A 57,671-nucleotide genomic window follows, 5' to 3' on the forward strand; every position below is an offset into this window, starting at 1 on the left:
GTGCATCTACCAATTAAATGTTCTCAGGTTGAACACCATACTCCGGATAAATTTGTACAAAAGTCAGTTATTTTTTTTTAATAAAAAACCCCAGTTGGTGTTAGCCTACTAGGGGAGTGAGTTATCAGGGTGCATCTACCAATTAAATGTTCTCAGGTTGAACACCATACTCCGGATAAATTTGTACAAAAGTCAGTTATTTTTTTTAATAAAAAACCCCCAGATGATGTTAGTCTACTAGGGGAGTTAGTTATCAGGGTGCATCTACCAATTAAATATTCTCAGGGTGAACACCATACTCCGGATAAATTTGTACAAAGGTCAGTTATTTTTTTAAATAAAAAACCCCCAGATGATGTTAGTCTACTAGGGGAGTTAGTTATCAGGGTGCATCTACTAGTAATGTTTTCTAGGGATAGCCAGTATCCTCCGGAGAAAATGGTCAAAATCAGGGTTGATGGTGACATCTACAACTGGCTATGCCTACTAACTATAAAAAACCCCCAGTGGGTGTTAGCCAACCAGGGGAGTTAGTTATCAGGGTGCATCTACCAATAATATTTTCTAAAGTAAATGGGTCTCTACCGGATAAATTAACAGAGGTTGAAATTGTTAGTATTTGCTTACCCAATAAAACCTCAGCAGGCGTTCGCCAACCAGAGGAGTTAGTTATCAGTACAGACCTACCAATTAAATTATCGGTGCGCTGCCTGAAAAATGGGTGTGTCAGAAATGATTGCAGCTTTAGGACTTATGCACAAAAGATTCACTAACCCCTTAAAAAGGGCGCTTTTATCCCTCTTTTAAGGAAAGTTGGTCAATTAATGTTAGCGATAGCTAGGTTTCAGGTTTTCAGTGCGTTTTTATGCTTACTTCCTTCATAAAAAACCCCCCAGTGGGTGTTAGCCAACCAGGGGAGCTAGTTATCAGGGTGCATCTACCAATTAAATGTTCTAGGTTTAACCACCATGCTCCGGATAAATTTACTAGAAGGTTGATTATTGTTGTGTGCCAACAAAACTCTAGTAGATGTGAAATGAATTAGGGGAGTTAAAGATCAAGGTACATCCATCTAGTAATCAAGTATTCTAGGGTTAAGCACTATTTTTTGGTAGAGAATATCTGCGTTATAAGTTGCTGTTGTTTGCCAAAATAAAAAAAACCCCTAGTGGGTGTTAGCCAACTAGGGGAGTTGAAGATCAAGGTGCATCTACCAATTAAGTGTTCTAGTTCCAAGTAATCCGATCCGGATAAAGTTGTAAAGGCAGAAAAAGCAAAACAACTAGAATCAGAAACATTCAGGGGTGGGATGCATCTAAGTTATCAGAGGGAGCGAAAAATCGACTTGAAACTTTCGCGTTTCAAACCAGATTTAGGAGGCGGACAGGAGAAGCTGTGACCCAGGAATTCCACATTTCGGTAACTCCTGTAGGGCAAAATGACTACTTGGTGCGGACGGAACAAGTCGCGCCTGGGGTGCCATTGGCAGAAGAATTGGTGACTTGGCCAATAGCTGATTGGTTGATGGCTGCTGGGCATTTGATGAATGATCCGTTGAAGTCGGTGTTGCAAGGAGATCCATTCGCTTCTGGCGGGCATGAAAGCGATATTGCCAGAAACTCTGTTAATTTGGTAGCTTTGGGTCAACAATTTTATAACGCCCTATTTCAAGGCACTCTCAGAGATAGTTGGATTACTGCTCAAGGTATTGCCCAAAACCACCAACAAGTACTACGCTTACGCTTGGGGCTAAAAGACACTAGATTAGCTCGTCTGCCTTGGGAAGTGATGCACGCAGGCGATCGCCCTCTAGCGACTGGGCCTTATGTCGCTTTTTCTCGCTTCCAAAGTGGAATTTTGGGAGCTTCGCCTTTGCGATCACAAAATATGCCCACACCACTACAACAAGGTAGTGTGAAAGTATTGATGGTAATTGCTTCCCCCTCAGATCAAGTCCGTCTTGACTTACAGAAACAAGAAGCTATCAAACTGCAAGCAGAACTTCACCGTCAACTACCACGAATTGCTGAAGGTAGCAATCGTTTTCCCCAAATTGAACTGACTGTGTTAGACCAACCAGGGCGGGAAGAACTAACGCAAGCTCTAGAACAGGGCAGATACAACGTTTTACACTACTCTGGTCATAGTAATTTAGGCTCCAATGGTGGAGAAATTTATCTTGCTAGTCGCAGAACTGGCTTAACAGAAATCTTGACTGGGGACGATCTAGCAGGTTTGCTCGTCAACAATAACATCCAAATGGCAGTGTTTAACTCCTGCTTGGGGGCGTACACAGCTGCATCCGATCCCTCTGGAGATACTGGCGAACGAAACTTGGCAGAAAGTTTGGTGAAGCGCGGAATTAGAAGCGTCTTGGCTATGTCAGAACGGATTCCTGATGAAGTGGCGTTGACACTCACACAATTGTTTTACCGCAACTTGAGTCAGGGATATCCAGTAGATTTGTGCGTCAGTCGGGTACGCCAAGGATTAATTTCTGCCTATGGTTCTCACCAGATGTACTGGGCATTACCGATTTTATATCTCCAGCCAGAATTTGACGGTTTCTTGAGCCAGGAAACGGAAATATCCGAAAGTGCGGAGTCGCCCAAGCAGTATAATTCGCCTTTAGGGATAACTTCCACAATGTACTCTGCTATGGCAGATGATAGCGAGATGCATTTAGGAATGGAGGAAATGATTCCTTCTGGTTTGGCGCGTGACCCTTCAGGGTTAGACTGGCTAGGCGAAGATACTTGGGGCGATCTAGTTGATGAAATTGAGTATGATGACCCAAGTTATGAGGAAGATTCTGCGATCGTTTCGGATTTGTTTCGTCAGCTAGATAACCAAAAAACTGCAACTGAACTAGATCAACAAATTCCAGACAATAATCTTCACCAAGGGCAGGTTTCAGAGGGAATGACTTCTCTGGAAGAGGAAGGAGATTTGTGGGGAGAAATCCCAGCACCGCCACCTCCAATTACTGGAAATTTTGAAGGAAAGTGGCAAAATTCTGATTTTTCGCGTAGGCATAGCCCGCCGCAGGCATCGCAACCAGCCTCACTAAGACCTCGTACTCGTCGCCGCCAGCTGTGGCCGATTTTGGGTATTGTAGCAATCAGTGCGCTAGCAGCTGCGATCACTTTAAATTGGTGGTGGCAAAATCGATCCCAGCAGGCAACTCTGCCTAACATCCCAGAAATTCCTACCCAGTCTCTACCTATCCAAAAGCAGCCAAACATCGATTTAGAAATAGCAACCACTGGTATTGTCACCGCCACCGCTACCGAAAAATTGAGCCAGGGGGACTTACAAGGTGGGTTATTAGCTGTAGAAGAACTACTTAATCGTGGCGCAGTGGCTGCGGCTGACACAGCCTTGAAACTAATTCCAAATCAACAAGCTGACGATCCATCTGTCAACTTTTACAAGGGACGATTAGCGTGGCAGTCTATCCAAACTGGAGACAATAACTATAGCGTCGATGATGCCCGCCGTTACTGGGAAACTGCTGCAAAAGCTAAACCCGAATCGCTTTTGTATAATAACGCCTTGGGATTTGCCTACTACACAGAAGGCAATCTAAATCGAGCCAATGATTCTTGGTTCAAGGCTTTGAATTTAGCTCTCAAAGAGCAGAACACAGACTCTAGCGCCGAAACATCTACAAATACGGCAGTCCCTCAAGATGCTTTAACTTCTTATGCTGGGTTAGCTCTGGGACTGTATAAATCTGCACTGAGTCAATCTAGTGGTAAGCAGACACAATATTTGAATGAAGCGATCAAGTTGCGGCAAATGGTTCTCAAGTCTGATCCAGTCAATTTCCAGGTAGATAAATTAGCTAAAAATTGGCTGTGGACAGAAAAGGCGATTGAAGATTGGCGATCGCTCCTTCAGGAGAAAGGGGAAGAACAGTAAGATGTTGTGGTGGTGCGATCGCTTTTAATTAGTAAATCTTCAGTGCGATCGCTCTGTTGATCCACGCTAGCGATCGCCGTGATGGTTGTGTTCGCATCTGAAATAGGTTTAGACTTATCTTAATTCTCGGATGCTGGGACTCCATAAAAGAATAGAAGAAATACAAGGACAAACGCTGCAAATGCTCCTCCAGCTTTAATATTAGTTTTATTCAAAGGTACGTGTGCTTCTAAACCAAGACTACCTGTGAAAAAATAACCTGATATCCCAGCAAATGTGGCTGCTAAAAATCTAATTATTGCTAGAGTGCTACCTTGCATTGCTCGTGGGTAGAGTACAAGAACAATAAAGACTATTAAGACCGCTAGAGCCATAGCAAGGGCTATTCCACGTTCAGCAGGTGAAATTTGCGAGGATGGTCTATGCACTTGTGGATGAGAATTATCTTCTTGTTTAGATGGTTCTGTCATAAAATTATTCTCTTGCTTTGATGGCTGAATTACATTATTAACTGTTACAACCACATTTTCTCTTCTTATCTCAGAGGGATTAGGAAGAATATCGTTGTCTATATGCCGTTCTGCTTTCACTAACTCCCTTCTATTCATCACATCATCAATTAAGCCCAAGACATCAATCATTTGATAGCTTTTTTGACATTGAATGCGTTCTTGCTTATCAGCTACAAACTGTCGCAATCTCTCAAAGGGGTAAAAGTGTGGCTCTTGGTTATCTTTGCAAGTGACACAATTACAGGGAATTAACTTGTTGTACTTCAGTCGCTTGTACGAGTCATGAATTTTATCGAGTTCATGTGTAACTATGGTCATCAAATCTCTTTTGTGACTACCTGAGACTCGAATCTTAATCTCCCGCTTACCGTAATATTCAATCACCTCCGCCTCCGTCTGGTCTTTGCTGAGAACGACGCCGCTTTTCCAGACACATCTTTGTTCATTTATCAACTCATGCATGGCAACAATGAACTGAGTGATGATGCCTCTGGGCATGAACTCGTAGGTGTAACGTAGAATCAGATTGTTGATTTCATTCCAGTCATAGGAGTGTTGATTAGGAGATAGCAGTTCTGGGGCAATATACTTTCCTTTGCTTTTAGGAATTTCGTAGCACAGTTTAAAGTTGATCATCAGCCGCAAGAGTTCATCATGCATCGTGGCGTATTCGTCTTCACACCAGATGTTTGCCAAGTCAGACCGACTGAAACTGCCCAGGCTGCGAATCACCTTTTCATTATCCAGCACTCTGTAGACTGCATCAGTTCCCCATTTGGGTTTAAGGATGACAGTCTTGTTCAAAAGTGCGTCTTCCTGGAAGTGCAAGCATACTCCCAAATCGTGCAGGTAGCTGCTCAACTGCAACTTGTCATTTCTTTGAGTGAACCCATTTTGTTGGCAGATGTTCAGGTATTCATCCAAGCCGATGTAATTGCGTGCGTCACTCTCCAAAGTTTCTCGGACTCTGACCCAGGTTTTTGGGAGAGGGCTGCCAATATGGGGCAGGTTTTTAACGTAATGCTTGATTTGTTCTAAAACTTGTTCTAAACCTCTATTGTCAGCAAGGTTTGTTGGTAAAGTCTCTTTCAAATTAGTAAACTGCCCCCGTAACTGGAGTTCATTAATCTGTCGGTGGCGATTTTGCTTCTCATTTTTGATGATTAGCAGTGGACTGTTATCACTCAATAGTTCCACCACATTCAGCCAATTATAAAAATCCGTGTCTTCCTTGCGGGTATCGGCCACTAAGACATAAAGGGAACGCTTGGTGAGGAAAAACTTGTGAGTAGCATGGTAAATCTCTTGTCCTCCAAAGTCCCAGATATTGACTCGAAATTTTCGCGCATTTCCCATTAGGAAACTCCACTGGATAACCTCAATTCCCTTGGTAGAGTCTTCCTCTCGGAGTTGATAATTCTCGTCTTTGATTTTCTTCGCCAGTGTTGTCTTCCCTGCTCCTGCTTCGCCGATAATTAGTAACTTTGCCTCATACAGATAATCTGTACCTTCTGCTTGTATTTGTCGGAAATAATCCTTAATTGCTTGAAGACCTCGTGCAACAACTTCTGGCGGTGGCTTTTCGATGGGGTTGCCTCTTAAATTCAGGGAAGTGAGTTGTTGTAGGCGGGCGATCGCTTCTGGCAGCGTCGTTAATCCGTTCTCGTTTAAATCCAGGGTGGTGAGTTGTTGTAGGCGGGCGATTGCTTCTGGCAGTGTCGTTAATTCGTTGCCGCTTAAATCCAAGGAAGTGAGTTGTTGCAGGCGAGTGATCACTTCTGGTAGCGTTGTTAATTGGTTGACGCTTAAATTTAGGAAAGTAATTTCTTGTAAGTGGGTGATGGCTTCTGGCAGTGTCGTTAATTCGTTGCCACTTAAATCCAAGGAAGTGAGTTGTTGCAGGCGGGCGAGCGCTTCTGGTAGTGTCGTTAATCGGTTGTCGCTTAAATCCAGGGAAGTGAGTTGTTGCAGGCGGGTGATGGTTTCTGGCAGCGTCGTTAATTTGTTGTGCCTTAAATCTAGGGAAGTGAGTTGTTGCAGACGGGCGATTGCTTCTGGCAGCGTCGTTAATTCGTTGTCGCTTAAATACAGGCTGGTGAGGTGTTGTAGGTGGGTGATGGCTTCTGGTAGCGTCGTTAATATGTTGCCGCTTAAATTTAAAACCTCCAACCATTCTAGTTCAAACACCTCAGTAGGAATATCTGTTAATTTTTCCTTGTCATCACCAAGCCAATCACGGCTTAAATCTAATTCTTTAAGCTGTTTTTCTTTCGCTTCTCGAATTTTTTCAAGGAAATGTTGAGGCGTATTTGCCATACTGAGGTTCACCTCTTAACAAAAGTTATGCGTAATGTCCCTGATTTGCTGGATAATCTTGCAACCACTAATATTTTGCATTAATCCCAACAACCACCACAGGTTAGAAACCTATGGCTCATAGCGAAAGTCCTCTTAAGAGGACTAAATTACTTCCAGACTTATGTTTTACTCTACTTGAGTGGCTTTGGCTATTGGTTCCAAGAACTTCGAGTTTCAGGCGATCGCGGCTACTAATTAAGAATGCTGCAAGATATCAAAGCAATTTACTATTCTGTGTATTACTACACGAGTGCTAATAATTTTTACTGAATATAAAAAGAATTTATCATTACCAATGGTTCAGATTGGCTTGTCAACGAGTCTTTGATACTCATTAATGAGGTTCGGAACTCCGTTAATGAGTCTTTAATACTCGTGGACGAGCCTTTGATACTCGTGGACGAGTCTTTGATACTCGTGAATGAGTCTTTGATACTCGTGGACGAGTCTTTGATACTCGTGGACGAGTCTTTGATACTCGCCGATGAGTCTTTGATACTCGCGGACGAATCTTTGATACTCGTGAATGAGTCTTTGATACTCGCGGACGAGTCTTTGACACTCGTGGGCGAGTCTTTGATACTCGTGGACGAGTCTCTGATGGTTCTTTAGCCGTTTTTTACGCGACTTCTCCAGCCTGAAAAATCTGTTCAGCAGTTAAATTCAACTCTGGGAAGGCTAGCGATTGAATGCGTTCCCCGCAGGGGTTGCCGCAGGCATCGCTTCCCCTAAATTGCCTAACTTGATACTCACCTTCAATGAGTTGGTAAATCGAGATAGTTGGTTGTTTAGGATTGCCAATAAAGCGCCTACCACCTAAACCTAAATAGTCTACAATCCAATATTCAGGTATTCCAACCTCTTCATATTTACCTGCTTTGGTAAAATAGTCGTCGCGCCAGTTGGTACTTACTACTTCAATTACTAAAGGAATTGATGCCGCTTGGCTTACAGTAGATTCTTTTTTCCACAGAGGTTCATTTACTAAATTAGAGTTATTCAACAACATTACATCTGGTGAGTAAGCTGCTTCGCTCTGATTCGGTTTAATGAATGCTGTTTTGGGGATGAAATAAGGTAGTTTTAAACGTTTGTATTCTGTCACTATTTCCCCAACTAAAAATCCAACAATCTGTTCACGATCACCTGTGGGAGGAGCCATTTCTACAATTACTCCGTCATGCAGTTCATAGCGTCGTTGTGAGTTTTCTGGATACCAAGCGATAAATTCATCAAATGTTACTAGTTTGCGTAAGGTTTGAGTCATACTTTCCTCTTGCTTGAAAGTCAGATAAAAATTTAAACCTTAGCTACCTATAATTACGCGACTTCTCCAGCCCGAAAAATCTGTTCAGCAGTTAAATTCAACTCTGGAAATGCTAGCGACTGAATGCGGTCATTTCCCCTAAATTGCTTAACTTGATACTCACCTTCAATTAATTGGTAAATCGAAATAGTTGGTTGTTTAGGATTGCCGATAAAGCGCCTACCACCTAAACCTAGATAGTCTACAATCCAATATTCAGGAATGCCCAAAGATTCGTAATCTTCAAGCTTCAAAGCATAATCATCACTCCAGTTGGTTGAAACAACTTCTACAACCAACTTGACGGAACTACCCCGCGTAATGATAGATTCTTTTTTCCAACGTGGTTCATCTCTAACAGCTTGTCTATCAAGAACGATGACATCTGGTTCATAACCTGAATCAGTGTTAATTGACTTGATGACGCATTCTTTAGGGATAAAGCAAGGGATTGACAAACGGGTGATTTCAATAAACAAAGAACCATTGATAAACCCAGCTATCTCTGAGTGCTTCCCTTTTGGCTTAGGCATTTCAACAATTACCCCATCATGTAGTTCATAATGCCTGTCTGAAGATTCGGGATACCAAGCGATAAATTCATCAAATGTTAGTTGTTTGGTTAAGGCTTGAGTCATGCTTTGCCTCCTTACTTTGTGTCAAATTTGACCCCTCTCCAAACCTCTCCCCGACACGGGGAGAGGCTTAATCAGCGAACTGAGGTTAAACTTTCGTCGCAGCAGCACTTGGTAAACTCACTTTCAATCGCTTAAACATCGCTTCTCGTGCTTGGATAGCGAGGCTATCGTCAAAAGGTTTTAAGCTAATTTCTTGCTGATACTTTAGCCGCAGCGCTGTTTGAATTAACCAATCTGCAACAAAGGGATTTTTCGGTAATAAAGGGCCGTGGGAATAAGTAGCGATCGCATTCTGATAAAATGCTCCTTCTGTCCCATCTTCACCATTATTTCCCAAACCGTACACCACTCGCCCCAATGCTTCCACTTTCCCCAACTTGGTACGGCCGCCGTGATTTTCAAAGCCTACTAAATACGGTGTGCTACCCGTCATCTCTTTTAAATCTCGCGCCAGACGTGAAGCTGTCACTTCTATTACCAAGTTACCAATACAGCGCTTAGTATTATCACCAGGATGCACGGAAACTAAATCGAGGATTCCCAAGCCTTCAATCCGTTGTCCTAATCCGGGTTCATAATAATTTCCTAGCAGTTGGGGGGAACCACAAGTAAATACTCCCGGTGTTCCATTTTCAATTTTTTCGCGCATCGCATCAGCTTTTGCACCTTGCAAATCACGCATAACAATTTCTTGCTGACGATCTTGTGCGCCACCACCAACGATTACATCTACAGTTTTAATATCTGCGGCTGTAGCATTTTGATCCAGGGGTAACACTTTAACATCGTATCCCCGCCACTGAGCGCGACGTTCTATAGTAATTACATTACCGCGATCGCCATAGGTACTCATCAGTGTTGGGTACAACCAACCAATTGTTAATTCTAAATTTTGAGAACTCACATTCATAATTCGTAATTCGTAATTCGTAATTCGTAATTGGATTAGGTGTTGGGAACTGGGTAATGGGAAAAATTTCTCTCATTCCCACTACCAAATTTAAAGAATTTTCCGCCCAGTTAGAACTTCTCGCACTTCTAACATGGCTGAATAGGTGGGCAGAATGTGCAGAGTTTCATTCTCTGGTGTATGCTCTAATGCAGTTGCGATCGCTTGTCGCAAATCTTCTTCGACAATTAAATTTAAGTTACTGTCAGGGGAGTTTTGACTGTAACGTAGACGTAGTGCCATATCGTAGACGCGATCGCCACTCACTACTAAAGTCCCGCCGCGTTCGACTAATTTCTCGGTATCTACGTCCCAAATCCAGGATACATCAGTACCATCGGGTGTGCGATCGTTCAATACTAGCAGTGTGGTTTTATCTGTGCTTTGAGTAACTACGCGAATGGTTTCATTCGTTCCCACAGGATTTTTTGATAACAGAATACGCACGCGTTTCCCGTTAATTACTAAATCTTCAGCCCGACCAAATGCAGCTTGGAAGGTATTAATAGTATCTCTGATTGTTACTTCATCAACTCCCAACTCAATAGCCGCAGTAGCAGCAGCTAAAGTATTATATTTGTTGTACAAACCAACCAGAATTTGCGACCATTCACTACTTTCTAAAGTCGGTTTACTTTTACTAAAACCACACTTGGGACAAGTAAAATCTCCCAAATGAGACAAATAAACACCTTTGTAATCTAGAGAATGTCCACATTTGGGACAATAAATAGAATCAACAGCGTGAGGAATTGCTTCTAAATAATGTTCTGGTTCATTTAAGCCAAAGAATAACACCCGTTGGGGTAACTGCTGACCAAGGTTAGATAAAGTTGGGTCATCAGCATTAGGAATTACCACGGTTTCTGCTGGTAGCGTAGAAATAACTTTTGTCCAACGTTTACTAATTGTATCTACTTCGCCGTACCTATCGAGTTGGTCGCGGAACAAGTTTAAACAAAGAATAATTCGCGGCTGGAGTGGCGCTAATACTTTCGGTACAATATTTTCATCAACTTCTAAAATGGCGTAATCAGTATTTAGCGTGCCTAGTAAGTTGGTGCTTTCTAACAGCGCCGTCATCAAGCCATTTTCTAGATTTGCACCTGTAGAATTATGAGTGACACGAAAACCCTTGCGTTCTAATATTGTGCATAAAAGCAGCGCTGTAGTGGTTTTGCCATTAGTACCAGCAATTAAAATCACCCCGTTTTTGACTTGCTGACTCAATAATTGTAAAAGTCGGGGTTCAATGCGACGAGCAATCGAGCCTGGTAATACACTAGCAGCACCTAGACGGAGCGATCGCACTATAAACGTTACACTTTTTGCCACTGACACCGCGAAACCTAGTCGCAGCCTATCTATGAATTGTATTTTGTTTCCCACATCTATACCCTAGTCTTCTGGCGGTTGCTAATTGATAGTCTTTAAGTTGCAAATTTAATATGCGTGAGTTTAGCGAATCCTAGCTGAAAAAGCCAGCCTCAAAATCAAGATGCAGGAGATGAGGGGGACAAGGGGATAAGGGGGACAAGAAAAATTAGATACTCATTCATCCACCTCAGAACCTCGAACTACTTCCCCTGCCCCTCTGCCTCCAACTCCTCATCTCCATCATCCACTTACGAGAGATAATCTCAGTAGGCGTTATCTTAAAAAATAGTGCGCGGGCGTAATTAGATATCCAGCCCAGTTTGCCGAATTCAGCACAAACTCAGACAAGTAGTAGCTTGCAAGGTTCCTTTTGATGAATAGCACAAAGTTTCTTTTTTTACATAAACAAATTACTGGCTGGCAAAGGTGGTTGTCCAAATGCCTGTTGTTGCTTGCAAGTCTTTTCATTATAAGTATGCAACCTGCATATGCTGGTCTCAATAATGATTTATATGATGGCAACATCTTTGTCGTTTATGCTGGCAATGGTTCTTTGGTTCCTCCCAAACAGACACTGGCACAGACTTTAGCAGAACATAAACCCATATTTTTGGCCTTTTATTTGGATGACAGCAGCGATTCCAAAAGATATGCCATTTCCATATCACGGGTACAGGAATTCTATGGTCGGGTAGCAGAGATTATGCCGATTAATGTAGATACTATCCCGGCTAAAGAGACCTACGACCCTACAGAACCAGGATATTACTATTCTGGGGCTGTTCCTCAAGTCGTGGTGTTTAATAAATCAGGTGAGGTAGTTTTGAATAAGAAGGGTCAAGTACCTTTTGAAGAAATAGACGATGAATTTCGCAAAATATTTGATTTATTACCACGCACTGAAACAGCACAGCTAAAGCGGCGAGCCTTCAATGAGTTCAGTAGTGAGTTAGCTAAGTAACTGATGGGGTAGGCCAAATTGGTCTGCCCTAGTTTTTCGTGCTATCTGTTACTACATTTCTGCCGATGCCAAAGCATAATATTGAAATATCTGTGTTAACAGATTAGAAAGTTAATCCATAGTCTATAGTTCGTAACAAATGACTAATGACTAACGACTAATGACCAATGACTAACTAGAGTCTATTCTCATGTCAAAGGTTTACACCACCCAGGAGCTAATTCAAATTTTGGCAGCCGAACGCCAAGCCTGCCTCAAGGGAAAACGCCTAAAATTAGAAATACCAGTCTCTGGCAATCCCGTAATTGACCAGTTTCTCAAAACTGATGGGCTGCAACAATTTACTGCCTATCAAGATTTCAAAACCGCAATTCATGACTATCAAAGGGAAAATCAAGTTTCAGGTATTATCTGGCGGGAGGTAACTGTCAAAGGTAAAAACTTGAACTATCCCGAAGTAGACAGCGAGTTGATAGCCCTCCCAAGTGACTTAGAGATATTAAAAACTGCTAAAAATTCTATCGTAGAATTTTGGTATGAAGTCTCTATAGGAATGGATTTATACTTGAGTTTCAATAATAGTAAACAGTACCAACAAATTGCCACATCTGATGTAGAAAGAATTGTTCAAAGAACAGAATGGGCAGGTTTGTGCAAGTGGGAAAATTCTAGCTTTTTGGAAATGATTTTGCAGCTAGGATGGGGTAAACCAGAAGAAGCTTACTATAAACGAGGAAGACCGCGATCGGGTAGTGAATATATTCATGCAGTCAATCCCGGTAATCGCCCTATTGGTTGAGCAAACAATTCGTAATTCGTAATGACGCTCTCTACGAGACGCTGCGCGTAGCTTGCTTCCCTGTAAGGGTACGCGGACTCGCTACCGCTACGCTAACGTAATTCGTAATTAAAAAACTGATAGAGAACTGCCCACTAAATTTTTTTATTTATTGGTCAACAAAACAGTGGAGAGTTCAAAGCTAACACTGATTGGAATTATGAATTATAGCCCAATACGGTTCAGTTAAGCGCTACTGGTATAAAACTTTGGGTTTTCGAGACGCGATAAATCGCCGTCTCTACAAGTGTTTTGGTCTTATCTGAACTGTATTGAATTATAGCCGTTCTCGTTTACGTGAAGTACACCCGTAGGGGCACGGCACTGCCCCCGTGCCCCTACACCTGGTGATGTAATGTTGTACTGCATCTGAATGGGAACCGCTATATGAATTACGCATTATCAATTACCAAGCCCTCCTGTCTCCTTCAAGGTTGATTTTGCTCGATAAGATTGACGATCGCTGTAGCTAATTCTGCTGGATCGACTGGTTTAGGTAGATGTTTTTGAAATCCTGCTGCCATTGCTTGGTTGTAGTTAATCTCTCCAGCATAAGCAGTCAAAGCGATCGCTGGAATTTGCCCGCCTTGTTCTGGTGGTAATTTTCTCACCTCGCGCAGCAGCATATAACCATCCATCAAGGGCATTCCAATATCGCTTAACAAGATATCTGGCTTTGATTGGACTAGTATTTCCAGCGCTTCACTTGCTGATTCAACTGCTGTTACAGTTGCGCCATATTGTTCCAGCGCAAAGCTAAAAAACTCTCGCACATCAGCTTGATCATCCACAAGCAGGATTTGCACTCCAGCAAGTAATGTGTCTTCAGTACTGACTTCTGGTTGAGAAGCCTCATCGCTGCTGACTCGCAACTCAGAATTTTTCAGCAAAGGTAGTCTGACTGTAAAAGTAGCCCCTTGCCCTTCTCCCAGACTCTCTGCCTGAACTGTACCACCATGAAGTTCTACGAGATGGCGCACAATTGCCAGTCCTAATCCCAATCCGCCAAATACTCTAGTTGTTTTGGCATCTGCTTGTCGAAAGTAATCAAAGACGTAGGGCAAAAATTCCGGGTTGATTCCCTTACCTGTATCAATCACCTGGATTTGGGCATCTAACCCAACTTGCTCTAAACGCACTTCTACTTGTCCATCTGTGGGTGTGAATTTAACGGCATTGGAGAGGAGATTCCACATCACTTGTTGCAAGCGATCGCTATCACCCAAAACTTTGCCGATATCATTACTTAACACCGTTTGAATTCGAATTGACTTGGCTTCTGCTGCTAAACGCACCGTTTCTAGTGCAGATGCGATCGCTACTTTCAAATCCACTGCATAGAGATTTAACCTGACTTTACCTTGTAAAATCCGCGAAACATCAAGTAAATCTCCAATCAATTGGGTTTGTAACTTAGCATTCCGCTCGATTGTTTCCAATGCCCGGATTTTGGTGGGTTCGTCGAACTTGCGGGTTCTGAGTAACTTTGCCCACCCTAAAATCGGATTCAGGGGAGTTCTGAGTTCATGGGAAAGGACAGCGAGGAATTCATCTTTAATTCGGTTGGCTGTCTCGGCTTGTGCTCTTGCAGTCTTTTCGGCTTCGTAAAGTTGAGCACGGGCGATGGCTTGTGCACACTGTTGTCCCAGTGTCAACATAAATCCCCGGTCTTCTTCGTTAAATATTTGTACAGTTTTAAAACTTAATCCCAGTGCCCCAATTACTTTGCCTTCTGCTATCAAGGGAATGGTAGCCCAAGCATTATTTCCTGTGAGAGTCACAGCATCTCTTAAGTTAGGATATCTAGCAATCAAGGCTGCTAAATTTTCTAAAAAAATCGGCTGCCTAGTTCTGACTGTTTCTGCGATTTGGTTAGGTGCAGTGATGGGAAAAGTTGTCCAAGTATCTATGACTGATTGCGGATAGCCAATTGCTTGCACAACTTTTAGTTCTGTACCTCCCTCAATAAGCAAGACAACGGAACCAGCAGTGGCTTGTAAGGCGGCAATCCCTTGGTTCACGACCACATCAGCCACCTGTTGGGGAGTTAGGGCTTCCGAGAGGGCGGCAGTTATTCTTTGTAAAAGTACCGTGCGATTAACAGACCGTTCAGCTGCCTGTTTTGCCTGTTGAGTTTCTTGGTAAAGTCTAGCGTTGTCGATAGCTGTCGCCGCCCGACGAGCAATATCCTCTGCTAAAGCCAAGTCTGTTTGTTTGTAGTGCCGACCAGATTCGGCTGTAAAAAAAGAAATCGCTCCAAATAATTGCCCACGGGAACGAACTGGAATCACCATTAGAGAACGAATACCCAGATTTCGCAGCAATTGCAGATGTTCTTCATCTTGAGCCATCTGGACAAGATTAGAGTCAGATAATTCGGGATAAAAGATAGATATTCCTAGCCTTAGCTGCCGTACAAGCTGTTTGGCTTTGGTTTTGGGCCGATAACGCCGTCGGATTTCGTCTAATGTATTTTGTTTTGTGGGATCGGCAATTGCGATCGCAATTTGTTTACTTGACCAATCTTCCTGGAAAACATCTACAATACACCAGTCAGCTAAGGTAGGAACTGCTAAATTAGCCACATTTTCTAAGGTGATTTCATAATCCAATGAGGCAGCTAGTAAGGTGCTGGCTTCGACTAGAAAGCTTTGTGTCGTTTCAACTCGTTTGCGTTCGCTAATATCTTCAATAATGCCTAATGCATACTTTGGAACTCCCTTCGCATCCCAAACTGCTGATGAAGTTAGGTTTACCCAAACAATGGAACCATCTTTGCGGATGTAGCGCTTCTCTAGGGAATAACCATTAATTTCTTTTGCCAAGACTCGCCGAGCATTTTCCCAATCAATTTTTAAGTCGTCAGGGTGGGTAATTTCCTGGAAGTTTAATTGGATTAACTCTTCATGGCTGTATCCAGTAATCTCACATAGAGCAGGATTAATTTGCAGAAATTGTCCATCCAACCCTACCAACGTAATCCCGACAGCTGCCTGGTTGAACATTGCCCGAAACCTTTCTTCGCTTTCGCGTAAGGCAACTTCTGTTAGCTTTGCTGCTGTCACATCTGCCAAAATAATCCCAATTCCTACTGTTTCCCCCATTGCGTTGTTGACTGGGTAATAGTTGCCCAGCCAATAGCCGTAACGTTCGGGTTGCTCCCTTGTCTCACCGCTAATTTCTACATTCAGATGGGGTTCTCCAGTATCCAACACGTGCTGTAACTGTTGCTCTAAGTCAGCCGCCATTGCTGGCAACACTTCCCCAAACTTGCGTCCGAGATGTTCTTCTATCGCCAAACCGTTAATATCAGCGAAAACTTGATTAATTCGGATATATCGTAGTTCCCGATCCAAAAAGCATACGGCAACAGGAGCAGCTTCGAGCAGCGCATCTAAAAGAGATAGAGATTCGGCATAATGGACTAAAGCCTGCTGGATATCTCGATAAAGTCGGGCATTTTCCACTGCTAAAGCAGCACGATGGGTAATATCTGTTGCTAAAGTTAGGTCAGTGCGATCGTAGCGACGGTTTGATTGGGTGGTGACAAAGCTGATGCTGCCGAGGACTCGCCCTTGTGCAATTAAAGGCACAATCATCACAGACTTCATCCCCAATTGCCGAACCAGTTCTAAGTGTTCTTGATTCTGAGTACCTGCCACTAATAGCGAGTCAGATATCTCTGAAATTAATTCACTTTGCCCGGTTTGCAGTACTCTAGTAATTGCACTTGCACCCTTGTAATCTGTTGCATACTCCCGAAGTTTACGCGCCAACTCCGCTTTAGATGGGTCTGCATGGGCAATGGGTAGGCGGCGAATGGAACCATCTTCATTTAAAATGTCAACACTACACCAATCAGCAAGCTGGGGAACTGAGATTTTGGCGATTTGTTCTAAGGTTTCTTCGTAATCTAGCGAAGTAGAGAGTAAACTACTAATTTGGGCAATATAGCGGAGTCTTTTCTCAGCCTGCTTACGCTCTGTAATATCAACAACAAAAAAAGCTCCTCCATTTACAGTGCCTTCAAAGCGGCTAGCACCTACCAAAATCGGGAAGCGTGAGCCGTCTTTATGGATATATTCCTTTTCATAGGGTGTGCAAAAGGAACTGTCTTGAAGTTGAGTCAGTGCTTGCTTATCGAGTTGCACGTACTCTGTAGGAGTTAAATCTTGCCAGTTAATTTTTCCAGAAACTAATTCTTCACGAGAATAACCCACCATATTCAGCAAGGCATCGTTCGCTTCTGTAATCCCACCGTCTCTATTCCAGAAGCCAATACCAATCATATTGGACTCAACCACACTGCGAAACTTTGCTTCGCTTTCCCGCAGTGCTTGTTCAGTTTGTTTCAGTTGAGTAATATCAATTGAACTAATACCCACTCCCAATAACTGCCCATCCGGCAAACACACCGGATAATAGCTGACAAGACCATAACGATATACTCCAGGCGGATAAGTTTCACCGCTCACTTCCTGGTTGAGTAAGGGCTGCCCGGTTTGCATCACTTGCTCAAAAACAGGCTCAATTTGCGCCGCCCATTCCGGTAGTACTTCCCTAAAGGTGCGACCAATATGTTGACTTTGCGGTACACCATTGGTAGCTGCCAACGCTTCATTAGCATGAACGTAACGAAGTTCAGTATCGAGAAAAGCCAGCGCCACTGGTGAACTAGTAAGCCAAGCATTGAGTAATGCCAGAGATTCGTCTTTTTGCTGAATAGCTTGCTGAAGTTCCTGATACAACGTGGCTTTTTCTAGTTCTGCCTGCTTGCGCTCAGTAATATTCACAGCTACACAGGCAATACCCTGAATGCTATTGTCTATATCCTTTAATGGTTCAACCAGCAAATCATAGTAGCGGTCTTCTCCACAAATTATCAGAGAAATCTCTTCACGGGTTGAAACACCAGTCTCTAGTACCTTCAGTTTAATTGCCCTCAATTGCTCTGCTACTAAAGCTGGAAACAATTCATAATCAGTCTTACCTAACATTTCCTCAGTTGTGTTTAGACTTTGAGAATTATGAATCCACTGATATCGTAAATTGCGATCGTGCTGAAAGATGACGATATCTGAACTACTTAACGCTAATCGAAATCGCTCCTCACTAACTCTCAGCTTTTGTAGATTTCCATCAGCCCGTTTTTTAGCAGTCTTTAATGCCTCACATAACACACTAAAGAGTAATCCTTGTAATGCAAACAACCCAATTCGCACAAAATTGGATAAGTCAAAACTCAGCTCATAAGCTGGGGGGAGAAAGAAGTAATTGCTCAGTAACGCAGACAAGCCGGTTGCTAACAGCCCTGACTTCAAACCACCATACCAAGCACTCACCATTACAGCGCTAAAAAACAGCAAAAAAGGAGTTCCACTCATGCTTAACCAGGGGTCTAGTATCAGCATTACCACTAATGCAGTTGCAACAATTAATACAGTAGCGCTATAACGAAGTAACAGGGAATAATGAATATAGGGCATGAAAATGTTTTGGAACAACCAATACTTATTGCAAAGGCTGTATACACCCTAAGCTAGTTTGCAAATTTTAGTAATTTATCTTCAGATAGATTTTTCTTTATTTAAAAAAGCTTCTTTTGTGAGAGGTTAATTACTCACTAATATAGTATTCAAAGCCAAAATTGATCGCTAATTTTCTATATCTATAACATCAGTTTGGCGATCATAAATACTCAAATCGAAGAAATGCAGTGACCCAAGCTTATAACAAATCTCAAAATGAAGCATCGGAATGAACTGAAGTTTAGGAATGTTGCATCTGGGTATAAAATTGCTCAGAAAGCTCTGAATCGGTTCAGTTTAGCTGTTTGGGGACTTCGCCAATGGTATCCGTATCCCGGCTCAAACTAGAGTAGTAGCTGAAACCTCTACTTTTGTCTTCGATTCCAAAAGTTTGTGGTTGATTAACTTTTTTGGTTGATTACTTTGTCCTGGTGTCACATACTTGATTGCGAGATTGATGGTATTTTATTTTTGCACCAACTCTTTGATCCCAATCACGATACAAGCTATGACACTCAATTTATATTTACTGCGACATGGAGAAACTACTTTTAGTCAAAGTGGTAATTTCTGCGGTGAAACTGATGCGGAGTTGACAACAGAGGGGATGCAGATGGCATCCGGTTTTGCCGATGTTTATCAAAAATTGAAGTGGGAAGCAGTTTATGTTAGCCCTATGAAGCGCACAATTGCAACTGCCAAGCCATTTTGTGATGCTATCGGTATGGATATGCAGTTGCGTGACGGACTTAGAGAAGGTAGTTACGGCGAATGGGAAAGGAAGAGTAAATCGTTTGCCCAAGAGAATTACGCAGAAAATTATGTAAAATGGTTGACAGAACCCGCTTGGAATGCACCCATTGGTGGAGAAACTGCGGTAGATATTGCTAACCGTTCTATGCCTGTAATTGCTGAAATTCAAGAAAAACATCACCAAGGTAATGTTTTAGTAGTTTCCCATAAAGCCACGATTCGGATTATGCTTTGCAGTTTACTAGGAATTGATTTGGGACGCTATCGCTATCGGGTGAATATTTTGGTCGCGTCGGTAAGTATGGTTAAATTTGACGTTAATGGCCCTTTGTTAGAAATATTAGGCGATCGCCATCATATACCCGATCATATTCGCTCTCGTCCGGGAACATAATAGTCCCTTAAATAAAAACCGAAGACCAACATAAAAGTTGCAAATTGCAGCTTGTTGCCAAAACTTTGCTAGAGTCAATCTTCAATTAATCCCCAACCTACTGTGATCAATTCACATAAAATTCGCTGTAATTGACATCCTTCAGTACTGCTACCAATTTGTCAATATGTGCTGCTTCATGAGTTGCCATTAAAGATATTCTGATCCGACTTGTAGGCACTGTGGGGGGACGAATTGCTGGAGCAAAAATGCCAGCATCTCTTAGCTGTTTTCCAGCTTTGAGGGCATCTGTTGCACTAGGCAATTGAAAACATAATATCGGTGATTCTGAAGGCAATAATTTTAAATTAGGTAGCTGTTGTTGCAGCAAATTTTTCAAGTAATGTACATTTTGCCACAATTGGGCCCGGCGTTGCGGTTCTTGTTGGACTATCTTGAGTGCTGCTAAAGCCGCCGCCGTGTCAGCAGGCGAAAGCCCAGTGGTGTAAATCCAAGTGGGTGCGCGGTTCCGCAAAAAGTCAATTAGGGCACTACTTGCTGCCACATACCCGCCTAAACTACCCAAAGCTTTACTCAAGGTACCAACTTGAATTAACGGCTTTCCTGTGCATCCAAAATGTTCGACACACCCAGCGCCAGTTTTTCCTAGTACCCCAGTGGCATGAGCTTCATCAACTAGCAGCATACAGTTAAATTCATCAGCGAGATTCAACAGTGCTGGCAACGGACATAAATCGCCATCCATGCTGAAGACGCTATCAGTAAGAATCAAGCAGCGTCGGTAGTTCTGTCGCTGTTGACTCAACTGAGTTTTTAATACTGCGATATCACAGTGCGGATATTCCACAAATACTGCACCGCTGAGATTCGCCCCATTTTTCAGACTGGAATGATTGTACTGGTCAGATAAAATTAAATCACGCTTGCCAACAAGGGCGGTAATTGCACCTAAATTCGCTAGATACCCAGAACTAAATACCAAGGCATCTTCTGTTTGTTTGGTAGATGCGATCGCCTCTTCTAAATCTCTGTGCAATTCCCTATGCCCGCTGAGTAATCTAGAACCAGTACTACCAGTCCCAAATTCTGCGATCGCAGCAGTTGCGGCTGCCATCAACCGCTCATCCCCAGTCAGCCCCAAATAGTCATTGCTGGCAAAATTAATTACCTCTTGCCCAGCTAAAACCACCGTTGCACCCGGACGACCGTGGATTGTTTGTACTGAACGATACCAGTCTGCCCGATGAATTGTTGCTAAGGACTGTTCTAGCCAAGCATAAGGGTCTGTGGACATTGGGAATTGGGAATTGGGCATTGCACACCTGACAAATGACAATTAAACTTGTTCGCTGCTGAGATGAGCGATCGCTTGTTTAATCCAATCTTCGACATAGGCATCTTTGGGTAGTCCAATATCTTCACTTACCACATGCAGGGCGTGACTGACCTCATGGGCAGTATATCCCAAGGCGAAGAGGGTCATTTGCACCTCTTCGAGAATGCCCGGTGCTGGCCCACCTGTGGCGACGAAGAACCCGGCTGATTTGCGCCACTCGACCAATTTGCTTTTCAGTTCCAAACAGATGCGTTCTGCGATTTTTTTACCGACACCGGGAGCCTGAATTAGGATTTGTGTATTGCCAGCGATAATTGCTTGGACTAAATCTGGTAGTTCCAGAGTGTCCAACAGTGCGATCGCTAAGGCTGCACCAATACCTGTGACAGTCAGCAAGTGGCGAAATAAATCGCGTTCGGCTGGCGAAGCAAAGCCATAAAGTAACGGCACTTCTTCACGAATTTGGAAATGGGTAAAAATTTGCGCCACTCCTCCTGACTCTGGTAACTGGTTTGCTAGCCGTTGGGGAACTTGCAAATCATACCCCAAGCCATTCACTTCCAGAGTCAGAATCACGCGATTAGCGCCAATTGTTTGGATACCAGCGACTATACCTTTTAGATAACTAATCATTACAAGAGACCAAAATAATTTAAGCCTTCAATAATTCCACCTGCACAAAAACCTTTTGCCAGGTAGCGATGGTCAGCGGGATACTCATCGTGCCATTGGAGTAACTCTTTTCGGGCATTCCCCACAATGATTCCCCGTTCGTTGCCTACAGCAAATAAAGCAATATCATTACCTGAATCACCACAGACAACTGTTTGTTCTGCTGCAAATTTCCACTTTTGGCGTAAAAACTGCATTGCCTGACCTTTATCGCTGCTATGGGGTACAATGTCAAGGTCAATACCGCTACTGTAGATTAACTTTACATTTAATTTATATTTCTGCAACTCAGCTTCGAGTTGTGGTATGACATTTACAGATGCCTCTTGTTGTAAGAAAAAACTCACTTTGAAGGGACGCTGTTCTGAATCTGGTTGCCGAACTAACTCACGGTATTTCTTAGTAATAAATAATACAGTTTCCCGTTCCCATCCCGGAGAGAGGATTTCTGACCAACCTGAGTCTGGAGTATCAGTATCACCTAAGTAAATTTCCGTACCTACAGAAAGGACGAGGGCATCCGGTTGCAAAAGATTTTTTTGAGCTTGGAGTTCTTTGTAAAGTACAGGCGATCGCCCGGTAGAATAAACGATTTTAGTACCGTATTCTTGGCGATGTTGACTCAGCAGTTGATTTAGTTCTGCTAAGGCGCTGTCATCGCCCACGGTGCGATACACGAGGGTGTCATCCAAATCAGTGACAAAAAGGAATGGTTTCATATAGCGGTTCTCAGTTGAGTGCAATATTGCAGAAACAGTGAGTGAACCAAATAATGATATCTTTTTGAGTCACAGTATTCGATGTTCTAAAAGCGAAAATTACTCCCTTGTTATTGCTACACAACCGTATTTATTTAAGATCCTAAATTGAATCGAATTTTTGAATTTTATACTGATATTCGACAATGCTTAAACAGTTAACTGTATCTGCGATACTCCTTGGCGCAACTGGCGCTGTCGCTTAAGCCAAGACTGGCGAACGGGTCGGGAAATTAGGGGAGCTAGCTTGCTTACTGCCCATTGCATTGGTGGGCTTTTAGTAAGTCGTTCAGCCTGAGCCGCTTCTTCACTTTGAAGCTGCTGCGATCGCACAATTTCTGGCTCTCGTTCAGCTTGAATCTGTGGCAATATCGCATCAATATCTGCATATTCTGCTCCCTGACGCAACAGGGGAACCAGATAATTTGTTGCAACAATCACATCCCGCAATGCCATATTAATACCCTGAGCGCGGATAGGTGACATTGGATGAGCAGCATCGCCCAAGAGTAGTAACCCTGGCACAGACCAGCGCGGACACCGCCCGACTACAACGGATAATAATACAGGTCGCTCAATACTTTCTGCATTTTCCTGGAAATGCTCTGCTAACCAAGGAGGTGATACAGACGCAAACATTTCAGCCCAATTGACTTGCTTCCAATCCATCGGGTAACCCTCATAGAGCGACCAACCCACTTGAAGATTGCCCTCCGTACCACAAAATAATCCAAAGGCGTGACGACCGTTAACAATTGAGTAAAAGACATTTTCCGACTCAAAACGCGGACTATCTGCCAATTTGAACCAAAGAATATTGAAACTTTGGGACTGTTGCTCTAAAGTTAAGTTTGCTCGTTGCCGAACAATAGAATTACGACCATCTGCCCCAATAACTAAATCCGCAGAAATAGTCCGATTATCCCCTAGCTTTACGCCAGAAACTCGGCTTTCGCTCCACATTAAATCTTGTACAGGTTCACTCTGCACCAACTCAAAATTGGGATAAGTGCTGGCTTCCTGAATCAGCGCTTCCAGGAGGGCTGGCTGTGAAACAAGCATAGTGGACTTTCCACCAAGTTCCATTGGTTCCTCAACTCGAAATAGCGATCGCTTGTTGATAATGAACTCCCAGGCATCCAAAGGGCGATGAGGAATGCGTTCTAACATGGGTGACAATCCCATCTGCTCTAGGGCATCCAGCCCACTAGGCATTAGCCCCTCACCGCGAAAAACTCGCCGGAAGTTACGGGATGCTTCAATCAGTTTGACTGCAATGCCCCGTTTTATCAGCAGGAGTGCAAGCGTTGCACCAGTAGGACCAGCCCCAACAATTACAACTTGAGTCATCACTTTATAAATGTTATCTCTGCGTTAGAGAAATAGTTGTATTACTGTCACTAATTTAACAATCAAGAGTTATTTATCTCCATCCAGGAGAAATACAAAAATCTGAGCATATAAACTCACACGAGTAGACTCTCATTTCTACTCATCGCTTAATGTTTCAATTAACAAATCTACCTGCTGCTGTCGTTGCTGCAAAAAACTTTCGCACTGACGCAAACACTCCACAGCACTTGCAAATTGCTCAAACACAGCTTCCAAATCCAACTCGCCCGCCTCGATGCGAGCGATAATTCCCTCTATTTCAGCAACCTTCGCCTCATAATTCCAACCTTCCTCAGAACTAGAAGCACTCTTACGTTTAACCATCAACCTCTCTGTGTCCTCTGCGCCTCTGTGGTTCGTTCACTTCCATAACCTTAACTTTAACCCCACCCTGCCCCAACTGAATCACTAACTCTTGCCCCACAGCCAACTCCGCCGCAGAACGAGCGATCGCCCCATCTTCCCGCCTAACCACCGCATAACCACGCTGTAACACTGCTTTCGGGTCAAGGCTAGCCAACTTCTGCCGTAACAACTCTAAATGCTGCACTGCTTGCTGTGATCGCCCCGTCGTAATTTGCACCAAACGCTGACGCTTCCAAGCTAGCTTGTCCACCTCCTGCTGCACTTGCCGATCTAACCGCAAACGTCGCAAACGATTCCGTAATACTTGCAGTTTATTAAGAGAATTTTCCCCAAAGTCATGCACAGCCTCATGTAAAACTACAATTCGCTGCCGATGCTCAGTATACAACTCTGAAAGTGCTGGCACAACCATTTCCGCCGCCGCCGTCGGTGTATGTGCACAAGCATCTGCAACTAAATCTGCTAAAGATTCATCCCGTTGATGGCCAATACCAGTAATTACAGGAATAGAACAACTAGCCAGCGATCGCACCACACGTTCATCATTAAAGCAAGCCAACTCCTCCACTGCGCCACCACCCCGCGATAAAATTAGCACTTCGGCGCGACCATCTCTTTCCACTCGATCAATTGCTTTGACGATAGATTCAGGCGCTTGCTCACCTTGCACTGTAGCCGGAGAAAACAAAACGTGTAAACCTGGATACCTTTGCTTGAGAGTTTTTTGAATATCACCCCAAGCCGCCGCCGTTGGTGAAGTGACAACAGCGATCGTTTGGGGGTGAGTTGGAAGCGATCGCTTTCTTTGAGCATCGAACAACCCCTCAGCCAGCAAGCGATTTTTTAGTTGTTGATAGCGCAACGCCTGTAAACCGACACCAGCAGGTAGAGTTTGCCAAACTGACAACTGATACTCTCCCCGTTGCGGATAGACGCGAATACTGCCCAAAATAATTATCTGCTCACCGGGAACGGGTATTTGGGCGAGTTTTGGCAATTGGGTATTCCATACCACACACTTAATTCCGGCGGTGCGATCGGTATCTTGCAGCGTAAAAAATAAACCACTGCGATGGTGGTTAGCGCTGGAAACTTCACCAGTTACCCAAACTTGCCGCAATTGTTCATCTTGCTCTAACAGCAAGCGGATATAGTCAGTTAATCCAGATACTGAAAGTGCAGTATCGAGAATGAGGGAGTCGGGAAGGTCGAAAGTCATCAAAGATGCCTGAAAGCATTAATGCTGAAGCGATTCTAGCATTTTTAATGAATACCAAAGTTTATCCTAGTAAACGCTTTAATCTTTTGTAGACATCATCATCATTGCGCTTACCGACTAAAATCACTTCTATTAAATCTTGCTCAGGAAAATATCTGTAAACAATTCGATATTCACCACTATCAACTCGATATAAATCCTGATAACCAGATAGCTGCTTACTATCAGTGGGTAAAGGCTCAACATTCAAAGCTATAACCTTTTTTGCAATCTGTGCTGCTATTTTAGGCTGTAAACCGTTGAGAAAATCAAGAACAGTTGCTAGACCATCAAGCTTCGCCATTAGCTAAATGCTCTAATGCAGATGTAAAAGCCTCTGTACCAATCATTTTGGACTGACTCAGCGCAACTTCAGCAGCTTGACCGAAAACCATATCCTCTAATTCTTCCAACCGATTAATTAATTTTTGGTAGCTCTCTGCTGAAATAATCACATGGCTAGGCCGTGATTGCTTGGTTAGTAGAACTGGCTCAATAGCAGCCTTGTCAAAAACCTCACCGTGTTTGTTACGAGCATCTGTGAGAGTATAGGTTTGCATAGACATTTTGACTATTTTAGACATTTTGACTATATTTTAGCAGATAAATCTTCTCATCTCAATTCTGGCTTCACAAAACTTGCTGCTTGTTTATGTAAATAGAGTAGAGAAGAATTCAGCAATGAGCATAACTTACTATTTTGTTATGGTCAGTTTATAACTGCTAGTCCTGTTGTCAATGCCCTCAATGAGTTGATATACAGATATTAGGTGAGCAGAGCGTTTGAATTTTGGTTAAGTAGAAATGTTTTCATCACTTAATTTTTATATCCTGAATTACAGTATGGATGAGTTATCTGTCCGTTATCTACACTCGCCAATCCGCCATCTTGTTTCCGTTGGATATGATCAATCGAAATTGAGTTTCTATGGATAAGACCATTGCATATTTTACATTTCTGTGCATTTTTTAACGCTTCTTTTATATAAATCTCACTCTTTTTATTTGTATTGAAGTCTTGTGCAGATGAATGAATTTCCTGATTTATTGTACGAATAGTCAAATACTGAAAATCCTTACTAGATATAATCTCGTTTATAACATTGTCAATTGTTTTTTCTGTTTGTAAATTAGTTACAATTCTCTGAAAGATTTTTGATACATCTTTGTAGCTTTTTTGAACAGACCTGTATTTTAAATAAATTTGCTGAATCAAGTAATCATATTTTATGAGGCATTCCTCGAACGGTTCTCGTACTTTAATGAAGTCATTGATTTTGTTTCTTTTATCAAGCTCCATTACGAAATCAACTACAGCTAGTAACGACACTGTTCTATGTCGTCCATCTTTTGAGTAAAAGTATATAACTGGATGTAACCCCAAAGATGAGGAATTATTACTGTTTAATCTATACACAATCTTTTTGGTATTCTTTAAAATCTGTATTGTTGCCTCACCAGTTAAGTCATTATTAATTCCCTTATTATTAAAATCTAGATTGTTAACAACATTTACAAAATCTAAAATTAGTGGTAATGTTTGTGAGGAATATAGTTTTCCTCCAACTGGTATATCCAAAGTTTTTATAGGGGTCTTTAACTTAGGCGCAAAAAGTATCTCATTAATCTCTTTAGCTATTTCTTGTATTTGATATTGTGTTTCATCTGAAAAAGATGACCAATATTTATGCCCTTTACCGCTTCTGATAATTGCACGCGCTGCAATACTGTTGGGCTTTTTCCTAGATTCAAGGAGTTTTAGCTCAGTTTTATCAATTGGTGCAGCTTGTTGATTAATTTTAAAGAATGAACTTTCTGCTTTGGTTGCATCACCTTCAACCCATTGAAGCTGAATTGCCAAAGCTGCTAAATTTTTAGCATATTTTACAACTTCGGGTTTAACTTTATCAGGGTGTGTGGGAGCCAATCTAAAATCATCATAGGAGCCAACTGTTTTGTTTACTAATTTTCGTGTTTCTTGAGCAACTTCTAGTTGTTCATCAGAAATTACCCCATCATAAAAAAGCTTTGAAATTTTCCCATCACCATAATCATCATTTACCCAAGCAGATAAAGCACTCAATCTATGGCTACCATCAATTACAAACAAGTAGCCACCTGTACTTCGCCATAAAATAATTGCTGGTATTAAATCGCCCTCAATAAAACTCTTGATAAATTCACAAATTCTATTTTTATCCCATTCGTTAGTTTCTCTTTGAAAATCAGGTTTTCTGATGTTTGAAAAGAAGAATGAGTCTATCTTAAGGTCTTCAATAGAAATTGTTTCTTTTTTCTTGCCCAGATTAATATTTTCTTCTACATCAAAATCCTCTCTTGGAATCAGAGCATCTAGATTAACTTTAGCCATGATGTTTTCTCCTGTATTGCTACAATTATACGTCAAGCTCATAGGCAGCAAGTACGACTGAGCATCATAGCTTCTCAAAGCTAAAAGTTACCTAAAGTATTGAAAATCCCTTTACTACTACCCTAAAAGCTTTCTACATCAATCCCGACCCAATGAAGTCGCTGTAGATGATATGCTGATTGGCATAGCGATCGCTCCTAGATTTAGCAACCACTGCAAATGCTCACGAGTACGGCTCTACTGACAGTGTTGTTTAGGTAATTTATTTTTTCTTTAAAATCCCTTGCTTACCCAGCCAAAAAAAGCTATCTCTGAATGCAAGTTGGTATCATTGTGCAAAACTACCCTAATCTGGTAGCGATCGAGTTACGATCTTGTCACACCCTTTTTTTGATTTGAGAAGTCCTATTCCAGAATTTTCTGGTTAAAATAGTATATCTGTTCTACTCAAACTCCCAGAGAAACACTCCTTAAAACCATATATTTAGAGGCATTAGAAGCAGGAATGGCTATCAACACTGATACTTCTGGCAAGCAAAAAGCGCTGACTATGGTGCTCAACCAGATTGAGCGCAGCTTTGGTAAAGGAGCAATCATGCGCCTGGGCGATGCTACCCGGATGCGGGTGGAGACGATTTCCAGTGGGGCGCTCACCCTAGATTTAGCATTGGGTGGTGGTTTACCCAAAGGGCGGGTAATTGAAATTTATGGGCCGGAAAGTTCCGGTAAGACTACAGTAGCGCTACATGCACTCGCTGAAGTGCAAAGAAATGGCGGTATTGCTGCCTTTGTTGATGCAGAACACGCCCTTGATCCCACTTATGCTGCGGCATTGGGTGTAGATATTGACAATTTGCTGATTTCCCAACCAGACACTGGCGAATCAGCTTTGGAAATTGTCGATCAGCTTGTTCGTTCTGCTGCGGTTGATATTGTAGTCATTGACTCAGTAGCAGCACTAGTTCCCCGCGCTGAAATTGAAGGCGATATGGGTGACATCCACGTCGGTTTGCAGGCGCGGTTAATGAGCCAAGCCCTACGTAAGATTACGGGCAATATTGGTAAATCTGGTTGTACAGTAATTTTCATTAACCAATTGCGGCAAAAAATCGGTGTTACCTACGGTAGCCCAGAAACTACTACTGGCGGTAACGCATTGAAATTTTACGCTTCAGTGCGCTTAGATATTCGCCGAATTCAAACTTTGAAGAAAGGTACAGATGAATTTGGTAACCGCGTTAAAGTTAAAGTCGCCAAAAATAAAGTAGCGCCGCCCTTCAGAATAGCGGAATTCGATATTATTTTTGGCAAGGGTATTTCTACCTTGGGTTGTCTTGTTGACTTAGCAGAAGAAACTGCCATTATTGTCCGCAAAGGAGCTTGGTATAGTTACAACGGCGATAATATCTCCCAAGGACGAGACAACGCTATTAAGTATCTAGAAGAAAAGCCTGAATTTGCTGAACAAATTAAGCAACTGGTGCGTGAAAAGTTAGATAAAGGCGCTATTGTTTCTGCTAACTCTGTAGCTAAAGCCAGTGAAGGAGATGAAGAGGAAGAAGTCGATTTAGAGCCAGAAGAATAAGAAATGTGGATTTATCAATCAATCTGCAAGTCTTAATGTGTAGTGGGTTGCAAAGACAGCTAACCCACCTTTTACAACATATTGATGAGTTACAGCAAGCCTAAAAAAATGATTGCCACTATATGACGAGCAATCATTTTATTTTTATAGCGTTTGTCGTTGGAATAAGTTAAAAGTAGGGGCACACCAATGAACAATGTTGTGCCCCTAAAAATTGTGTATATTTCACGCGATTGAAAATGACTATAATTTCCAATTTTTTAGCTGGGATTGTATGGTATTTGTCTGCTAAAAAAGCGATCTAAAATTTCTGATTTCTGTTCTGAACTAAAGTTGTCATACCAATGTTCAAACTTCTCAACTAGCCCAGAATTTTTGAAAATCTCTGAATTATCATCTGGTTTTTCAAACAAAGGTTTTGGTCTGTCATGGGGATAAGTAAGTATTTCTACTTGATTATCGCTCTTTCGATGCACAAGTTGCATCAATAACTCCATTGCGACAGTTGGCAAAACGCGACACGTATAATTCATGAAAAAATCAAAAGTCATACTACCTACACGGATGCGATCGCCATCTTTGAGCTTGATCGGCTCCTCTGCGCGATCGCCATTCACAAATGAGCCATTGGTACTCTTGAAGTCTATGAAGTAGAAACCTTGATCATCAATATATTGAATAGCAGCGTGGCGACGAGACATATAACTATCAGGAATGCAAATACCACTGCTACGATTACGACCTATTGTCCAGATTTGCTGTGGCTGCCGTAAACTTTGGGTCTGATTGTCGCACAAGTTAGTCATTAAATAAACAGCAGCACTATCCACTACACCATGTATGTAACATACTTTTACCCTCCTCAACGACGGTTGAGATAGGTTTTCTAGCTGAAGAATTTCATCTAGAAGGCTGCTGTGGTGTTCATACAACTTCAGGAATACTTGGTATAAAGTTAATCGCCGTTCTATTTCCGTTTCTGCAAAGTCAGCCATCATACGTAAACCTTGTACTACCTGATTTTGTTTATGAATATTCTGCTTCAGTCTACAATCAGGGATAATTACGTTTTCACTTTCCGCTGGCTTAATAGCGTTAGGTTTAACAAATTTTAGGTACGAAATTCCCTGTTGTTTCTAGGCATCAAAAGAAAGCATGAAAATATCTTTAAAAAATTATTATACTTTATTGTTTATTGTAAATAATCATTTGCTATTTGTAACAGATAAAAACCATGAAGATTTGATTAAGAATTACCAAAAGTTAGCATATTTTTGCTACAAAACTGGATCTTTCTTAACATTTGCGAGAGCAATGGCTATCGCTCAACCCAACTATTATATATACTTGGTCAATTTTGAATAAATCTGAGTTTTACCTGAAGAATAAGAGCTACTTTATCAAGCTAGTGAGGAAATCAAAACCTTAAAAGTATTTGACGCATGGAATTCGCTACTACAAAAGCAAAGCCCACCTCCGTGGACTAGTGCAAAATTAAGGGTTTTGCCTGTGTAGCTATGATTTATAAAATATATAAAAATAAACTTTTATAAGAGAATGCTTTAAAACAATACAGTTCAGTTTAAGACTTGATCCTCCTTAACCGTCCTTAAAAAGAAGAGAACAGCGCTCTTTTATTCCTCTGAAAAAATAAAATATTTGTAGATTGGGTTGAACAAAGTGAAACCCAACAAAATCAAGGATTCTTGATGTTGGGTTACCCTACGGGATTTTGCTACGTTCCTCAACCCAAGCTACGCCTAGATTTATAAAAACTAATCAGAAACATTGGTTTCTGATTTTTATCTCGTGAGAGTCATAAAACAGCGTTAGTCTGGCAACCAGAGCGAGTAGCTCTCAAATTTAAACTTTCAACTTACAATAAGCCTCGTTTGCCATTAGGACGCACGGTCATCCAATTTGTTTTTGCTAGTGCTAGCTGCTCATCAGAAATTTTGGCATTGGTAAGATTGGCACCACACAGATTAGCTCCTCGAAGGTTAGCATTGCTGAGATAAGCATTACTGAGGTCTGCGCCTCGTAGGTCTGCTCCTTCTAAATCAGCATGGTTAAAGTATGCTTTGCTCAAATTAGCATCCTTGAGATTGGCTTGAGTGAGACTGGCTCTGCCAAAGTCACTATTGTGGAGATTAGCTCCCTGGAGATTGGTTTTTTGCAATTGAGCGGAATGGAAATTTGTTTGGGATAAGTCAGCACCTTGCAGATTCAGCAAATTTAAATTGTGTAAGGCAAAATCCCGTCTTCCCTTGAGATAGGCTGTTAATAAACCTTGGGTATCTAACTTACGCTCAATTTTAGAATTTTGAACTTGCGAACCATTGCTGTTGCTGTTAGCTAAAGTCGTTGATTTGCCCATCCCAGAACCGTGATGTAATCCAGCAGCTTCCGCTGCCTTGGCTCGTCTAGCGCGAATTGCTGCCGCTACCTGTGCCACTCCTGCACTGGTAACAGCAGCAGAATGGTTGTTACATAAAACAGCAGAATTTTCCAAGTGGTTGTGTGTTCGCTCTTTAGCTCCGGTATCAGATTTAAGTAGTAAACCCTTTGCTAAACTTTCTAAGTATGGTTCTATTTCCAATGCTCTGAGAACTTCTGCCGCCGACTGATAGCGACTACGTACAGACACGTCTAACATTTTTCGCAATACATTGCTCAAGTGGTCACTCACTTGCACAAGCTGCTCCCACATCATCTCGCCAGTGTGGGGATTGTAATCTAAATCTTTAGGAGTTTTACTAGTCAGTAAATAAATGCATGTTACCCCCAGTGCATAGATATCACTGGCGTAGACTGGACGCATCGCCATTTGCTCTGGAGGTGCAAAACCAGGAGTGCCAATGGCATATGCAGTTAATGCTGTCTGCCCTGATTGACTTGTCGCACCTTGGCTGACTTGGTTTTTGACCGCACCAAAGTCGATGAGTACCATTCTGGCATCTTGAGTGCGGCGAATTAAGTTGGCTGGCTTGATATCACGGTGAATCACCTTTTGCTCATGGATATATTGCAATAGTGGCAGAACCTCGCTCAAAAATTGCTTGACTCCAGTTTCGCTCAAGATGCCGTTAAGTTTCACCTCCTCCTGCAATGTATCACCACTGATGTATTCTTGAACTAAGTAGAATTGTTCATGATCTTCAAAATAGTCTAACAATCTTGGTACTTGGGGATGATTGCCAATCTTACCTAGAGTTTTGGCTTCTCGCTCAAAGAGTTCTCTGGCCATCTGTAAAACGTGTGGGGCGCTTCCTGATGGGCGTAATTGCTTAATTACGCAACTCGGTTCTCCTGGTAAGCCTTGATCATGGGCTAAGAAGGTTGCTCCAAAGCCACCCTGACCTAATGGTTTGATCACCTGATAGCGATCGCGCAACAGTAGTTGCGAGCCACAAGACTGACACCTTTGGCTATATACCAAATTTTCTGGATTGGGACAGGTAGGATTTAAGCAGTAGCTCATGCACTGTCAACTCGCTGCACGAATAATCACGGGGAGTGTTATACTCCCTTTCAATTATTTAGATATTAATCAACTCTTGCAAGGTAATTTTTGCTGGAAATCCTTTGAAGAGTTTCTAAAGTTTAATTGATATTACGTAAAGCGATCGCCAAAATAAAATAATTTATTATACTTACGTTGCTCAAAAACACTTAGTTTGCTTTATACCATATACAAAATCGTAATAACACTCTCTTAAAGCTTGTTAGATGTGGCGTGCTGCTCTCCCGACTCGCTAAGGTAGTTCGGAATTGAGCAAGTCAGCTTTAATCTAGATTTTTGCATGATTGTATCTATTAATCTTATTCTGGATAATTGGTATTTAAAAGTATTGGAGGGGCAGTGCCCAACGCCAGTTGCTCTATTTGGATAGAAGTCAAAGCGGCAACTTGGGCTGATAGCGCAGCGTTAGCCGTGTTCGCTTAACCCTACTCAAAAGCTAGCTATGCGCAGCGTCTCGTAGAGAGCGTCTGGCTTTGCCAAGCAAGAGGGCGAACTGAACTTCTCCTTCTCTTCTCTACGAGACGCTGCGCCAACGGAGATGCTACGCGATGGGATGGCTCCCCTACAGAAAATAGCTGTAGGATTTTGGATGCCCAAATTTGGAGGCAATTTAGAATCATCTCCATTAGTCGTTAAGAGACTATTAGCTGGCTTTCATGTTCACACTAATCAGTTGTTCGATAAGTGCAAAAACATCACTGCGGCTGAGTTTCTCTTTACCATTAGCAAGGGCGTCAAGAGTTCCATTAGCTAAGGTTAAGGGAATTTGGCAAAAATCTAAGGCTGGGCCGGTAGGAAGTTCTTTGGTATAAGCTTCTGCCAGGGCTAGATTGCGCCGCGCATACTCTTGCATATTTGCTGCACTCCAACCCTCTGGGAAAAAGTCTACCCCACGCCCTAAATCCTCAGTATGGTTACGCAGGATATTAACCGCTTGTAAACCCCGACCAAACCCAATTGCCTGGGTACGGTTAGTTTGTGTTCCATCGTACCAATTCCATAAGTCCGATAGTAACAATCCCACTGCACCTGCAACCCCAAAGGTATAACGATCCAAATCAGATTCTGTATCAATTTCCCAGTTTCTTTCTGCCCAGTAAGCCATCCGGTCTGCCATTGCAGCAGTGGCATCCCAAATTCGAGGTGCAATGGTCTCTGGTGCTAGCAGCAACCATTCTCTAATCCTCACAGTGACTTCTTCTAAGGTATTCTCATACCCACTAAATCCTGCCAAGAAAGCATCTACTGCGAAGCCATCAACCCCTGCCTGTAATGTCAGGCTAATCGTTTTTAAGAGCTTTGCTTTAGTAGCGTTATCTAGTTCGGGATTATCTTCAATTTCATCAATGGCACGCATACACAAATATGCTGATGCTACTGCTTCTTGTAATCCTGGCGGTAAAAGACTAATTGGGATATAAAAAGTTCGGCTAGTTTCTTTGAGGATTTGCAATGCATCTCTACGTAAATTCATGTTTTCACTCCCCGATTGATTTTTGCACCACATGAAGTTTGCAGTTTTTTGATGATACTGGATATAGTTTTGACTAAACCTTAAAAACTATAGACTATAAGATACGTTAGTATTTAATCTAAAAACTAATAGTTTTTGGTGCTGCAATTAACAAAACTCTCAAATTTAACAAAGTCTAATCCAGTATATAGGCTTTTGGTCGCAAAAATGTGTAATATGCCGTTTAATATAGCTTTCATAAACTTTTAGTGTGTATATATATAAATATGCTAATATTTGGCTGATTGACGGGAATTTTTTCCATCAGCAAACATCCATTTTAGGGATTTAAAAGTGTTTTAAGTCTGCGTTAATCTGACTAACAAATTGTAATTATTGTATATATAAAGACAATCTAGGAAAAGCTGGTAACGAATAACAGTAACTGTACGCAGCTATTAGATGCGTACAGCGGCTTGTCGAAGAGTTAGGGTAACTTAAATTGGACATAGAGGGCTGCGATGACTAGGTTAGGCTACACCTATGCTTGATTGGTTACAGTGGGAACCTCCTTGCTGTTGAAGGTGACATAGAGTGACCATAAGAGAGAACAAGAAGTTCCCGTATATTTACGAGATTGACAATAAAAAAGTGGGCTGTTGGCCCACTCAATAAAATATTTATGAATATTTGACCTCTCACCGATCTCAATACATGGAAATTCAAGTAGTTGTTTCGAGCCAGGTTAAAGCTACGGTCTCCAATTTTTACTTGTTTTCCACTGGTGCCAGCCCATTAATTGCTGGGCCGTTGATTACCTTGCCCTGAGTATCAAACCGCGAACCGTGACATGGACAATCCCAGGTCTTTTCTGAGGAATTCCAGGCAACGATACAGTTAAGGTGAGTACAGATTGCAGAATGTTCGTGCAGTATGCCGTTTTCATCTCGGTAAGCTGCGACTTTTGTCAAACCATGCCGCACTACTGCACCTGTACCGGGAGCAATTTTTTCAACGGAATCAACATCCCCTGGTGTCACCCACTCTAAATACTGGGCAGCAACGTTAAGATTCTCGGAGATAAAATCACCTACTCCACCAATTCTCACCCGTGATGGGTCATAAAGCTCTGTCCAGGTATTCTTTCGCCCTAAAATTAAGTCAGTTAGGAGTATCCCCGCGATCGTGCCGTGGGTCATTCCTATGCCTGTATCACCCGTGACGATGTAGACGTTTTCCTCATCAAAAGGATTTTGGCCAATGTAGGCAATACCATCATCAGAATTCATTACCTGACCCGACCAGCGAAATAAAACCTCTTGTACCATCGGGAAACGTTCTTGCGTCCAGGTTTGGAGTCTGGCATATCGTGAGGAGGCATCGTCAGCTTGTCCGGTTTTGTGGTCTTCGCCACCAACAATTAATAGATCATATTGTTCGTCAATGCTTTGTAATCTTACGTAGTGGTAGGGGTCGAGGGTATCCCAATAAAGGGCTTTAGGAACAGAACCGCGAGGTACTTTTGCACCAATGACAAAAGTCATGTATGGAGCCTGTTTAAAGTGCATAGTAGCTAAATTACTGATGGGTGAGTTGGTTGCTACTACCACAGCATCAGCTGTCACAACTTTTCCACTACTCGTTTCAACGCGGGCAGGTAAACCACCTTTGATTTTTTCTACATGCGTCCCTGTATAAATTCTACCGCCACGCCGTTGTATGGCTTCTGCAAGTCCAGCTAGATACTTTAGTGGGTCAAATTGCCCTTGTTGGGGAAAGCGTAGACATACTCCTGTATCAAAGCCAGCCAACGGCGCTTTTTTCACCATTTCAACATTAGTGAGTCCAACTCGGTGTACTGCTTCTAACTCGTGCTGAATCTCATCTATTGATTTGAGGTCTGGCGGAAAAAGATAGCCGTCAAGTCGCTCGAAATCGCAGTTAATGTTTTCTTGGGTAGCGATCGCCTCTATAGTATTAATTGCTGTTGTATGACTTTGAGCAACAAGTTGTGCGCCCTCTTTACCGTGCATTTGCTCCAGTTCGTGGTAACGATAAGTCAGGACATTCGATAGATGTGCCGTTGTTCTTGCAGTTTGACCACCACCAATAGGGCCATCATCCAGCACCACCACTGATTTACCTGCGCGGGTTAACATATAGGCAGTTGACATTCCTGCTATTCCAGCACCGACAACGCACACATCTGCATGAGTATTTTCGGTAAGCACGGGTTGATTTGGGACTTCTGCCGTTGTCATCCAAATAGAAATAGTTTTACCAGAGTCGTTTCGCATATTTTTTAGAGTCTCAAGCCTAATTTATTCTGCTGGAAAGAAGGTTATGGAGGTAAGAGCAATAGGAAAGTAAGAAGGAAAAATATCGAAACATTTTTCCTTCAGTGATTATGCCTTTATGTGTCTTTAATCCGTGCCACAACTCAGCTAAAATGTCTATTCCAGCTTGTTATTGTATAAGCCTAGACTATTAATTGTAAATAATGTATCTGCATCATGATAGACATAAAAATCTGCTTAATAGGGGATGAAATCGCAAAATCTTTGTCTATTAAAAAATAGATTCTTTATAATATTCTTGGGTAGTGACAGCAAATATGATTGGTGATGCCTGGACATGCGATGTTCTCCCAAATAAAATATACTGAATAAACATCGTATTTGTCTTTCTCGCCTCATTCAGAATTCTTGATATTGGGTTACCCTGCGGTAATAACACAAACTTGTGCATTACAAAAACCACTCTTGCCAAAAAATATCTGCTAATCTTTCACCCAACTTCTAGCGAAAGAAAGAGTTTGAGGCTGAGTATCTCTGTAATCATGAATGCGGACAAGTGTTAACCCTCTTAATAAGTGATATGCCGCAATATTTCGGAAAACTACCCACTACTAACCAACCTTGGACAACTGTTAGTAATGTAAAAGCTGTAACCTGGGACAATAATATTATTAATTTTGATTGTGGCGACTCACGCTTTACCGTCACCGTACTTGCGCCCAATTTAATCCGCGTGCGTTTCGCACCAAGTGGGGAATTTATGCCCCGCCACTCTTGGGCAGTGACGCTAGATGATGGAGAATGGGCGACAACACCTTTTGCAGTCCGGGAAACTGAAGCAACGGTAGAAATTGAAACAGAACAGATTCGTGTGTGCGTCCAGCGAGAAAAGTGCCGCATCGCCTGTTTCGACAAAGCTAATCGCCCTTTTGCCCAAGATGCAGAGATGGGTATAGGTTGGCGGATGGGTGCAGTTGCAGGATGGAAAGAAATTGCAGCCGATGAACATTTCTATGGTTTTGGTGAACGCACAGGCTTTCTGGATAAACTCAGCGAAGTAAAAACCAACTGGACAACGGATGCCTTAGATTATGATGCACTGACTGATGAAATGTACCAAGCAATTCCATTTTTTATGGCTTTGCGCCCAGAGTTAGGCTACGGCATCTTTTTCAACACTACTTTTTGGAGTCAGTTCGATATCGGTGCTGAACAGCCAGGTATTTGGAAGATGGAAACTCGTGGCGAAGAGTTGGATTATTACATTATCTACGGCCCCGAACCAGCCCAAATCCTGGAGACTTACACTCAGCTAACTGGAAGAATGCCATTACCGCCTAAATGGGCGCTAGGTTATCACCAATGTCGCTGGAGTTACGAATCAGAAACTGTTGTGCGGGAACTGGCGCAAGAATTTCGTCAGCGCCGCATTCCCTGCGATGTTATTCACTTGGATATTGACTATATGCGGGGTTATCGGGTGTTTACTTGGAGTCCTCAACGCTTTCCCAACCCGGCAAAACTCATTAGTGATTTAGCAGAGGATGGTTTCAAAACAGTCACAATCATCGATCCTGGTGTGAAATATGAACCAGAAGCCAAGTATCACGTTTTTGACCAAGGATTAGAAAACGATTATTTTGTGCGTAAAGCCAATGGTGCCTTGTTCCACGGCTACGTTTGGCCTGAGAAAGCTGTTTTTCCTGACTTTTTACGGCCTGATGTGTCTAACTGGTGGGCTGATTTACACAAAAGCCTAACTGATATTGGAGTGGCAGGAATTTGGAATGATATGAATGAACCTGCCATAAACGATCGCCCTTTCGGGGATGATGGTGAAAAGATTTGGTTTCCGCTAGATGCACCGCAGGGGGGACAAGGGGACAAGGGGAATATCCCTGCATCTTCTTCTACTCATACAGAAGTGCATAACTTGTATGGGTTGATGATGGCTAAAGCTTGCTATGAAGGGTTGCAACGGCATCGAAGTTCAGAGCGATCATTTGTGTTAACGCGATCGGGTTATGCTGGGGTGCAACGCTGGTCTTCTGTATGGATGGGGGATAACCAATCGTTGTGGGAGCATTTAGAAATGTCTCTGCCAATGCTTTGCAATATGGGACTTTCGGGTGTGGGGTTTGTGGGTTGCGATATTGGCGGGTTTGCTGGTAACGCCACGGCTGAATTATTTGCTCGGTGGATGCAGGTAGGAATGCTTTACCCATTGATGCGCGGTCACTCGGCAATGTCTACTGCTCGTCATGAACCCTGGGTATTTGGCGATCGCGTTGAAAATATCTGTCGAGAATATATTAATTTACGCTACCAACTACTTCCCTATATCTACACTCTTTTCTGGGAAGCGGTAACAACAGGCGCACCGATTTTAAGACCATTATTGTACCATTTCCCTAACGATCCGAAAACCTATAGTCTCTACGATCAAGTATTGCTAGGTGCATCGCTGATGGCTGCACCAATTTACCGCCCTGGAGTTGAGCATCGATCTGTCTATTTACCCCTGGGCACTTGGTATGATTGGTGGAGTGGCGATCGCTATGAAGGCCCGATTCACATTCTTGCTCATGCACCACTGGAAAGAATGCCACTGTATGTCCGTAGCGGTGCGATCATCCCCATGCAACCTGTCAGGCAATACGTTGATCAACACCCACTCGAAGAGATCCGATTACGGATTTGGCCTGGTAATAACGAATATCAGCTATTTGAAGATGATGGACAGACAAGCAAGTATCAAGCTCAAGAGTTTTCACTAACCAATATAAGTGTATTTACAGAGGCAAACAAAACAGTAGTAGAAATTGGAGCAAGAGTTGGGAAATGGACACCTCCACTGCGTGAAGTGATTGTAGAACTTGTTGGTGTTGGAGAGCAACGTTTCCAAGATGATGGTAAGCGACAGACTCTGCAATTTTGAAATCCTCGCAAAGGTGGTTTTTTGAGCCACCATTATTTCCTACTCTAAATTGTGCAAGAAAAAATATGCATAGAGGTAGATGAAAAGTAAGTCAATGGGTAGCCTAAAATACAAAGGACATAAATGATTAACCCGTAAGAAATACGGAAGTTTACTACGCTAGATAGATGCGGTTAGAGAACACTAAATGTTAAATGTTAACCGCTTGCGGCTGCAAGATATATTTAAGATCCCTACAAATTCGCTTGTGGCACAAGTCGCAAGTGCGATCGCTGTTTTTGTTGGCAGCTTGGTACTAGTTGGCTGGTGCCTTGGCATTGAAGTTCTTAAGCGCGGCTTCCCTGGTAGTCCCGCCACAATGAAAGTCAACACAGCACTATGTTTTGTGTTGTGTGGTGTATCGCTGTGGCTGTTTTCAACAGGAGGAAGCAGGGCAGAAAGCAGGGAGAACACAACAATTCAAAATTACCCCCACAGCGCCCGATTTCCTACTCTGCTAATTTCCAGGGTCTGTGCAATAGCTGTCACCACAATTGCTGCGCTCACACTCTGTCAATATCTGTTTGGCTGGAATTTCGGCATTGATGAACTAGTGTTTCGTGATTCGCCAACTAGTATAGCGACATCACATCCGGGGCGAATGGGGGTAAACACAGCAGTGAACTTTATGCTGGTGAGCATCGCCCTACAACTTTTGGTTCATCCAAAAACCCAGCGCAGTTATTGGTATGCCCAGATTATCGCTCTGGTCGCGGCTTTAATTTCCTTTCAGGCAGTCATGGGCTATGCCTATAAAGTGAGAGTTCTCTACGGACTTGCCCCTTATACAACATCAATGGCCTTACACACAGCGGGGCTGTTCAGCTTACTAAGTATGGGCATTCTGTGGGCGCGGGCAGAACAGGGGTTAATGAGGGTAGTTACTAGTGATACCTACGGCGGCTTACTTGCACGTCGTTTATTAATTGCCGCGATCGCAGTACCTTTTGTATTGGGGTGGTTAATTGTTGAAGGTGAACGAGCAGGACAATACGGCGCAGCATTTGCAGTGTCGCTGTTTGCGATCGTTGTAATTGTGATTTTTACTATTTTGATTTGGGAAAGCGCCAGAGTTATTGAAAGTCTCAGCCATCAACGCGATCTCGCCCAAGAAGTACTGAGAACCTACGAAGCCAAACTGGGGAGTTTTGTCGATGCTAATGTCATCGGGATTCTGTTTGGCGATGTGTACGGCGGTATCCACAAGGCAAACGACGAATATCTGAGGATGATTGGTTACACGCGTGAGGATTTGTTAGCAGGTAGGGTAAGTTGGAGCAATATCACAGCACCAGAGTATCGATACTTGGATGAGCGAGGTGTCGCCGAAGCAAAGGGAAACACCAACGGTGCTTGTACGCCTTACGAGAAAGAATATATTCGCAAAGATGGTAGCCGCATCCCAGTATTAGTGGGTTACGTGTTGGTAGGAGAAAACCGGGAAGAATCAGTAGCGTTTATCCTCGATTTGAGCGATCGCAAGCAAGCAGAAGCAGAGCAACAAAAATTAGTATCGCTGGTAGAAAATAGCTCTGACTTTATTGGTATCACCACCCTTGAGGGTCAATTACTTTACATCAACGATGCAGGTCAAAAGCTGGTAGGGCTTGCCAGCCTTGATGAAGTCAGGCAAAAAGCAGTATTAGATTATGCCATGCCCAAAGACAAAGCCTATTTTCAAGAACATATACTGCCGACTGTGCTATTACAAGGGCGCTGGCAGGGAGAATTCTGCTTCCGGCATCTCCAAACAGGTCAACCGATACCAGTTGATTACAATATCTTCACTGTTACAGACAAGAAAACAGGTCAGCCAATTGCCTTAGCAACTGTGACTCGCAACATCAGCGAGCAAAAGCAGGCTAAGGAACAAATATTACGACTAAACAAGGATTTACAGCGCCGCATTACTGAGTTACAAACTTTGTTGGAAGTAATTCCCATTGGAATTGGCATTGCTGAAGATCCAGAATGCAAAAATATCAAGGTCAATCCTTCTTTTGCCAAGCAGTTGGGGATATTGCCAGATACAAATGCCTCCCTCAGTGCTTCCTTGGAAGAAAAACCAACATTTAAAATCTACCGAGAAGGAAGGGAACTCTCAGCAGAGGAACTCCCGATGCAGTACTCTGCTGCTCATGGTGTCGAAGTTTTGGATTTTGAAGTCGATATTGCCCATGAAAATGGAAAAATCGTCAACCTGCTGGAGTATGTTGCACCCCTGTTTGACGAAGAGGGTAAAACCAGAGGATGTGTTGGTGCATTTTTAGATATTACGGAGCGCAAACAGGCAGAGGAAGCACTCCTAAATCAGCAAAAATGGCTGGAGGATGTGTTAAATCTGATGCCAAGACCGTTGCTGTTTATCGAACCAGGAACGGCGCGGGTAACTTTTGCCAATCGCTCTGCTGACGAATTAGCTGGAGGCGAATTTCCGAAGGGTGTACCAGCCGCAGAGTATCACACAGTTTATCACTACACGAATGCAGCAGGTGATCGCATCCCCAATGAACAAATGCCAGGAGTACGGGTTGCCCTTGGCGAACGCCTGAATGGATTGGAGGTAGACTGGCACACTCCTGGGGGTGTGCGTTCTCTATTAATATTTGCTGATACCTTGCCAGCAATGCACGGTCATCCGGCTACCTGTATTTTGGTGTTCCAAGAAATCAGCAACCTCAAGGATACACAAAAAGCCCTCTCGTTAGGTTACAAAAGGCTAAAGCTACTATTTGAGACAGCTAACGATTTACTATCGAGTCAGCAACCAGTAGCACTAATCGATAGCGTCTACCGAAAACTCTCAGACCAAATTGGTTTAGATATTTACTTTAACTATTTAGTTGAGGATAACTCTCAGGTAATGCGGTTGGGGTCTTACAGTGGCATTTCCGAGGAGATGGCAAAGGAAATTGAGTGGTTGGCACTTAATCAAGGGGTTTGTGGTACTGTAGCGCACGAACGCCATCCCATGTCTGTAGAGAATGTACAGGAATCTACTGACCCAAAAACAGAATTGATTCGCTCTTTAGGCATTACTGCTTATTATGCATACCCATTGATCGCCCAAGGACGGCTGTTAGGTACTCTTTCTTTTGGCAGCCGCACTCGGTTAAGCTTCACCGATAATCAAAAGGGGATGATGCAAGCAGTATGCGACCAAATAGCGATCGCAATGGAACGAACTAGTTTAATTGCTTCTTTGCAAGAACAAACTGAGCAGTTGCAACAAGCTAACCGCATGAAGGATGAGTTTCTGGGAATATTATCCCACGAGTTGCGATCGCCCCTCAATGCCATCCTTGGCTGGGCGCAATTACTACAACGAACTAAGCTCAGTGAAACCCAAATGGCTAGGGCTACAGAGACAATTGAGCGCAATGCCAAAGCGCAAACCCAGCTAATTGAAGACCTGCTGGATATATCGCGGATGACTAGAGGCAAATTACGCCTCAATGTCCTTACTTGTAATTTGGTTCCGATGATTGAGTCGGCCATCGACACTGTTAGCCTAGCCGCCCAGTCCAAGGAAATCGATTTGAGATTTTCCCTCATTCCCTCAAAAGAAACGCGAAATGCGCCACCGGGGATACTCCCCGTGGTCACTTTCGCGTCAAATTCAGATTCGGGATTCGGAATTAATAGCGAAAATCTAGAATCTCCACAAGCACAATTCCAAACCAATCAACACCAAGAAAACAACTTCCTGGGCGAAAATTCTCAATTCTTAGTTTCCGGGGATTTCGAGCGTTTGCAGCAAATCATCTGGAATCTGCTATCCAACGCTATCAAATTCACGCCCGCAGGAGGACGGGTAGAGGTGCAATTGTCAGTGGTCAGTGGACAAGAAAAAGAACAGACAACGGATAAATACGCCCAAATTCAGGTGATTGATACAGGCATTGGGATCAGTCCTGATTTTCTTCCTTACGTCTTTGATCGCTTTCGTCAAGCTGATAGTTCTAGTACTAGAACCTATGGTGGATTAGGACTAGGATTAGCGATCGTCCGTCATTTAGTAGAATTACATGGCGGTACTGTCCACGCAGATAGTCCCGGTGAAGAACAAGGAGCGACGTTTACAGTCAAGCTACCACTTTTGAAGAGTGCCCCGATCAGACCCTTTGCCCCTGCGCCCCTCCCGCCGTCTTCCCCTCTCCCCGTCTCCCTCCTTGGCGTGCGGGTACTGGTTGTAGATGACCAAGCCGATAGCCGTGAATTCATCACCACAGTTCTCGAACAGTACCAAGCCGAAGTTCAAGCAGTCGCATCAGTTCAAGAAGCATTGCAAGTAATTACACAGTGGAAACCAGATGTTTTAGTTAGCGACATCGGTATGCCCCAGGAAGATGGTTACTCTTTGATCCGCAAACTGCGATCGCAACGCCCAGAACTAGGAGGAAATATTCCAGCCGCAGCGTTGACAGCTTATGCTAAACCAGAGGATCGGATGCGAGCTATACAAGAAGGTTATCAGCTACATTTACCTAAACCTATTGAGGCGGCGGAGTTAGCTACAGTAGTTGCCAGCCTTGTGGGACGAACTTAGAGAAAATGGGGCATTGGGCATTGGCAATCTCCTTCTTTTCTAATATCAAAATTTATATAAAATTCAAACTTTTTCCTAATTAACAATCACCAAAAAGCAGTTTTTTATTTATGATTTAGCTTATTTGGTGAATACTTGCATATAAAAATAACTTATATGTAAATTTTTATCTCAATATGAATAATTATTGCGTATTGGGGCGATCGCTATTTAGCAAAAGCGGCTTCAATAGGCAATTCAATGACTCCTCTTAAAAAGGCTTGCTCTTTTATTTCCTCCTTTAGTGCATTTTGAAGAAGGTCACTACAGGCGGGGAGAAATTATCCAAGGTTTATTAGAAGTGACTTCCGAAATAGGCAATTTCAAAGTTGTATTTAATGTATGTAACTGAAATGGGTGACAAAGAGGCTACATAATTTGTGAATTAAGTATTATAAGAAAATAGTGTTAAAAATAATATTTGTATTTACTGGTACTAGCATGATTGACCTGTAATATTCACCCAATTATTCAGTTAATCATGCAAAAAATAGATGATGCGTCTTTTAACTCTCATGTATCTAACAAACAAGGATTATTTTATACAATAATATAACTACTATGATCGCCCTAAAACAAACATTAACTGAACCACAACAGCTAGATAGTATTGATTTACATAACTCGAAGCGAGCTGATTTTTTACAAGAAGTAATTGAAGGCTTAGAAGACGGAATATTAATTTTAAGCCAAACTGGTGAAGTAGTTCATGCTAATGCATCTGCTCATCGCCTTTGTTGTCAATTCCATCAAGGCAATTTTAATCAGAATTTTGTTCCCCCAGCCATCTGGAATCTTTGTAAATCGTTACTCAATAGTCGGTATTTGTTTTCTGATAAACTTCTGATTCTGTCGGATGAGATTGTGCTTGATAAGTTAAATATTTTTCGGATTAGGGTGAGACTGCTAGATTTAGATGGGTTTGAAGCGCCTTGCTTATTAGTGACCATAGAAAACCAATATGAGTCTGTAAAAAATGCAGCACTCACTGAAGTTAAAAAATTTGACTTGACACCGCGAGAATCTGAAATTTGGTTTCTCTATAGAAGCAACTACAGCTACAAAGAAATAGCGACTAAGCTTTACATCACCATAAACACCGTGAAGAAGCACATGAAAAATATTCACACCAAGCGACAAGCAAACATGTCCTATAATTGAATGGTAGTATCGCATTTTTGAAGGGCTTTTGCCCCCCTTAAAAAGCTATCCATTATAAACATCTTTCTGTTAAGAAAGATGGACAAAAACGAGAAGTTGTGTATTGTCTATACAAAGAGCCAGAAGCATAGCAAAGTTAACAATGGAATAATGGATCACACAAGAACTAGAAAGAACGGAATTAGGTGATGCAAGAAGAACCAAGCGGTTGATCAAAATAGTCGAAAATCTAAGTGCTAAACCAGAAGCGAGTATTCCACAAGCCAGTGGGATATGGGCAGAAACTAAAGCCACCTATGACTTCTGGGATTCACCATACATCAAACCATCGATGATTAGACTGAGATAGTTATGAGAAAGTCACACTTTTTCAAACTTTCTTACTTCTGACACCCATTTTCTCCAGTCACTGGTACTTTTTCCCCTTCCTTCCTCCTACATAACTACTCGCTTTTGTCAACCTTTCTGTTAAGAAAGATGTTTATAATGGATAGCTTTATAAGGGGGGATTAAGGGGGGTAGTAATTCGATTAAAATCACAACATACCACTTTTCAAACATCCTCTCAGAACAAAATGTTGGTGGTTGAGAACTTTCTCCCTAACTCCATGTTAAGAATTAATTAACAAATATTGTCTTGAGCAAAAAACAGTCATTATAAAATACTGGGAAAATTTCCAGATTTCCTGGTGTTTTAGCTTTGTTGGTGACTTGACGATGAAGGCAATTATATTAGCTGCTGGCGTTGGACAACGCTTAGGTAAAGACGGGCAAATCCAACCCAAATGCTTACTGAAATTTAACGGTAAATCTCTATTAGAGCGCCATTTGAACTATCTTCGTCATTGCCACATTGACGAAGTGGTAATTGCTGTAGGTTACCAAGCTGAAAAAATTCAGGAGGAAATCAAAGCATTGGGAGCCGAAAATTGGGTTAGTACAGTCTATAATCCTGACTACACTAAAGGTAGTGTCATTAGTCTTTGGACTTTACGTCAACAGCTAGTTGCTGGCGGTGACATATTATTAATGGATGCAGATGTTTTATACGATCGCAGCATCATCGAACAACTGATAAAGACAAATGTCTCCAACTGCTTCTTGCTGGATCGGGATTTTGAACCTGGGGATGAACCCGTGAAGCTTTGTGTCAGAGATAATTATCTAGTCGAGTTTCGCAAACAAGTAGCTCTTGGTTTGACTTATGATTTTGCAGGCGAATCAGTAGGATTCTTTCGTTTTGAAAGTGCTGTTGCTCACCGTCTTGCTACTCGCACAGAACAGTATGTTGCTGATGGACTGGATGATGAACCTTATGAAGAAGTAATTCGGGATCTGCTGTTAGAAACTCCAGCAACATTTGGCTACGAAGACATCACTGGGTTACCTTGGCTCGAAATTGATTTTCCCCAGGATATTCAACGTGCCCAAAACGATATTTTACCTCAGATAGAAGTCGCAGAAAATGTCTGAAAATATCTTCAATTATTATATAGGTTGAGAAAAGCAGAATAGATGCATCAAATATTTGCACCCATTGATACCGCTGCAAAATTAAATAAGTGTGCCCAATTGCGGCTATTACTAGAATCGCCTCAACTCGACTTCATTATGGAAGCTCACAATGGGATTAGCGCCCGCATTGTGGAAGAGGCTGGATTTAAAGGAATTTGGGCGAGTGGACTAGCCCTTTCGGCTCAATATGGCGTTCGAGATAATAATGAAGCCAGTTGGACTCAAGTTGTGGAAATGCTAGAGTTCATGTCTGATGTCACCAACATCCCCATTTTATTAGATGGAGATACCGGTTATGGCAACTTTAATAATATGCGCCGCCTGGTCAAAAAGTTAGAACAGCGAGGTATTGCTGGAGTCTGTATTGAAGATAAACTTTTTCCCAAAACTAATAGCTTTATCAACGGTAGTCGCCAAGCTTTGGCTGATATTGATGAATTCTGCGGCAAAATTAAGGCAGGTAAGGATAGTCAGACAGACCCAGATTTCTGTATCGTCGCCCGACTCGAAGCTTTGATAGCTGGGTGGGATCTTTCGGAGGCAATGCGCCGAGCTGAAGCTTATCATGCCGCAGGAGCAACCGCAATCTTGATTCACAGTAAATCATCGCGTCCCGACCAAGTGCTAGCCTTTGCCAAAGAGTGGGCGGGTCGTTCCCCGTTAGTGATTATACCGACTAAATATTACAGCACTGCCACCAATGTGTTTCGCAAAGCCGAAGTTAATTTGGTCATCTGGGCAAATCACATGATTCGAGCTGCTGTTGCTAGTATGCAAGCGATCGCACGCGAAGTTAAAGCCAGCGAAACTTTAATCAACATTGAAGATGATATTGCTCCCGTAAAGGAAATTTTCCGGCTACAGGGCGCGGATGAACTGTTAGAAGCTGAAAAACGCTACTTTAGCAATGGACGACAACATACTCAAGCGATCGTTTTGGCTGCTAGCAGAGGACAAGAATTAGCAGGATTGACGCAAGATAAACCCAAAGTGATGTTACCCCTTGGAGGTAAACCACTGCTCAGGTTGTTGGTGGACAAATTCAAAAAACTTGCCATCAATGATATTACCGTTGTCGCAGGTTACAAAGCAGAAACTATAGATGTTGTGGGAACTAAAGTCATCCGCAACCCTGATTATGAAACAACGGGAGAATTAGCATCCTTAGCCTGCGCTCAAAACAGTTTCGGCGACGAGATGCTAGTGCTTTATGGGGATTTACTATTTAGAAGCTACATTCTGCGCGATTTATTAGAATGTCCCGGAGAAATTGTGGCTGTGGTTGATTCTGTGGCGAACAGCAAGTCTGTTAGCGGTTCACCTGACTACGCCTATTGCTCAATTCCAGATGACCTTTCTTTGTTTGGACAGGATGTCAACCTGTTGAACGTTTCTAAAACAACACAAACGCAATTGGGTAAATCTAGCGGCCGCTGGATTGGGATGCTGCGCTTGCGGAGTCAAGGTAGACAGTGGCTAAGTGAAGCACTCAATGAGTTGCAAAAACGGCCGGAATTCAACAGTTTGGGTTTGCCAGAATTATGTAATTATTTAATCGAGCAAGGAAAACCGATCAAGGTGCTTTATATTCGCGGTAATTGGTTAGATGTTAATTCTTTAGATGATCTTGACCTTGCTTTTCAATTAAAACAATAGGGGATTGGGGATTGGGAATTGGGGATTGGAATTGTAAGGTTGAAGTTTTGAGTTCTGAGGCTGAAGTTCCGAGTTCTGAGGCTGAAGTTCCGAGTTCTGAGGTCGGAGTTCCGAGTTCTGAGGTTGAAGTTTTGAGTTCAGAGGTCGGAGTTTCGAGTTCTGAGGTTGAAGTTTTGAGTTCTGAGGTTGAAGTTCCGAGTTCTGAGGTTGAAGTTTTGAGTTCTGAGGTTAAAGTTCCGAGTTCAAAGGTCGAAGTTCCGAGTTCAGAGGTCGAAGTAATAATCTTTCTTCTCAATCTCCCAGTAGAGACGCGATTAATCGCGTCTCTATCTCAAAAATTACTGTAAATTTTTAATTATGATTCAGGCAGAGGAATTTGTAGAAGCTGCGCGTAATTTTGGCTTTGGGTGGTACACTGGCGTACCCTGTTCTTTTCTCACGCCCTTTATTAACTACGTCATCAATGACGTTCAACTTAGATATATCTCCGCAGCCAATGAGGGGGATGCTGTAGCGATCGCAGCCGGAGCCGCAATTGCTGGTAAACCAGCCGTGGTGATGATGCAAAACTCTGGGTTGGGGAATGCAGTTAACCCGCTAACCTCCCTCACTTACATCTTTCAGATTCCGTTGCTGCTGATTTGTACCTTACGAGGCGATCGCCATTTACAAGATGAACCGCAACATGAATTAATGGGACAAATCACAGATAAATTGCTGGAAACTATGACTGTACCTTGGGAATTTTTTCCCACAGACGTAGCAGAAATAGAACCAGTTCTGAAAAGAGCCACAGCTTATATGCAACAGGAGCGCCGACCTTATGCTCTAATTATGCGTAAAGGAACAATTGCCCCCCATGCACTCACTCGTTCTTCTATGCCCGAACGAGAAAATAGTAGTATTTCTCATATTCAGCAAAGCTTTTTTCGGGATAACAAAAAGCAACGCATTTCTCGCAGCGAAGCATTAGCTCGGATTGTGGAACTCATTGATGCAGAAAACACAGTAATAATTGCCACTACCGGATACACGGGACGCGAACTCTTTGCTAGCAAAGACAGCGCCAATCATCTTTATATGGTTGGGTCGATGGGCTGCGCTTCTTCAATGGGGTTGGGACTATCTTTAGCACGTCCAGACCTCAATGTAGTAGTGATTGATGGTGATGGGGCAGCACTGATGCGAATGGGTAATTTTGCTACCATCGGCACTTATGGCGGTGCTAACTTGATTCATATTCTCTTAGATAATGAAGTCCACGATTCCACAGGCGCACAAGCTACCGTTTCTGCGGGTATCTCCTTTGCCAAAATTGCCGAAGCCTGCGGTTACGGCGTTACATTAGCCGGAGATGACCCTTCGCTTTTAAATACATTATTTACCGCAGATGCTAACACTAGACCTAAATTCGCTCATTTAAAAATCCGTCCAGGAACTTTAGAAAAGCTACCCAGACCCAACCTTACGCCAGAAGCAGTTTTACAACGCTTTATGAAACACATTGGTAATTCGTAATTCGTAATTCGTAATTCGTAATTAATAAATTCAAAATACCAACTCTTCATTTATTAACGACCAATGACCAATGACCAATGACTAACGACAAAATGATTTTACTAAATCCCGGCCCCGTCAATTTGAGCGATCGCGTCAGAAATGCCCTGTTGCGTCCCGATTTGTGTCATCGTGAGGTGGAATTTTCCCAACTTCAAAGCAGAATCCGCGAACAATTACTTCAAGTTTATGGTCTTGGAAGCGCTCGCTGGGCAGCAGTTCTCCTCACTGGTTCTGGTACCGCAGCAATGGAAGCGATGATCAGCAGTTTAGTTCCAAGCGATGGGAAATTGCTGGTCATTGAAAACGGTGTATATGGCGAACGACTATCCAAAATTGCCAAAATCCACGGCATTAATTACATCACACTTTCCCATGCTTGGGATGCCGAAATAGATATCAACGCTCTAGTCAAACTTTTAGATGAAAACGCCGACATCACCCACCTTGCTGTCGTCCATCACGAAACTACTACTGGTCGCCTAAATAATTTGCTGGAACTTGCGCCAATTTGTCAAGAACGCAGCATCAAACTATTAGTGGATGGAGTCAGCAGTTTTGGTGCTGAGGAACTAAATTTTGCAGATTGGGGAATCACGGCTTGCGCTGCGACAGCCAATAAATGTCTGCATGGTGTCCCCGGAACGTCCTTTGTCATCCTGCAACGGGATGCACTGCCGTCAGTAGACACAATCCCCCGCACCTTATATTTAGATTTAGGAACCTATTGCCAGCAGCAAGACCGAGGCGGTACACCTTTTACGCAATCAGTACAGACATTTTATGCCTTAACAGAAGCTTTGCAAGAAATGGCAGAAGCAGGGGGTTGGCGTGCTAGACACAGCCATTACAGCCAACTTGCCAGCTTAGTCAGAGACGGGTTAGCCTCAATCGGAATTAAACCCTTACTTCCTCTTGGCAGCTCATCCGTTGTCTTAAATGCCTACTACTTGCCAGATGGTTTCAGATATGAAGAATTTCACGACCAACTGAAAGCACAAGACTATATAATTTATTCTGGACAGGGAAATTTAGCTCAATCTATTTTCCGAGTATCGACAATGGGAGCTATTACCCACGCTGACATGGAACGCTTTGTTGGTGTAGTTAAACAAATAATTCGTAATTAATAATATTCTCTCGTTCCCATGCTTTGCATGGGAATGGCTGATTAGGGGCAGCAGCCCCCAGCAGGGTAAGAGAAGGCATCGCTTGTTTTTGATCCAACCTGACAAAATCGCGTTGCTTCCCATTTCATGCTATTTTGTCGAATTCAATATGGAGGTACTTCACTGTGCGCATGAGTATGTTCGGCAAGTACTGGTAATTTTCTTGTGCCAAGCGGATGTTCTTAAGCCGTAGCAGTAAACGCTCATAGGCGATCTGCATTTCCTTACGAGCAAGCATAGCGCCCAAACAAAAATGAATGCCATAACCAAAAGATAGGTGGTTGCTGGCATTATGGCGGCATACATCGAAACGCTCACCTTCAGGAAATTTTATGGGGTCGCGGTTAGCAGCATCGAAACGGATCATCACCAAAGACCCAGCTTTGAGAGCAACGTCTCCTAGTTTTGTATCTTGCATCACAACTCGCCACATTCCCGCTGTCGGACTTTCCATTCGTAGAACTTCTTCAACAAAGTTCTCTAGCTGGGAAATATCTGTTTGTAGCAACTTCATTTGCTCTTGATTGTTTGTCAGCAATAACATCCCACCCGCGAGTGCACTGGTGACAGTCTCATTGCCTGCCACTAATATTTGCTGAACTATACTTAGTAATTCAGCAGTGTCGAGCGATCGCTCTCCAGCCACCTTTGCTTGTACCAAGTCAGTAATCAAATCATCTTGAGGCTGTTTTTGGCGTGAGTCTATGACATCATGAAAATAGTGCTGGAAAGCAACAACATCTTTAGCACACTCGATCTCCTGGTCTCTAGAAAGTGTGTGACCTAGGCGTGCAATAAAAGAATCAGACCATTGCTTGAACTTCGGCAAATCTGCTTGCGGCACACCTAACTGTTGAGCAATAACTTTGATCGGTAAGGGTACGGCAAACTCACTCACGAATTCACACTTGCCGTGCTCAATGAAACTGTCAATAAGTTCATCAACAATCTGCTCAATCAAGTCACGCATTTTGTTGACACGCGACGAGGTGAACGCCTTATTCACCAGCGAGCGAAATCGCTCGTGTTCTGGCGGATCTGCCGTGAGTAGGGTGTTCATCTGAGGCCAGCCTTGAGCAGAAATTTTCTGCAACTCATCATCCTGTTCTCCTTTGCCAGCCAGTAAAGTAGAGAAATTGCTAGAGAATACTTTTGTATCCTTAAGAATTTCTATCACCAAGTCATAGCGGGTAACGAGAAAGAGTTTGGTGTCAGGTCTGGGACTAGGTAGCTCCATAATTGGTGCTTGCTCTTGTGCCAGTTTGTAGAATTCATAAGGACACACAAGCAGTTCTGGGTCAAAGAAGTTGTAGTCCGACAGATGCTTCATGCTTCTACTGGTGGTCAATGATGGTTTGCTTTGAGTAATTATGCAGTCAATATCATCTTAACAAGATACTCACCGTTCGCTGTCGTAAAGCGCCCTGCCTTTGGTTATGCCGAAACTAATGCGCGACGGATCAAAGAAAAGATTCTCCAGAAGAGCACAAAGTCATTCATGCAACAATGACCCTTCAAACGCCTATGAAAAAGGATTAGCTTCTGTCACCACTTCTGGTAGTGGAATAAACTCTGTTTCATCTGGCACGGTAGCAAAGCGGGAGTTGCGCCAATCAGCTTTAGCTTGCTCTATTCGTTCTGGTCGGCTAGAGACAAAATTCCACCATTTGTAGCGTGTACCTAACGGCTCACCGCCAATAACAATACATCGAGCAGGGGCAGTAGCAGAAACGCTGATCTGATCACCTGGCTCTAGAATAGCGAGACGATATTGCTCTATCGGTTCATCATTAATCCTCAATCCCTCTGTGACACTATATACTGCCCTTTCTGAATAATCAGTAGGGATAGTGAAGTGGGCATTGGCAGATAACACCCCATCTAAATAGAGGATAGGTGAGAAAAAATCTACAGGTGAGGTATAGCCAAATATTTGCCCAGCAATAAGTTTGATGACAACGCCATTCTCTTCCCAAGTGGGAAGGGTTTCAGCAGGATAGTGAATGAACTTTGGATCGGTTTCTTCGTTTTCAACAGGTAGGGCGACCCAGGTTTGAATGCCATGAATAGTAGTTTCTTTGTGACGGTCAGAGTCAGGTGAGCGTTCTGAATGTACAATCCCCTTTCCTGCTGTCATCCAGTTCACTGCACCTGGTTTGATTTCCTGCACAGTACCCAAACTATCCCGATGCATCAAAGCACCATCAAATAAATAAGTTACCGTTGCAAGATTGATATGAGGATGTGGTCGGACATCGATGCCTTGATTGGGGGGCATAACGGACGGCCCAAGATGATCAAAAAAGATAAACGGCCCAACCATTTGGCGATTAGGATATGGCAAACTGCGGCGGGCAAAAGACCCACCCAGATTTTTAATTTCGGGTTCAATCAGTTGAAGGATTGCCATAAATCATAGAGGGTGATTGGTAAATGCTGGAATCATTATAAGTATATCTACTGCCAAACAAGTTAACCTTTATGAGTTATCTGTTTAAATCAAAGACTCTTTGTGTAATTAATGTATTTTGCGATCGCGGTAGTCTGGAAGTAGGAAAAAGAGCCGATGCGATCGTACCCCCCTTGAGTGCAACTATCTGCCGAGGTTATCGTGTTGCTTAAGTTAAAAATATTAGACCTCTTGCAAAAGTGCTTTTTGCACTCTTGGGGAAAAGGTTAAAGGTTAAAGGGGAAGGGGACAATACAGAACCTTTTCCCCTTCCCCCTTTCCCTTTTCCCGACTTATGCAATAAGTCTATTACATATAAATGTAAATGAATTGTAAACTTCTTTGCTTATTTTCTTCTCTTCGTTCACGCAACGCGTTGGCAAAAGCCGATGCACCAGAAGGCGGTTAGATAATTTTTATAACTCAAATAAGATTGCTATAGCTATTTGTTTAGAATTTAGCTGTTCTTCTATATTTGCAGATATATATCAAGATAAACGCTTTGAATGCTTGTATATATCAATAAATATATTCCTTATATAGGCTAGTTTAAATATTAATTTATACCTTGTTTTCTTTAACAAAAAACTCCATGATTGATAGAGAAAGCACATAGTTAGAGGTTATACAAATTCTGCATGAAGATACATAAACATAGACGCAGAGCAGCTTGCCGCAGGCTACTGCAATCGCGCAGCGTGTCGCAAGTACACAAATAAGGAATTAAATAAAAAGTCAATCAAATTTGGTGCAGTCTTAAAAATAAATGGTATTAGCTAATAATAATGCCAATATATTTCATTGATTTTCTGTTATTTCTAATAAAATATCTGATATACATCTGAACTTTATTTATGTCGGAGTTCAACTAATTAAATGCTAGAAGGATGGATTCAAATTGTATTAACGCTATTAATTGTAGTAGTGTTAACTCCATTTTTTGGGCGCTACATGGCGCGTGTCTACCTAGAGCAAAGTACTTTTCTCGACCCAATTTTGAATCCGGTTGAGCGAGTGCTTTATGCCTTGGTTGGCGTTAAAAGCAAAGAAAATATGACGGGCTGGCAGTATGGGCGGGCAATCCTATACAGCAACTTAGCAATGGGGTTGCTGATTTTCTTGATCATTATGAATCAGGGATGGTTGCCCCTCAATCCGGCGGGGATAAATGCCCCAACTTGGGACACAGTGCTGCATACTACCATTTCCTTTATTACTAATACCAACCAGCAGCATTATTCTGGTGAAACTTACATGAGCTATGGTAGCCAAATGTGGGGTCTTGGTTATCATATGTTCACCTCTGCTGCGACTGGTTTAGCGGTGGGGATTGCTTTTATTCGGGGATTAACGGGTAGATCGTTGGGCAACTTTTATGTAGACCTAATTCGCTCGATTACCCGAATTTTGCTGCCTATTTGTATTGTGGGCGCGATCGCCTTGATGGCATCTGGCGTTCCCGAAACACTGGCGGGTGCAGTTGTATTCCCCATCTTGGAAGATCCAAATCTTAGTCAGGCGATCGCTCGTGGCCCTGTTGCCCATTTTGAAATTATCAAGCTATTAGGGGAAAACGGCGGCGGCTTTTTCGCCATCAACTCAGCACACCCCTTTGAAAATCCCAACGGATTTTCAAACTTGATTCAGATTGTGGCGATGCTTTCAATTCCCACTTCCCTAATCTACACCTATGGTTTGTTTGCGAATAATATCAAGCAAGCTTGGTTAGTATATGGCATGGTCGGTGTACTTTATGTTGTATTTATCATCGTCACTGCCATTGGTGAATACAACGGTAATCCGGCTGTTAATGCACTTCTAGGTAGTCAGCAGCCGAACCTAGAGGGTAAAGAAGTCCGGTTTGGTTGGGCACAATCTGCATTATTTGCAACGAGTACAACTGGTACTATGTGCGGCGCAGTCAACAGTTTACACGACTCCTTTATGCCCAACGGCGGTTTTATTACCCTTTCCAATATGTTTCTGCAAATTATCTGGGGTGGACAGGGTACAGGAACCGCTTATTTGTTCGCTTACCTGATTCTGGCTGTGTTTGCTACAGGGCTGATGGTGGGGCGCACACCAGAATTTCTCGGACGCAAGATTGAAAAGCGCGAAGTTGTTCTTGCTAGTTTCCTGATTCTGCTAGTTCACCCGATCGCAATTATGATTCCCGCAGGTATCACCTTGGCATTTCCCGATCAACTATCAGGAATTAGCAATCCCGGCTTCCACGGCTTTGCTCAAGTAATTTATGAATACGCCTCCGCTGCTGCTAACAACGGTTCTGGGTTTGAAGGCTTAGGCGATTCACAACCGTCTCCTTTTGCGATGTCTGCGACGGGCTTCGCCAACGCCACAGGTACAGAACCAACTTTAACTGCTTTGTGGTGGAACTTGAGTACCTGCTTCAGTTTACTGGCTGGACGTTATATTCCAGTTTTGGGTTTGCTGTTTTTAGCAGATAGTATGTCTCGTAAGCAAGCTGTTCCCTACACCACTGGTACATTGCGAACCGATACTGGACTATTTATAGGCGTTACCGCAGGCGTGATTTTAATTTTGGGCGCACTTACATTCTTCCCAGTATTAGCATTAGGCCCCATTGGTGAAGCTTTCTTTATTGCCAAAGGTATCGGCTAGGGATTGGGGAGCGGAGGGGCAGGGGAGAGTTAGAACACCATTCATCGACTTTCGGAACACCGTTCATCGACTTCGGAACACCATTCATCGTCCTCGGAACACCATTCATCGTCCTCGGAACACCATTCATCGTCCTCGGAACACCGTTCATCGTCCTTGGAACACCATTCATCGTCCTCGGAACACCGTTCATCGTCCTTGGAACACCATTCATCGACTTCGGAACACCATTCATCGACTTGGGAACACCATTCATCGTCCTCGGAACACCATTTATCGACTTGGGAACACCATTCATCGTCCTCGGAACACCATTCATCGTCCTCATCGTTCCATGCCCAATGCCCAATGCCCCATTCCCAAGATTTAATGTATGCCAATTACTACTGATTCTCCCTCCCCTCGTATTCCATCTGGAACTCGTGACTCGCGCAAACACACCCCCAAAACAGATATGCGGGGGCTTTACCAGAGAGCAATTCGTGAGTCATTTGTCAAGCTCGATCCGCGAATTACTGTCAGAAACCCAGTTATGTTTGTTGTTTGGGTGGGCACAATTGTCACCTTCCTTGTTACCCTTAACCCAAATCTATTTGGCACAATCCAGGCAGATGCCAACCAACAACGCCTGTTAAACGGGTTGATTGCCTTCATTCTCTTTTTCACACTCGTTTTTGCAAATTTTGCCGAAGCTGTAGCTGAAGGACGCGGTAAAGCACAGGCTGATTCACTGCGATTGACGCGATCGGATACGATCGCTAATAAAATCCTCCCAGATGGTTCGATAGAAAAAGTCAATTCTACCGAACTGCGACGGGGGGATTTGGTAAAAGTGATTGCAAATAATATGATTCCCGCCGATGGAGATGTAATTAAAGGCATCGGCTCAGTAGATGAGTCTGCAATCACTGGGGAATCTGCCCCAGTGCTGAAGCAACCAGGTACAGATATTGCCAGTTCGGTGACAGGCGGTACACGCCTACTATCAGACGAATTGACAATTCGTATTAGTGCTGACCCTGGTCAAGGCTTTATCGATCGCATGATTTCCCTGGTTGAAGGGGCAGAACGCAGCAAGACTCCCAACGAGATTGCTTTGACGGTATTGTTGGCAGTGTTAACGCAGGTATTCCTGATTGTAGTGGCGACAATGCCCCCATTTGTTGGCTACATCGCCAGCTTTATCAGCACGGCCTTTGGGGCTGAGGCGGCAAACAGTTTGCGGGCGGGTGCTAGCGTTGCTATCCTCATCTCGCTACTGGTAGCTTTAATTCCTACAACTATCGGTGGTTTGCTCAGTGCGATCGGTATTGCAGGGATGGATAGAGTTGCCCAGTTTAACGTCATTGCTACCTCTGGTCGAGCAGTAGAAGCCTGCGGTGACATCAATACCCTGGTGCTGGATAA

The 57,671-nt window shown here is 42.8% G+C and carries 40 protein-coding genes and 1 pseudogene (1 of these 41 running past the window's edge); 19 read left to right on the forward strand and 22 right to left on the reverse strand.

Annotated features, from left to right (window positions below; translation table 11 throughout):
- Positions 1 to 479: 479 nt before the first annotated feature.
- Both ACEYW6_RS21225 and hetF read left to right on the forward strand, forming a co-directional pair.
- Positions 480 to 773 carry a hypothetical protein gene (locus ACEYW6_RS21225; protein ID WP_412981302.1) on the forward strand — a complete coding sequence of 98 codons (294 nt, stop codon included), beginning with the start codon at positions 480 to 482 and terminating at the stop codon, positions 771 to 773.
- A 622-nt stretch (positions 774 to 1,395) separates the two neighbouring features.
- Complete coding sequence (gene hetF, locus ACEYW6_RS21230) at positions 1,396 to 3,924, forward strand: cell division protein HetF (protein ID WP_412981303.1); 2,529 nt, start codon at positions 1,396 to 1,398, stop codon at positions 3,922 to 3,924.
- 119 nt (positions 3,925 to 4,043) lie between these two features.
- On the opposite strand, the gene ACEYW6_RS21235 is transcribed toward hetF, so the two are convergent.
- The 5 genes from ACEYW6_RS21235 to ACEYW6_RS21255 form a co-directional block, all read right to left on the reverse strand.
- Entirely contained in the window at positions 4,044 to 6,752 is a 2,709-nt protein-coding gene (locus tag ACEYW6_RS21235) for a COR domain-containing protein (RefSeq protein WP_412981304.1), read from the reverse strand.
- 661 nt (positions 6,753 to 7,413) lie between these two features.
- Positions 7,414 to 8,061, reverse strand: coding sequence for a Uma2 family endonuclease (locus ACEYW6_RS21240; protein ID WP_412981305.1), 648 nt, complete (start codon positions 8,059 to 8,061; stop codon positions 7,414 to 7,416).
- A 53-nt stretch (positions 8,062 to 8,114) separates the two neighbouring features.
- Positions 8,115 to 8,738, reverse strand: coding sequence for a Uma2 family endonuclease (locus ACEYW6_RS21245; RefSeq protein ID WP_412981306.1), 624 nt, complete (start codon positions 8,736 to 8,738; stop codon positions 8,115 to 8,117).
- 85 nt (positions 8,739 to 8,823) lie between these two features.
- A complete protein-coding gene (locus ACEYW6_RS21250; protein ID WP_412981330.1) occupies positions 8,824 to 9,642 on the reverse strand; it encodes a type 1 glutamine amidotransferase in 819 nt (272 codons plus the stop codon).
- 96 nt (positions 9,643 to 9,738) lie between these two features.
- Positions 9,739 to 11,076 (reverse strand): MurT ligase domain-containing protein, encoded by a 1,338-nt coding sequence (locus ACEYW6_RS21255; protein ID WP_412981307.1) that lies wholly within the window; start codon positions 11,074 to 11,076, stop codon positions 9,739 to 9,741.
- Between the two features lie 361 nt (positions 11,077 to 11,437).
- Between ACEYW6_RS21255 and ACEYW6_RS21260 the strand changes: the two genes are divergently transcribed.
- Positions 11,438 to 12,025 carry a thylakoid membrane photosystem I accumulation factor gene (locus ACEYW6_RS21260; protein WP_190898944.1) on the forward strand — a complete coding sequence of 196 codons (588 nt, stop codon included), beginning with the start codon at positions 11,438 to 11,440 and terminating at the stop codon, positions 12,023 to 12,025.
- A 190-nt stretch (positions 12,026 to 12,215) separates the two neighbouring features.
- The gene (locus ACEYW6_RS21265) at positions 12,216 to 12,824 is read left to right on the forward strand and encodes a hypothetical protein (protein WP_196513501.1); all 609 of its coding nucleotides are present in this window, start codon (positions 12,216 to 12,218) and stop codon (positions 12,822 to 12,824) included.
- 467 nt (positions 12,825 to 13,291) lie between these two features.
- Here ACEYW6_RS21265 and ACEYW6_RS21270 read toward each other — a convergent pair whose 3' ends face one another.
- Positions 13,292 to 18,349: a PAS domain S-box protein gene (locus ACEYW6_RS21270; RefSeq protein WP_412981308.1), complete on the reverse strand. Its 5,058-nt coding sequence runs from the start codon at positions 18,347 to 18,349 to the stop codon at positions 13,292 to 13,294.
- Between the two features lie 550 nt (positions 18,350 to 18,899).
- Between ACEYW6_RS21270 and ACEYW6_RS21275 the strand changes: the two genes are divergently transcribed.
- A complete protein-coding gene (locus ACEYW6_RS21275) occupies positions 18,900 to 19,538 on the forward strand; it encodes a histidine phosphatase family protein (protein WP_196513499.1) in 639 nt (212 codons plus the stop codon).
- 106 nt (positions 19,539 to 19,644) lie between these two features.
- Here the strand turns inward: ACEYW6_RS21275 and bioF are convergent, their stop codons facing one another.
- From bioF to ACEYW6_RS21320, 9 genes are all read right to left on the reverse strand, one after another.
- A complete protein-coding gene (gene bioF / locus ACEYW6_RS21280) occupies positions 19,645 to 20,832 on the reverse strand; it encodes an 8-amino-7-oxononanoate synthase (RefSeq protein WP_412981331.1) in 1,188 nt (395 codons plus the stop codon).
- A gap of 42 nt (positions 20,833 to 20,874) precedes the next feature.
- Complete coding sequence (gene ruvA / locus ACEYW6_RS21285; RefSeq protein ID WP_190898940.1) at positions 20,875 to 21,507, reverse strand: Holliday junction branch migration protein RuvA; 633 nt, start codon at positions 21,505 to 21,507, stop codon at positions 20,875 to 20,877.
- The gene (locus ACEYW6_RS21290) at positions 21,507 to 22,265 is read right to left on the reverse strand and encodes a sucrose-phosphate phosphatase (protein WP_412981309.1); all 759 of its coding nucleotides are present in this window, start codon (positions 22,263 to 22,265) and stop codon (positions 21,507 to 21,509) included. Before ACEYW6_RS21290 ends, ruvA begins: the two co-directional genes overlap by 1 nt.
- A gap of 189 nt (positions 22,266 to 22,454) precedes the next feature.
- A complete protein-coding gene (locus tag ACEYW6_RS21295) occupies positions 22,455 to 23,654 on the reverse strand; it encodes an FAD-dependent monooxygenase (protein WP_412981310.1) in 1,200 nt (399 codons plus the stop codon).
- A 138-nt stretch (positions 23,655 to 23,792) separates the two neighbouring features.
- Complete coding sequence (gene xseB, locus ACEYW6_RS21300) at positions 23,793 to 24,020, reverse strand: exodeoxyribonuclease VII small subunit (RefSeq protein WP_412981311.1); 228 nt, start codon at positions 24,018 to 24,020, stop codon at positions 23,793 to 23,795.
- The gene (gene xseA / locus ACEYW6_RS21305; protein ID WP_412981312.1) at positions 24,013 to 25,281 is read right to left on the reverse strand and encodes an exodeoxyribonuclease VII large subunit; all 1,269 of its coding nucleotides are present in this window, start codon (positions 25,279 to 25,281) and stop codon (positions 24,013 to 24,015) included. Before xseA ends, xseB begins: the two co-directional genes overlap by 8 nt.
- Positions 25,282 to 25,342: 61 nt before the next feature.
- Positions 25,343 to 25,624, reverse strand: a complete 282-nt coding sequence (locus ACEYW6_RS21310) for a type II toxin-antitoxin system RelE family toxin (protein WP_412981313.1) — start codon at positions 25,622 to 25,624, stop codon at positions 25,343 to 25,345.
- Complete coding sequence (locus tag ACEYW6_RS21315; RefSeq protein ID WP_251958345.1) at positions 25,611 to 25,880, reverse strand: type II toxin-antitoxin system Phd/YefM family antitoxin; 270 nt, start codon at positions 25,878 to 25,880, stop codon at positions 25,611 to 25,613. Before ACEYW6_RS21315 ends, ACEYW6_RS21310 begins: the two co-directional genes overlap by 14 nt.
- Positions 25,881 to 26,137: 257 nt before the next feature.
- Positions 26,138 to 27,691: an HNH endonuclease gene (locus tag ACEYW6_RS21320; protein WP_412981314.1), complete on the reverse strand. Its 1,554-nt coding sequence runs from the start codon at positions 27,689 to 27,691 to the stop codon at positions 26,138 to 26,140.
- Between the two features lie 505 nt (positions 27,692 to 28,196).
- Here ACEYW6_RS21320 and recA point away from each other — a divergent pair.
- On the forward strand, positions 28,197 to 29,276 hold the full coding sequence (recA, locus tag ACEYW6_RS21325; RefSeq protein ID WP_196513493.1) for a recombinase RecA: 1,080 nt from the start codon (positions 28,197 to 28,199) through the stop codon (positions 29,274 to 29,276).
- Positions 29,277 to 29,536: 260 nt separating this feature from the next.
- Here recA and ACEYW6_RS21330 read toward each other — a convergent pair whose 3' ends face one another.
- From ACEYW6_RS21330 to ACEYW6_RS21345, 4 genes are all read right to left on the reverse strand, one after another.
- Positions 29,537 to 30,271 carry an FHA domain-containing protein gene (locus ACEYW6_RS21330; RefSeq protein WP_412981332.1) on the reverse strand — a complete coding sequence of 245 codons (735 nt, stop codon included), beginning with the start codon at positions 30,269 to 30,271 and terminating at the stop codon, positions 29,537 to 29,539.
- An 881-nt stretch (positions 30,272 to 31,152) separates the two neighbouring features.
- On the reverse strand, positions 31,153 to 32,757 hold the full coding sequence (locus ACEYW6_RS21335) for a serine/threonine-protein kinase (protein ID WP_190896093.1): 1,605 nt from the start codon (positions 32,755 to 32,757) through the stop codon (positions 31,153 to 31,155).
- 685 nt (positions 32,758 to 33,442) lie between these two features.
- A complete protein-coding gene (locus ACEYW6_RS21340; protein ID WP_190896095.1) occupies positions 33,443 to 34,273 on the reverse strand; it encodes a squalene/phytoene synthase family protein in 831 nt (276 codons plus the stop codon).
- A gap of 746 nt (positions 34,274 to 35,019) precedes the next feature.
- Positions 35,020 to 36,549: an FAD-dependent oxidoreductase gene (locus ACEYW6_RS21345; RefSeq protein WP_412981315.1), complete on the reverse strand. Its 1,530-nt coding sequence runs from the start codon at positions 36,547 to 36,549 to the stop codon at positions 35,020 to 35,022.
- 580 nt (positions 36,550 to 37,129) lie between these two features.
- On the opposite strand from ACEYW6_RS21345, the gene ACEYW6_RS21350 reads away from it, so the two are divergent.
- Both ACEYW6_RS21350 and ACEYW6_RS21355 read left to right on the forward strand, forming a co-directional pair.
- Positions 37,130 to 39,487 (forward strand): glycoside hydrolase family 31 protein, encoded by a 2,358-nt coding sequence (locus tag ACEYW6_RS21350; protein WP_412981333.1) that lies wholly within the window; start codon positions 37,130 to 37,132, stop codon positions 39,485 to 39,487.
- 187 nt (positions 39,488 to 39,674) lie between these two features.
- Positions 39,675 to 44,075 carry a PAS domain S-box protein gene (locus ACEYW6_RS21355; RefSeq protein ID WP_412981316.1) on the forward strand — a complete coding sequence of 1,467 codons (4,401 nt, stop codon included), beginning with the start codon at positions 39,675 to 39,677 and terminating at the stop codon, positions 44,073 to 44,075.
- 803 nt (positions 44,076 to 44,878) lie between these two features.
- Here the strand turns inward: ACEYW6_RS21355 and ACEYW6_RS21360 are convergent.
- Entirely contained in the window at positions 44,879 to 45,064 is a 186-nt protein-coding gene (locus tag ACEYW6_RS21360) for a DUF2673 domain-containing protein (protein WP_390625464.1), read from the reverse strand.
- Here ACEYW6_RS21360 and ACEYW6_RS21365 point away from each other — a divergent pair.
- The 7 genes and pseudogenes from ACEYW6_RS21365 to ACEYW6_RS21395 all read left to right on the forward strand — a co-directional run bounded on the left by ACEYW6_RS21365 (position 45,057) and on the right by ACEYW6_RS21395 (position 51,133).
- Entirely contained in the window at positions 45,057 to 45,275 is a 219-nt protein-coding gene (locus ACEYW6_RS21365) for a helix-turn-helix transcriptional regulator (RefSeq protein WP_390666638.1), read from the forward strand. The two genes, ACEYW6_RS21360 and ACEYW6_RS21365, sit on opposite strands and share 8 nt — an antisense overlap.
- A gap of 154 nt (positions 45,276 to 45,429) precedes the next feature.
- Positions 45,430 to 45,612 (forward strand): annotated as a pseudogene (locus tag ACEYW6_RS21370) (transposase); the annotation flags it as partial.
- A 380-nt stretch (positions 45,613 to 45,992) separates the two neighbouring features.
- The gene (locus ACEYW6_RS21375) at positions 45,993 to 46,748 is read left to right on the forward strand and encodes an NTP transferase domain-containing protein (protein WP_412981317.1); all 756 of its coding nucleotides are present in this window, start codon (positions 45,993 to 45,995) and stop codon (positions 46,746 to 46,748) included.
- A 42-nt stretch (positions 46,749 to 46,790) separates the two neighbouring features.
- Positions 46,791 to 48,446 (forward strand): phosphoenolpyruvate mutase, encoded by a 1,656-nt coding sequence (gene aepX, locus ACEYW6_RS21380; protein WP_412981318.1) that lies wholly within the window; start codon positions 46,791 to 46,793, stop codon positions 48,444 to 48,446.
- Positions 48,447 to 48,457: 11 nt separating this feature from the next.
- Positions 48,458 to 48,793, forward strand: coding sequence for a hypothetical protein (locus ACEYW6_RS21385; protein WP_412981319.1), 336 nt, complete (start codon positions 48,458 to 48,460; stop codon positions 48,791 to 48,793).
- A 10-nt stretch (positions 48,794 to 48,803) separates the two neighbouring features.
- The gene (gene aepY, locus ACEYW6_RS21390) at positions 48,804 to 49,964 is read left to right on the forward strand and encodes a phosphonopyruvate decarboxylase (protein WP_412981320.1); all 1,161 of its coding nucleotides are present in this window, start codon (positions 48,804 to 48,806) and stop codon (positions 49,962 to 49,964) included.
- 77 nt (positions 49,965 to 50,041) lie between these two features.
- Positions 50,042 to 51,133, forward strand: coding sequence for a 2-aminoethylphosphonate aminotransferase (locus tag ACEYW6_RS21395; RefSeq protein ID WP_412981321.1), 1,092 nt, complete (start codon positions 50,042 to 50,044; stop codon positions 51,131 to 51,133).
- 124 nt (positions 51,134 to 51,257) lie between these two features.
- On the opposite strand, the gene ACEYW6_RS21400 is transcribed toward ACEYW6_RS21395, so the two are convergent.
- The gene (locus ACEYW6_RS21400) at positions 51,258 to 52,502 is read right to left on the reverse strand and encodes a cytochrome P450 (RefSeq protein WP_412981322.1); all 1,245 of its coding nucleotides are present in this window, start codon (positions 52,500 to 52,502) and stop codon (positions 51,258 to 51,260) included.
- Positions 52,503 to 52,694: 192 nt separating this feature from the next.
- Entirely contained in the window at positions 52,695 to 53,582 is an 888-nt protein-coding gene (locus tag ACEYW6_RS21405) for a pirin family protein (protein WP_412981323.1), read from the reverse strand.
- A 71-nt stretch (positions 53,583 to 53,653) separates the two neighbouring features.
- Between ACEYW6_RS21405 and ACEYW6_RS21410 the strand changes: the two genes are divergently transcribed.
- The 4 genes from ACEYW6_RS21410 to kdpB all read left to right on the forward strand — a co-directional run.
- A complete protein-coding gene (locus ACEYW6_RS21410; RefSeq protein WP_412981324.1) occupies positions 53,654 to 53,794 on the forward strand; it encodes a hypothetical protein in 141 nt (46 codons plus the stop codon).
- 703 nt (positions 53,795 to 54,497) lie between these two features.
- Positions 54,498 to 56,264 (forward strand): potassium-transporting ATPase subunit KdpA, encoded by a 1,767-nt coding sequence (kdpA, locus tag ACEYW6_RS21415; RefSeq protein WP_412981325.1) that lies wholly within the window; start codon positions 54,498 to 54,500, stop codon positions 56,262 to 56,264.
- Positions 56,245 to 56,634, forward strand: a complete 390-nt coding sequence (locus tag ACEYW6_RS21420) for a hypothetical protein (RefSeq protein ID WP_412981326.1) — start codon at positions 56,245 to 56,247, stop codon at positions 56,632 to 56,634. Before kdpA ends, ACEYW6_RS21420 begins: the two co-directional genes overlap by 20 nt.
- 3 nt (positions 56,635 to 56,637) lie before the next feature.
- On the forward strand, positions 56,638 to 57,671 hold the beginning of the coding sequence (gene kdpB / locus ACEYW6_RS21425) for a potassium-transporting ATPase subunit KdpB (protein ID WP_412981327.1). It continues 1,108 nt past the right edge of the window; the window shows 1,034 of its 2,142 coding nt (coding positions 1-1,034); the start codon lies at positions 56,638 to 56,640; its stop codon lies beyond the right edge, outside the window.

Source organism: Nostoc sp. UIC 10607, from assembly GCF_047228265.1.
GTDB classification, from domain to species: Bacteria; Cyanobacteriota; Cyanobacteriia; order Cyanobacteriales; family Nostocaceae; genus Nostoc; species Nostoc foliaceum_A.

Bases quoted from the DNA above. Each gene is read 5' to 3' on its own strand.
- ACEYW6_RS21295 (WP_412981310.1), bottom strand. From the start codon at position 23,654: ATGACTCAAGTTGTAATTGTTGGGGCTGGTCCTACTGGTGCAACGCTT.
- ruvA (WP_190898940.1), bottom strand. From the start codon at position 21,507: ATGATTAGTTATCTAAAAGGTATAGTCGCTGGTATCCAAACAATTGGC.
- ACEYW6_RS21395 (WP_412981321.1), top strand. From the start codon at position 50,042: ATGACTAACGACAAAATGATTTTACTAAATCCCGGCCCCGTCAATTTG.
- ACEYW6_RS21225 (WP_412981302.1), top strand. From the start codon at position 480: ATGCCTACTAACTATAAAAAACCCCCAGTGGGTGTTAGCCAACCAGGG.
- ACEYW6_RS21265 (WP_196513501.1), top strand. From the start codon at position 12,216: ATGTCAAAGGTTTACACCACCCAGGAGCTAATTCAAATTTTGGCAGCC.
- ACEYW6_RS21260 (WP_190898944.1), top strand. From the start codon at position 11,438: ATGAATAGCACAAAGTTTCTTTTTTTACATAAACAAATTACTGGCTGG.
- ACEYW6_RS21235 (WP_412981304.1), bottom strand. From the start codon at position 6,752: ATGGCAAATACGCCTCAACATTTCCTTGAAAAAATTCGAGAAGCGAAA.
- ACEYW6_RS21245 (WP_412981306.1), bottom strand. From the start codon at position 8,738: ATGACTCAAGCCTTAACCAAACAACTAACATTTGATGAATTTATCGCT.
- ACEYW6_RS21405 (WP_412981323.1), bottom strand. From the start codon at position 53,582: ATGGCAATCCTTCAACTGATTGAACCCGAAATTAAAAATCTGGGTGGG.
- ACEYW6_RS21410 (WP_412981324.1), top strand. From the start codon at position 53,654: ATGAGTTATCTGTTTAAATCAAAGACTCTTTGTGTAATTAATGTATTT.
- ACEYW6_RS21375 (WP_412981317.1), top strand. From the start codon at position 45,993: ATGAAGGCAATTATATTAGCTGCTGGCGTTGGACAACGCTTAGGTAAA.
- ACEYW6_RS21275 (WP_196513499.1), top strand. From the start codon at position 18,900: ATGACACTCAATTTATATTTACTGCGACATGGAGAAACTACTTTTAGT.
- ACEYW6_RS21335 (WP_190896093.1), bottom strand. From the start codon at position 32,757: ATGAGCTACTGCTTAAATCCTACCTGTCCCAATCCAGAAAATTTGGTA.
- xseB (WP_412981311.1), bottom strand. From the start codon at position 24,020: ATGGTTAAACGTAAGAGTGCTTCTAGTTCTGAGGAAGGTTGGAATTAT.
- aepX (WP_412981318.1), top strand. From the start codon at position 46,791: ATGCATCAAATATTTGCACCCATTGATACCGCTGCAAAATTAAATAAG.
- recA (WP_196513493.1), top strand. From the start codon at position 28,197: ATGGCTATCAACACTGATACTTCTGGCAAGCAAAAAGCGCTGACTATG.
- ACEYW6_RS21330 (WP_412981332.1), bottom strand. From the start codon at position 30,271: ATGGCTGACTTTGCAGAAACGGAAATAGAACGGCGATTAACTTTATAC.
- ACEYW6_RS21345 (WP_412981315.1), bottom strand. From the start codon at position 36,549: ATGCGAAACGACTCTGGTAAAACTATTTCTATTTGGATGACAACGGCA.
- ACEYW6_RS21315 (WP_251958345.1), bottom strand. From the start codon at position 25,880: ATGCAAACCTATACTCTCACAGATGCTCGTAACAAACACGGTGAGGTT.
- ACEYW6_RS21360 (WP_390625464.1), bottom strand. From the start codon at position 45,064: ATGGTCACTAATAAGCAAGGCGCTTCAAACCCATCTAAATCTAGCAGT.
- ACEYW6_RS21350 (WP_412981333.1), top strand. From the start codon at position 37,130: ATGCCGCAATATTTCGGAAAACTACCCACTACTAACCAACCTTGGACA.
- ACEYW6_RS21320 (WP_412981314.1), bottom strand. From the start codon at position 27,691: ATGGCTAAAGTTAATCTAGATGCTCTGATTCCAAGAGAGGATTTTGAT.
- ACEYW6_RS21340 (WP_190896095.1), bottom strand. From the start codon at position 34,273: ATGAATTTACGTAGAGATGCATTGCAAATCCTCAAAGAAACTAGCCGA.
- ACEYW6_RS21240 (WP_412981305.1), bottom strand. From the start codon at position 8,061: ATGACTCAAACCTTACGCAAACTAGTAACATTTGATGAATTTATCGCT.
- xseA (WP_412981312.1), bottom strand. From the start codon at position 25,281: ATGACTTTCGACCTTCCCGACTCCCTCATTCTCGATACTGCACTTTCA.
- kdpA (WP_412981325.1), top strand. From the start codon at position 54,498: ATGCTAGAAGGATGGATTCAAATTGTATTAACGCTATTAATTGTAGTA.
- ACEYW6_RS21355 (WP_412981316.1), top strand. From the start codon at position 39,675: ATGTTAAATGTTAACCGCTTGCGGCTGCAAGATATATTTAAGATCCCT.
- ACEYW6_RS21270 (WP_412981308.1), bottom strand. From the start codon at position 18,349: ATGCCCTATATTCATTATTCCCTGTTACTTCGTTATAGCGCTACTGTA.
- ACEYW6_RS21400 (WP_412981322.1), bottom strand. From the start codon at position 52,502: ATGAAGCATCTGTCGGACTACAACTTCTTTGACCCAGAACTGCTTGTG.
- ACEYW6_RS21290 (WP_412981309.1), bottom strand. From the start codon at position 22,265: ATGAAACCATTCCTTTTTGTCACTGATTTGGATGACACCCTCGTGTAT.
- aepY (WP_412981320.1), top strand. From the start codon at position 48,804: ATGATTCAGGCAGAGGAATTTGTAGAAGCTGCGCGTAATTTTGGCTTT.
- bioF (WP_412981331.1), bottom strand. From the start codon at position 20,832: ATGTCCACAGACCCTTATGCTTGGCTAGAACAGTCCTTAGCAACAATT.
- ACEYW6_RS21310 (WP_412981313.1), bottom strand. From the start codon at position 25,624: ATGGCGAAGCTTGATGGTCTAGCAACTGTTCTTGATTTTCTCAACGGT.